This window comes from Pseudobacteriovorax antillogorgiicola, assembly GCF_900177345.1.
Taxonomy (GTDB): domain Bacteria; phylum Bdellovibrionota_B; class Oligoflexia; order Oligoflexales; family Oligoflexaceae; genus Pseudobacteriovorax; species Pseudobacteriovorax antillogorgiicola.
Genome location: NZ_FWZT01000003.1, coordinates 346,030 through 403,700, shown reverse-complemented (window position 1 = coordinate 403,700; position 57,671 = coordinate 346,030). Strand labels below are relative to the sequence as shown.

General features: G+C 46.5%; 52 protein-coding genes (2 of these 52 only partly in view). 34 read left to right on the top strand and 18 right to left on the bottom strand.

Annotated features, from left to right (window positions below; genetic code table 11):
• Window positions 1–138 carry the 3' end of a hypothetical protein gene (locus B9N89_RS06115; protein WP_132315791.1) on the top strand. The gene continues 951 nt to the left of window position 1, outside the view, so the window shows 138 of its 1,089 coding nt (coding positions 952–1,089); the start codon falls outside the window, past its left edge; its stop codon occupies window positions 136–138.
• 8 nt (window positions 139–146) lie between these two features.
• On the opposite strand, the gene B9N89_RS06110 is transcribed toward B9N89_RS06115, so the two are convergent.
• The 3 genes from B9N89_RS06110 to B9N89_RS06100 are packed head-to-tail and all read right to left on the bottom strand — an operon-like array spanning window position 147 to window position 4,263.
• Window positions 147–2,042 (bottom strand): leucine-rich repeat domain-containing protein, encoded by a 1,896-nt coding sequence (locus tag B9N89_RS06110; protein WP_143478126.1) that lies wholly within the window; start codon window positions 2,040–2,042, stop codon window positions 147–149.
• A gap of 21 nt (window positions 2,043–2,063) precedes the next feature.
• Window positions 2,064–3,254 carry a S1 family peptidase gene (locus tag B9N89_RS06105; RefSeq protein ID WP_132315793.1) on the bottom strand — a complete coding sequence of 397 codons (1,191 nt, stop codon included), beginning with the start codon at window positions 3,252–3,254 and terminating at the stop codon, window positions 2,064–2,066.
• Between the two features lie 49 nt (window positions 3,255–3,303).
• Complete coding sequence (locus tag B9N89_RS06100) at window positions 3,304–4,263, bottom strand: hypothetical protein (protein ID WP_132315795.1); 960 nt, start codon at window positions 4,261–4,263, stop codon at window positions 3,304–3,306.
• A gap of 570 nt (window positions 4,264–4,833) precedes the next feature.
• Between B9N89_RS06100 and B9N89_RS06095 the strand changes: the two genes are divergently transcribed.
• The 5 genes from B9N89_RS06095 (at window position 4,834) to B9N89_RS06075 (ending at window position 10,017) form a co-directional block, all read left to right on the top strand.
• Entirely contained in the window at window positions 4,834–5,472 is a 639-nt protein-coding gene (locus tag B9N89_RS06095) for an RNA polymerase sigma factor (RefSeq protein WP_132315797.1), read from the top strand.
• Window positions 5,463–6,191, top strand: a complete 729-nt coding sequence (locus tag B9N89_RS06090; protein ID WP_132315799.1) for a hypothetical protein — start codon at window positions 5,463–5,465, stop codon at window positions 6,189–6,191. Before B9N89_RS06095 ends, B9N89_RS06090 begins: the two co-directional genes overlap by 10 nt.
• Before the next feature lie 11 nt (window positions 6,192–6,202).
• Entirely contained in the window at window positions 6,203–7,735 is a 1,533-nt protein-coding gene (locus tag B9N89_RS06085; protein ID WP_132315801.1) for a trypsin-like serine protease, read from the top strand.
• Window positions 7,736–8,029: 294 nt separating this feature from the next.
• Window positions 8,030–9,178 carry a serine protease family protein gene (locus B9N89_RS06080; RefSeq protein ID WP_132315803.1) on the top strand — a complete coding sequence of 383 codons (1,149 nt, stop codon included), beginning with the start codon at window positions 8,030–8,032 and terminating at the stop codon, window positions 9,176–9,178.
• Between the two features lie 14 nt (window positions 9,179–9,192).
• Entirely contained in the window at window positions 9,193–10,017 is an 825-nt protein-coding gene (locus tag B9N89_RS06075; RefSeq protein WP_132315805.1) for a S1 family peptidase, read from the top strand.
• Window positions 10,018–10,030: 13 nt separating this feature from the next.
• On the opposite strand, the gene B9N89_RS06070 is transcribed toward B9N89_RS06075, so the two are convergent.
• Window positions 10,031–10,615: a hypothetical protein gene (locus tag B9N89_RS06070; RefSeq protein WP_132315807.1), complete on the bottom strand. Its 585-nt coding sequence runs from the start codon at window positions 10,613–10,615 to the stop codon at window positions 10,031–10,033.
• 131 nt (window positions 10,616–10,746) lie between these two features.
• Complete coding sequence (locus tag B9N89_RS06065; RefSeq protein ID WP_132315809.1) at window positions 10,747–11,517, bottom strand: hypothetical protein; 771 nt, start codon at window positions 11,515–11,517, stop codon at window positions 10,747–10,749.
• Between the two features lie 324 nt (window positions 11,518–11,841).
• Here B9N89_RS06065 and B9N89_RS06060 point away from each other — a divergent pair, with 324 nt between their 5' ends.
• The gene (locus B9N89_RS06060) at window positions 11,842–12,300 is read left to right on the top strand and encodes a hypothetical protein (RefSeq protein WP_132315811.1); all 459 of its coding nucleotides are present in this window, start codon (window positions 11,842–11,844) and stop codon (window positions 12,298–12,300) included.
• Between the two features lie 9 nt (window positions 12,301–12,309).
• Here the strand turns inward: B9N89_RS06060 and B9N89_RS06055 are convergent, their stop codons facing one another.
• Entirely contained in the window at window positions 12,310–13,122 is an 813-nt protein-coding gene (locus B9N89_RS06055; protein ID WP_132315813.1) for an ion transporter, read from the bottom strand.
• A gap of 40 nt (window positions 13,123–13,162) precedes the next feature.
• Here B9N89_RS06055 and B9N89_RS06050 point away from each other — a divergent pair, with 40 nt between their 5' ends.
• Window positions 13,163–13,351 (top strand): hypothetical protein, encoded by a 189-nt coding sequence (locus B9N89_RS06050; RefSeq protein ID WP_132315815.1) that lies wholly within the window; start codon window positions 13,163–13,165, stop codon window positions 13,349–13,351.
• A 354-nt stretch (window positions 13,352–13,705) separates the two neighbouring features.
• On the top strand, window positions 13,706–15,082 hold the full coding sequence (locus B9N89_RS06045; protein WP_132315817.1) for an alpha-amylase: 1,377 nt from the start codon (window positions 13,706–13,708) through the stop codon (window positions 15,080–15,082).
• Between the two features lie 3 nt (window positions 15,083–15,085).
• On the opposite strand, the gene B9N89_RS06040 is transcribed toward B9N89_RS06045, so the two are convergent.
• Window positions 15,086–16,201: a pentapeptide repeat-containing protein gene (locus B9N89_RS06040; protein ID WP_132315819.1), complete on the bottom strand. Its 1,116-nt coding sequence runs from the start codon at window positions 16,199–16,201 to the stop codon at window positions 15,086–15,088.
• A 149-nt stretch (window positions 16,202–16,350) separates the two neighbouring features.
• Window positions 16,351–17,223 (bottom strand): hypothetical protein, encoded by an 873-nt coding sequence (locus B9N89_RS06035; RefSeq protein WP_132315821.1) that lies wholly within the window; start codon window positions 17,221–17,223, stop codon window positions 16,351–16,353.
• A gap of 362 nt (window positions 17,224–17,585) precedes the next feature.
• On the opposite strand from B9N89_RS06035, the gene B9N89_RS31260 reads away from it, so the two are divergent.
• From B9N89_RS31260 to guaD, 10 genes are all read left to right on the top strand, one after another.
• The gene (locus B9N89_RS31260) at window positions 17,586–17,735 is read left to right on the top strand and encodes a hypothetical protein (RefSeq protein ID WP_159455176.1); all 150 of its coding nucleotides are present in this window, start codon (window positions 17,586–17,588) and stop codon (window positions 17,733–17,735) included.
• A complete protein-coding gene (locus B9N89_RS06030; protein WP_132315823.1) occupies window positions 17,732–18,532 on the top strand; it encodes an urease accessory protein UreD in 801 nt (266 codons plus the stop codon). The genes B9N89_RS31260 and B9N89_RS06030 overlap by 4 nt, the downstream gene beginning before the upstream one ends.
• A gap of 20 nt (window positions 18,533–18,552) precedes the next feature.
• Window positions 18,553–18,855, top strand: coding sequence for an urease subunit gamma (locus B9N89_RS06025; RefSeq protein WP_132315825.1), 303 nt, complete (start codon window positions 18,553–18,555; stop codon window positions 18,853–18,855).
• 9 nt (window positions 18,856–18,864) lie between these two features.
• Window positions 18,865–19,200, top strand: coding sequence for an urease subunit beta (locus B9N89_RS06020; RefSeq protein WP_132315827.1), 336 nt, complete (start codon window positions 18,865–18,867; stop codon window positions 19,198–19,200).
• Window positions 19,181–20,878, top strand: a complete 1,698-nt coding sequence (ureC, locus tag B9N89_RS06015) for an urease subunit alpha (RefSeq protein ID WP_132315829.1) — start codon at window positions 19,181–19,183, stop codon at window positions 20,876–20,878. The genes B9N89_RS06020 and ureC overlap by 20 nt, the downstream gene beginning before the upstream one ends.
• 8 nt (window positions 20,879–20,886) lie before the next feature.
• The gene (locus B9N89_RS06010; RefSeq protein WP_132315831.1) at window positions 20,887–21,312 is read left to right on the top strand and encodes an urease accessory protein UreE; all 426 of its coding nucleotides are present in this window, start codon (window positions 20,887–20,889) and stop codon (window positions 21,310–21,312) included.
• 7 nt (window positions 21,313–21,319) lie between these two features.
• A complete protein-coding gene (locus B9N89_RS06005; RefSeq protein ID WP_132315833.1) occupies window positions 21,320–21,946 on the top strand; it encodes an urease accessory protein UreF in 627 nt (208 codons plus the stop codon).
• 12 nt (window positions 21,947–21,958) lie between these two features.
• The gene (ureG, locus tag B9N89_RS06000) at window positions 21,959–22,579 is read left to right on the top strand and encodes an urease accessory protein UreG (RefSeq protein WP_132315835.1); all 621 of its coding nucleotides are present in this window, start codon (window positions 21,959–21,961) and stop codon (window positions 22,577–22,579) included.
• A 183-nt stretch (window positions 22,580–22,762) separates the two neighbouring features.
• A complete protein-coding gene (locus B9N89_RS05995) occupies window positions 22,763–24,703 on the top strand; it encodes an alkaline phosphatase D family protein (RefSeq protein ID WP_132315837.1) in 1,941 nt (646 codons plus the stop codon).
• A 431-nt stretch (window positions 24,704–25,134) separates the two neighbouring features.
• Entirely contained in the window at window positions 25,135–26,466 is a 1,332-nt protein-coding gene (gene guaD / locus B9N89_RS05990) for a guanine deaminase (RefSeq protein WP_412535401.1), read from the top strand.
• 66 nt (window positions 26,467–26,532) lie between these two features.
• Here the strand turns inward: guaD and B9N89_RS05985 are convergent, their stop codons facing one another.
• Window positions 26,533–28,578 (bottom strand): di-heme oxidoredictase family protein, encoded by a 2,046-nt coding sequence (locus B9N89_RS05985; protein WP_132315839.1) that lies wholly within the window; start codon window positions 28,576–28,578, stop codon window positions 26,533–26,535.
• A 380-nt stretch (window positions 28,579–28,958) separates the two neighbouring features.
• On the opposite strand from B9N89_RS05985, the gene B9N89_RS05980 reads away from it, so the two are divergent.
• A complete protein-coding gene (locus B9N89_RS05980; RefSeq protein ID WP_132315841.1) occupies window positions 28,959–29,966 on the top strand; it encodes a hypothetical protein in 1,008 nt (335 codons plus the stop codon).
• Between the two features lie 212 nt (window positions 29,967–30,178).
• Window positions 30,179–30,829 carry a hypothetical protein gene (locus tag B9N89_RS05975; RefSeq protein WP_132315843.1) on the top strand — a complete coding sequence of 217 codons (651 nt, stop codon included), beginning with the start codon at window positions 30,179–30,181 and terminating at the stop codon, window positions 30,827–30,829.
• A gap of 43 nt (window positions 30,830–30,872) precedes the next feature.
• Here B9N89_RS05975 and B9N89_RS05970 read toward each other — a convergent pair whose 3' ends face one another.
• Complete coding sequence (locus B9N89_RS05970) at window positions 30,873–33,368, bottom strand: ADP-ribosyltransferase (protein WP_132315845.1); 2,496 nt, start codon at window positions 33,366–33,368, stop codon at window positions 30,873–30,875.
• 235 nt (window positions 33,369–33,603) lie between these two features.
• On the bottom strand, window positions 33,604–34,224 hold the full coding sequence (locus tag B9N89_RS05965) for a pyroglutamyl-peptidase I (protein ID WP_132315847.1): 621 nt from the start codon (window positions 34,222–34,224) through the stop codon (window positions 33,604–33,606).
• A 466-nt stretch (window positions 34,225–34,690) separates the two neighbouring features.
• Between B9N89_RS05965 and B9N89_RS05960 the strand changes: the two genes are divergently transcribed.
• Window positions 34,691–36,433, top strand: a complete 1,743-nt coding sequence (locus tag B9N89_RS05960) for a zinc metalloprotease (protein WP_132315849.1) — start codon at window positions 34,691–34,693, stop codon at window positions 36,431–36,433.
• Between the two features lie 97 nt (window positions 36,434–36,530).
• Here the strand turns inward: B9N89_RS05960 and B9N89_RS05955 are convergent, their stop codons facing one another.
• Window positions 36,531–37,718: a DUF3095 family protein gene (locus B9N89_RS05955; RefSeq protein ID WP_132315851.1), complete on the bottom strand. Its 1,188-nt coding sequence runs from the start codon at window positions 37,716–37,718 to the stop codon at window positions 36,531–36,533.
• A 370-nt stretch (window positions 37,719–38,088) separates the two neighbouring features.
• Here B9N89_RS05955 and B9N89_RS05950 point away from each other — a divergent pair, with 370 nt between their 5' ends.
• Window positions 38,089–38,499, top strand: coding sequence for a hypothetical protein (locus B9N89_RS05950; protein WP_132315853.1), 411 nt, complete (start codon window positions 38,089–38,091; stop codon window positions 38,497–38,499).
• A gap of 4 nt (window positions 38,500–38,503) precedes the next feature.
• Here B9N89_RS05950 and B9N89_RS05945 read toward each other — a convergent pair whose 3' ends face one another.
• Window positions 38,504–39,391 carry a LysR family transcriptional regulator ArgP gene (locus B9N89_RS05945; protein ID WP_132315855.1) on the bottom strand — a complete coding sequence of 296 codons (888 nt, stop codon included), beginning with the start codon at window positions 39,389–39,391 and terminating at the stop codon, window positions 38,504–38,506.
• 112 nt (window positions 39,392–39,503) lie between these two features.
• Between B9N89_RS05945 and B9N89_RS05940 the strand changes: the two genes are divergently transcribed.
• Entirely contained in the window at window positions 39,504–40,124 is a 621-nt protein-coding gene (locus B9N89_RS05940) for a LysE/ArgO family amino acid transporter (protein WP_132315857.1), read from the top strand.
• A 137-nt stretch (window positions 40,125–40,261) separates the two neighbouring features.
• Window positions 40,262–41,341 carry a hypothetical protein gene (locus tag B9N89_RS05935; protein ID WP_132315859.1) on the top strand — a complete coding sequence of 360 codons (1,080 nt, stop codon included), beginning with the start codon at window positions 40,262–40,264 and terminating at the stop codon, window positions 41,339–41,341.
• An 8-nt stretch (window positions 41,342–41,349) separates the two neighbouring features.
• Here B9N89_RS05935 and B9N89_RS05930 read toward each other — a convergent pair whose 3' ends face one another.
• Window positions 41,350–42,507: a hypothetical protein gene (locus B9N89_RS05930; protein ID WP_132315861.1), complete on the bottom strand. Its 1,158-nt coding sequence runs from the start codon at window positions 42,505–42,507 to the stop codon at window positions 41,350–41,352.
• 343 nt (window positions 42,508–42,850) lie between these two features.
• The gene (locus B9N89_RS31255) at window positions 42,851–43,003 is read right to left on the bottom strand and encodes a hypothetical protein (RefSeq protein ID WP_159455175.1); all 153 of its coding nucleotides are present in this window, start codon (window positions 43,001–43,003) and stop codon (window positions 42,851–42,853) included.
• A 52-nt stretch (window positions 43,004–43,055) separates the two neighbouring features.
• Here B9N89_RS31255 and B9N89_RS05925 point away from each other — a divergent pair, with 52 nt between their 5' ends.
• Window positions 43,056–43,295 carry a DUF3820 family protein gene (locus B9N89_RS05925; RefSeq protein ID WP_200820675.1) on the top strand — a complete coding sequence of 80 codons (240 nt, stop codon included), beginning with the start codon at window positions 43,056–43,058 and terminating at the stop codon, window positions 43,293–43,295.
• Between the two features lie 6 nt (window positions 43,296–43,301).
• Here B9N89_RS05925 and B9N89_RS05920 read toward each other — a convergent pair whose 3' ends face one another.
• Window positions 43,302–44,357, bottom strand: a complete 1,056-nt coding sequence (locus B9N89_RS05920; protein ID WP_132315865.1) for an MBL fold metallo-hydrolase — start codon at window positions 44,355–44,357, stop codon at window positions 43,302–43,304.
• A gap of 219 nt (window positions 44,358–44,576) precedes the next feature.
• Between B9N89_RS05920 and B9N89_RS05915 the strand changes: the two genes are divergently transcribed.
• The 4 genes from B9N89_RS05915 to B9N89_RS05900 all read left to right on the top strand — a co-directional run bounded on the left by B9N89_RS05915 (window position 44,577) and on the right by B9N89_RS05900 (window position 49,390).
• Window positions 44,577–45,323 carry a phytanoyl-CoA dioxygenase family protein gene (locus B9N89_RS05915; protein WP_132315867.1) on the top strand — a complete coding sequence of 249 codons (747 nt, stop codon included), beginning with the start codon at window positions 44,577–44,579 and terminating at the stop codon, window positions 45,321–45,323.
• A gap of 215 nt (window positions 45,324–45,538) precedes the next feature.
• On the top strand, window positions 45,539–47,473 hold the full coding sequence (locus B9N89_RS05910; protein ID WP_132315869.1) for an adenylate/guanylate cyclase domain-containing protein: 1,935 nt from the start codon (window positions 45,539–45,541) through the stop codon (window positions 47,471–47,473).
• A gap of 15 nt (window positions 47,474–47,488) precedes the next feature.
• Window positions 47,489–48,559 carry a phospholipase C/P1 nuclease family protein gene (locus tag B9N89_RS05905; protein ID WP_132315871.1) on the top strand — a complete coding sequence of 357 codons (1,071 nt, stop codon included), beginning with the start codon at window positions 47,489–47,491 and terminating at the stop codon, window positions 48,557–48,559.
• Window positions 48,560–48,679: 120 nt separating this feature from the next.
• Window positions 48,680–49,390, top strand: coding sequence for a substrate-binding periplasmic protein (locus tag B9N89_RS05900; protein ID WP_132315873.1), 711 nt, complete (start codon window positions 48,680–48,682; stop codon window positions 49,388–49,390).
• A gap of 58 nt (window positions 49,391–49,448) precedes the next feature.
• Here B9N89_RS05900 and B9N89_RS05895 read toward each other — a convergent pair whose 3' ends face one another.
• Window positions 49,449–51,677 carry an NADP-dependent isocitrate dehydrogenase gene (locus tag B9N89_RS05895; protein ID WP_132315875.1) on the bottom strand — a complete coding sequence of 743 codons (2,229 nt, stop codon included), beginning with the start codon at window positions 51,675–51,677 and terminating at the stop codon, window positions 49,449–49,451.
• Window positions 51,678–52,124: 447 nt separating this feature from the next.
• Here B9N89_RS05895 and B9N89_RS05890 point away from each other — a divergent pair, with 447 nt between their 5' ends.
• The 4 genes from B9N89_RS05890 (at window position 52,125) to B9N89_RS05875 (ending at window position 55,490) form a co-directional block, all read left to right on the top strand.
• Window positions 52,125–53,225, top strand: coding sequence for a hypothetical protein (locus B9N89_RS05890; RefSeq protein ID WP_132315877.1), 1,101 nt, complete (start codon window positions 52,125–52,127; stop codon window positions 53,223–53,225).
• 3 nt (window positions 53,226–53,228) lie between these two features.
• Window positions 53,229–54,575, top strand: a complete 1,347-nt coding sequence (locus B9N89_RS05885) for a hypothetical protein (protein ID WP_132315879.1) — start codon at window positions 53,229–53,231, stop codon at window positions 54,573–54,575.
• 69 nt (window positions 54,576–54,644) lie between these two features.
• The gene (locus B9N89_RS05880; protein WP_132315881.1) at window positions 54,645–55,112 is read left to right on the top strand and encodes a cytochrome P460 family protein; all 468 of its coding nucleotides are present in this window, start codon (window positions 54,645–54,647) and stop codon (window positions 55,110–55,112) included.
• A 189-nt stretch (window positions 55,113–55,301) separates the two neighbouring features.
• Window positions 55,302–55,490, top strand: coding sequence for a hypothetical protein (locus B9N89_RS05875; RefSeq protein ID WP_132315883.1), 189 nt, complete (start codon window positions 55,302–55,304; stop codon window positions 55,488–55,490).
• 46 nt (window positions 55,491–55,536) lie between these two features.
• Here B9N89_RS05875 and B9N89_RS05870 read toward each other — a convergent pair whose 3' ends face one another.
• Window positions 55,537–57,671, bottom strand: the 3' portion of a protein-coding gene (locus B9N89_RS05870) for a 7TM diverse intracellular signaling domain-containing protein (RefSeq protein WP_159455174.1). The gene runs 652 nt beyond the window's last position; the window shows 2,135 of its 2,787 coding nt (coding positions 653–2,787); the start codon falls outside the window, past its right edge — the gene reads right to left on this strand; it ends in the stop codon at window positions 55,537–55,539.

Genomic DNA, 57,671 nt, shown 5'->3' with positions numbered 1-57,671 from the left:
AACCTTCAATCAGACCAGAACTTCATGAGGATTTGCCCCGCTAGAAGAATTGTAACGGGGCTGCAAGGTACCATTGATTTCGGCTTTAGTGCCGGTGTGATCAGAACAATAGAGATAGTTTGTACGGCGCAGCCCTAAGAATAGCTTTAATAGAAGCTTTCCAAAGCATTACAGTTGACCCAGATGGCAATCCCAGAACTGCGTTCCTGGGGCTCTGTGTAGAGTGGTGCAAAGTTTATGCTTTCGTGATACTTAACCTCCGATGAGTGGGCAAGCCCAGATACTAGAGCATATTGCCGTTCTACCTCACAAATGTGATCGAGACTCTTATAAAACACCCGCAAATTTAAACTTGCAGCGGGGCTCCAATCGAAAATCTGAGCTCGATTGCCTTGGAGTTTGAGCTCTTCTAATTTTGATAGCTGTCGTAGTGGCTCCAGATCCACGAGCTCGTTATATGCAAGGTCAAGGCTTATTAATTTTTCCATATGCTTCAATGGTCCTAGCCGAGCAATAAGATTGCCTCTCAAGTTTAGAGTCTCGATATTTGCGCTGCTTCTAAGTGGTTCTAGATCTACAATTTGGTTGTCTGATAGATTGAGGTGCTTCAGCTGAGGAAGTCGGCTTAGAGGCCTCAAATCCTCAATCTCCTTACCTGAGAGATCTAAGGATTTCTGTGCTTTTAAAGCTATCGCAAGGTCTGGGCATGGCATGGAATCTGTAGCAGATAGTTCCCTTTGAATCTGCTTCATGGTGTGGGCCATAGCAGCGGTTAAGGTTTCCAGTTGGCAGTAGTCTTCTAGTGCCAGTGTTTTCTGGAGCATAAGCATAGAGTAGGGCTGTAGTAGAAGCTCTAGTTTGATACTGTGGCACGAATGAATGTCTGCGAAACAGTGGTCAAGAGTGTCGGCGATCAGGAGAAGGTTGGTCTCAATCGCCTTCATCATAGAGCTGATTAACAACCGATCCGCAGGCTCATCTGTGAGTTTGAGCAGGCCATTAGCCCGGGATAGGTCGGCACTATGACGAACGTAGCTTTTGGTGAGATCACCTCGAACCTGAGATACTGCAGGATCTAATGCTGGGCTAGGGTTAATGTACAATCCTGTAATCGATGCATCGTGATAGGCCTTGGTGTGTAACTTAATGAAGGCCGCGCTATTGGCCTTCAATGGTGTTTGCTCCAAGTTAGTCAGCTGCTGCTGGTAAGCTCCTTGCCCGTATCTCCCTAGCTTATCCAGCCTATCTACACATTCTGAAAGATTTATTGCGTCACAAGTCATCACAAGGGGGTCGTCACTCTGTAATCCAAGGATAGGGTCTTGGCTACCACCCTCCTGGTAGGCTGCAAGCTTTATGATGATGTTGCCAGGGTATTGATCGAGTAGACCCTTAATATTATTTTTGAGCTGATCCAGGCTCCATGATTCTGGGTGGTACCTATGGGAGAAATCCGAAAATAGGTCTTTCGATGATAGTTCTAATCGAGCAACAATTAGAAAGTGGCTTCCTAGATCTACTTCACTGACAAAATGATCTCCACAGGTGCCACGAATCACTGATGGATTGGCGGAATCTGCGATCTCGATGGCTAGCGAATTCAATTGTGGGTCTTTAAGTCGGGCCTTGACACCTCGGGTTACTGAGCCGAAAACTAAGTTCCTTGTCCAAGGCGTTTCTGTAGCAAATGCAGCAATGGCAACCCTTTTTGTTGCCTTGCCACCAATGATCGTAGGTAAGGGATCGTCTTGACTTAAACCAATAATCGCCTGGCTAGCCTCACTATCAAGAGGAGCATCGAAGTATTTTGTGGTTTGAAATGTGCCCTCATACGAGACTGAGTTTGAGTCATAACCCCTGATACAGCTTTGGACGAAGCTACCCCGATAGGTGTCGAATCCATAGCCGAGGGCTCCAGCACCGAACTCGGAGTCGATATCTTGCTCAACGTTTTCAAGTTCCTTCTCACTATATGCGTTTGAGCAAGCCCATAAACAGTATGAGCATGCAACGAAGATGCAAGACTTTAGAATGCTATTCATAAATTCTGCCTCCGAATGAATTTAATACTCGTATATGAATTTAAAGACCGACACCTCTCGTGTGCATGAACCCAGCCAGCAGTTTCTCGATTCGAACGTAGCTGTCCAAAGCCCTGAGGAGACTGCTTCCACATCAAATATTTGCTGATCTCCTGAACTATAGAGAAACGTTTGCTGCGCTCCAGAGGGAGTCTCAAGTAGCAGCGAACCATCTCCATCAGCAGATATTTCCACCCGTGCATTTCGAGGCTCTTCGGCAACGAAGAACTGCCGACCATCCGGTCGGTTACGCTCTGTTTTAAGATTGGTCATTGTTTTCTGGTTTAAACTAGGGCTTGGTTCTTGACCGCCTGAATTAGGGTCTCCGTCTTCCAAACTCCCTCCCATTTGAACAAGCTTGGCTTGTACTTGATTGTAAAGGCTTTGAATCAGCAGGTTGGTATAGAGAGAGCCATCCGTATCACGGCAGCCGTCGGCATCGGGGGTTAAACCTCGGGAAAGAATTCCTACAAGCTGGAGAGTACCATCACTTCGTTGGACCATCACTGGCCCCCCACTATCGCCAGAACATGGGTGCACTTGCAAAGAACCGAGGATAAGCTCTTCATTGTTTAGGCTGTAATATCCCCGAAAGGGCATACTTGCTACCTGTAACTTCCCTAGATTTTCGCCGAGGTCGTTTGCGAATCCATAGCCAGCCGCTATAACGCTATTTGTTGGGGCGTAGAACCTGTTTCTATTCTGTTCCAAAAGACTAAGTGCTTCTGTGCGATCGTTGTAGAGGGGTGTTGTGCCTCCCTGAAAGTAACGTGCAAGCTTGACAATGGCTAAATCGTAGGAGCCGCGCGTGATGTTGTTGGTTCGCTGCCATGGGAATACATGCACCTGTTCAACATCATACGTGACACTCTCGGCTTGAATCTGGTACTTGGCATTATCTAGGGTGCAGGACCTGGTATTATTGAATGCACAAGCTGAAAAGCAGTGTGCTGCGCTGAGGACGTATGACTTGCTTATGGCGACGCCACTACATTTAAACTGCTGATTGCGGAGCACTTTAACCACGCTGCTCAGTCGCGGGTCTGAGCTTAGCTCGCCCCGATAGATAGAGAGTGACGAACTATCGTCTTGGTCTAGAAAAAGTGGCGATCCACAGGATGTAATCATGCCTAGGCTTCCCAGCAGGCTTGCGATCATCATCGCAGTCTTCATAGCTTATCCTTTCTTTGAGATCCAACCATGAATGGCTGGATGTTCAGGTTTAGTTTAGAATTGAATCGTGGATGAGTTGTCGTGCCATCGCTCGATTGAAGTTACGAATCGTACCCTCTTGAAATTTAACAGACCCATTTAAGAAACCTTGACCAACCACCACGTTGGCTTCAGCATCGTGGCCTCGGGGAGCCACGTTGTAGACCCGGCCGAAGTATGAAATATCTTCAATCTCAGAAATCACAGCTTTGCTACCATCTTGTCGAACCAGATATTCACCTTTTTTGAATGTCTCAGCAAAACGCATATAGCCTTCTCCATCTACAAGAGGATGCCCTTTGGTTACTGTGATGGTTTGACCGTGGCTTGTAGTAAAGCGTCGTACTGTTTCAAGTTTTTCGGCGCCGTCAGCGGTATAGTAAGAAATCTCTCGCTCGATGTAGGATAGCCCGTCGAAGCCTTGGCTGCCATCCATTACCATGATTGTAGCCTCCCCTTGTTCAATAGCCTCGGGTAAAGTCTGGTGGCCGCTTCCAAATAGGACAAGCTGATCTTGGGTGTAGCAGCCAGACTCACAGTTGATCAACCAAATTACATTGCTCGGCATTGAACACGTACGGATGTCTGGTTTCCAAACGGGAAACTGAGTGCTGGCATCGTTCACAGCAAACGATGGGTAACGCATCTTTCCACTTGGCAGTGGTACCCAATCAAATGTGATATCGTCTAGGTAGTGTGTGAATAGACGTCGGGAAGTATCTGCGATGTGACCGCAGTTGATAGCCCATTCAACTCTTTGATTCGCTTGCTCGTAGCTTAGCCAGTCGCGATTGGCCCCATCTGTGATGGTATCGCTGGCGGCGCATCGCCTCTTTAGCTGCACTTCAGCGAGTGGGTCAAAGTTCGTATTTGTTCGCCAACCCCGTGGGGCATCGGAAGCAAAGGTTTCTAAACCGAAGAGCCCGAGGCTTGTGATCACGACCGAAATGAGTTTCTTGCCTGTTAACATGTCTGTTCTCCATTTTTTTAGAGTAGGTAGGACGATTTCCATCTGCTGCTATTCATATGATAGTTCAATGGAATAAATCCATGCGCCAAGGAAGAAATAATAGAGGGCTTCCGAACATTCTCTTTCCTACATTGAGAGCTATATTCTGCTTGGGATATGGATTTATCGTATTTGATCAAATTGCGGTAAAAAATTAAACAAGAACTTGTGCACAAATTCGTCGCGATGATCTATAGTTTGTACTATCGATTTATTGCACCACTTCGTTTTTTGCTTTCAAAAGCCTTGCCAGATAGGCTTTTCGAGAGATAGACTTAAGCAAAATGAAATGAACAGTATTTTTCATAGAGACTCTCGCACCAGCTTCTGCTACATACGATTCTAATACTTATGACCAAGGCTCGATGGTGCACCCTCGAATTGATGCGCGACTGAGAACTATTTGACTATTCCGTCAGACGGCGAGTAGCAGAGGCTGAAATGAACTCTACTAAGCGCCTTGGCATCTATTATAACTCAATGGCTACATTGAGGTGGATTTAGTTAATCAATAGATGGGAGTCCCGTTCGATGTTAACCTGTCAGTCGATCAATCGACCAACGTCAGTATTTATTCTAGATCTAGCCGTCCACGATATGATGATTCACCTAAATCGAAGGAAAGGTGAAGACAGTCGAGATTATAGCATTCGTAGATTGCTGCAAGCTCATTATGATGGAATCATGGGGCAATTCAGGCGTCTGGGAAATCTTTTTGGTCTAGACGAAGCTAGCGTCGAAGATTTGAGTCATGAAGCGATGTTGATTGCTCTAAGGAAATGCCATCAACTGAAGGATGTTTCAAGCTTTAAGCCATGGCTCATGACAATCTTTCGCAATTCATGCCTAGCAGACATTAAAAAAAGCCGATTCTTTCAGAATGAAGGATTGGAAGGCCTAGAAGATCAGGCGTCGCCATCCGAGAGTCTTGTTGATCCAGGGCGGCTGGATGACCTTTATCTGTACCGCGAGCTAGGGCGAAGAGTGTCCAAAATGAAAAATCAAACCCAAGCATTGGTCATTAGAAAGTACTTTTTTGATGAAATGACAGCTCCTGAGATTGCTGCAGAGATGGGGCTTAAGTTGAATACGGTGTATTCCCATGTTTATCGAGGGCAAAGGCGATTGCTACGTGACGATCCCATGAGGAGCGTAGCATCATGCGATTGATTGTGGGATTAGCGCTGACATTGATCATCATTGCAGCTGTTGGGGCTTGGTATGAACCAGTCAATCATTCTGAATCGATCACTAGCATAGAGCGTGATGGGGTCCATTCGGTTTCTAAGCCGCTTAAGACCTATGAAAAGCAGCATTCTTCCCGAAAATTGATTGAATCTCGTTTGCCCTCTGCGAGAGACTTAGAGCCAGAGGTGACCGATAACGCCGCGGATGAAGGCTGGGACCGCATGGCTCAGGTATTAAAAGATACGCCCTTTCTAGGGCAGAACTTTCGCATGAGTCACAAGGCTATTATGAGCCCAAGCGATTGGAGCCTATGGGCCCATGAGCTGAGTGATTATAAAAATATTCAATCAGCCTTTCAAGTTCTAAGGCAATTGGATAAAGAGATCGAAGTCAATGTCGCTGTTCGAATTGAGTACATAAACTATATCCATCGAGCGATCGCCTTGGAAGGCAACCCCATCATCGATCAGCTCATTGATGAGCTAGTCCAGTTCCTACAATTTCGTCCAGTTGATTACGAATCCTATTCAACGGGCCAAAAACGAGTATTCGTAGGTGATAAGATTGAGCTGATCTACATTCTAGAGGCTTACTTCCCCGAAACCTACCAAGCCCGGGTCCGCAATGGGTCCTCCGATACCTTGGTAAGGTTGGCAATTTATGCAGAAGAAAATCGACAGCTACTCAATCGTATTTTTTAAGGGCTGCCCCAATGAAGTATGTCAAACTTTGGCTTCTAACTCTTGTTTGCTCTTGTGGAAGTCACTCTCCGCGAGTTGAAAGCATTGAAACCCTTGACCAAGAGGCAGGGGTGCTCGATAACCCTCGATCGGCGGTAATGGCCCTTGAACGTGATGGCAAGGTATTTTGTTCCGGTGTCGCGATTCGGGATGGAATTCTGCTGACTGCAGCGCACTGTTTTTTGAACGATCGCAGTCTGAATAAGCTTCACATCCGAGGAGCCGATGGGCAACGCTATCCCGTCCAGGAAATCATGACGTATGCTGATCGGCTTGACCGGGTCGAAGAAGCATTCTTGCCAAACTATGACATCGCTATGGTTCGTTTTTCAGATGATGTTCCAGGACGATGGATTAAGCTCGCGAGCGGCGCCCAAGTCGTTGCAAGTGAGGGTCATGTCGCTTGGATCGCTGGTTACGGTCGCTCAGACGATCATCCCACAGGGCACTATCACTTGGGCGCTACCCGGATAAAAAAAGTCTACCGATCTGGAATGAGAAAGGGGGTTATTACTGTCGATAATACTTTTGGTAGCGCTCCTTGCTCAGGGGACTCAGGAGGGCCATTGCTGATGCAGAAGAAGGGGGAATGGTGGGTTTTAGGTGTGACCCATGGTGTGCACTGGTTTAGCAATCCCGACTACTTTGGTAGTGACGGCTGTCAGTTTCCTGAGGCAAGTTTTGCCAGCTTAAGTCTCCACCCAGAGGTCAATGGTCAAGATCAGGTTTCCGAACTCTCTGCTGTTCCTGACGACCGAGTCGAACTTGAATTTTTGGGCTACTGCGAGGATGGAATGGTGGGGCGTGGCGATGTGAGCCTATTTAAAGCACTGCTTCTTCAATTTAAGGGCCGCGACTGTGAATCCCTTTACGGAAAGCTGGCTAGCGATCTGAGCTTTGATTTACTGAAAGAGCCTGTGTATAGTCTAAAGGCTTTAGCTTTGCTCCCTCGGATCGATCGACTATCGATAGATTTGAGGCTCCTTGAAGATCTTCCCAGTTTGCCGCCATTAAGAGAAATGAAGGTTAGTATCGGCAGTCAGGACGACCTCGACTGGGTTTTTGGAAATCGACACCTCACGTCTCTTGAACTCACTGATGCTCCTAGAGGTCTCCAATGGGATGGTGTTGGGCAGCTGCACGAACTGGGGACAGTCATCTTGATGGAAAATAACATTGTGGAGCTACCAAGTCTCTCTGGCCTCAAGAAGCTTCGAACCTTGAATGTGCTTGGCAATCACTTGGACAATTTAGACTTTATTCGTGATAATTATAAAATCACTCATCTTTTAGCTAGCTCGAATCAGATTGAAGATCTTGCTGGCCTGGTAAACCACAGTGACTTGAAAGTAGTTTTACTGGGGAACAATCGTATTAGTCAGATTCTTGATTTGGCTTCAGCCACCTCTCTAGAGTATTTATCTTTAGTTAACAACGAAATACCTCTGCATCTCCAATTATGCCCCACAAAAGAACAACAGCAGGGTTCTATTTGTGCTTTCTAGCGAACGGACTAGCATCTGGAAGATCTTTCACTCCAACATTGCCTTCGCCCTCTACGAAACGGTATCCTCTTCATTACGATAACTTACACTTGCATCGATATCAATTGATCGCTATTTATGAGAACTGTAAGAAAGAAAAGCAAGAGATCCCCTCAGAAACTGGAAAGTCGGTGATGATCTTATGATCACCAAGGTATAATAGGCTTTCTGCAGTTAGTCGATCTCTGGTGAAGTAAGATGTTGTTGGCTTTGAGTTGATCAAGGAACCGGGATTCGTGTCGCTAGGAGGGTCTTATGTTAGTACGTATGGTAGCGCGGGGCTTGGCCTCGTGCGCCTGGCTTCTATTGTTTATTCAGTCTGCTTGCCAGCAAAGCGATTCCAAATCCTCCTCGCCCCCGCCCGCCCAAATCAAAGAACCAATTCAACTAGACGTTCGTATCACCGAGAGACCCTTAGATGCTACGATCAGCTGGACGGCTGAGGGCGTGAGTCACTGTCAGGTAAACGGCCAAGCGCTTGACCCGGCAGTTCTTAGAAAGGTGTTTGGCAAACAGGATCAGCTTGTGGTCGAGCGGGGAGCGACGCCACAATTGATCGGTGTACGTTGTTCCAACGACTCTGATCAATTGACCCGCGACGTCCTTTTAGAAGCTGTAGAAGAGACTGAGTGGAATAATTACTGTACAGATGTACGGTTAACTGATTGGGATAAGGCACCGGATGCTGTGGCAATGCTTGAAGGCGGTCGTTGTATGGCAGTCTTTGTTGGTCCTCGGCATCTCATTTCAGCAGCTCATTGCTTCGAGCGTTCCCAAGACGTCGTTAGAAATTTAGGGTTCGAGGCTCGCGACACCCATCAGATCCGTGTGGACAGCAGTTCAAATATTGTTGGCACAGCTCTTCAGTCTGGATCAAAACGTTTCACCATCCAATCTGTATCGTCTCCCGATACCATTCTGCGCAAAAACTCACTTATGATCGAAGGCTTAGATCTTGCGATTATCGAGGTCGAAGAACCCCATGATATTTGGATCTGTCCTTCCAAAGCGGATAGTCAGGAAGTAGGCCAGATCATGTCGAGCTATGATTTTGCCGGAGATGCTGAACAAATAACAACTGCTATTGTTTCGAGCCCGACTGATCAATGGCAAGACACAAGAGTTCAGATAGCTCCTGTGAGGCATTTTATAGGCCTAGAAAGTGAAGAGCTTATCGTGGGCTTCCCTAGGAAATCCCAAAATCCTTGCGGCCTGAAACTTGGTGCTCCCTTAATACATCGTTCAAGTAAAGGGATCCAGCTACTAGGAGTTAGCTCTCGATACTTCAATGCTAGTGTAGAGAACTCCTGCGAGGCGGATGCACACTTGGTGGTTGGTCTCCTAGGGCATCACCGATTTCGAACCTGGCTAGAGGAACGAAGGATCAATTTATTCCCTAAATAGAAGGAGAGTAGGGTATGAGAATGAGGCTAAGCCTTTTAGGGGTTTGCTTGATGGGTATTAGTAGCTGTTCTGATCAAGAAGAAATGAGGCTTGATATAAAAGGTGGTGATCCCATTGAAGATAGCCAATTCTCGTCTGTTGTCAAAGTTGTTGAGTCAGGTTTTTTCAACTGCACTGGGGTCGTTGTAGCAGAGAAGGTTGTCCTAAGTGCGGCTCATTGCTTTTCTCGAATCTGCCAAGATGAAAGTCGTGCAAATGGCTGTAAAGATGTTTCTGAAGTTGAGATCAAAGATCGCTGGGGTGCCACATACCAAGTAGCCAAGATTGAATCATTCCCCTATAAATATAATGAAAACTACATCACTACTCAAAGCTTCGATCTCGCTGTCCTTGAGTTGGAGAACAACTTTCTTGGAGATATAACTCCCATCGCACAAGATCTGACCGCCGCCGAAACTGTTTTGGAAAACAATAGGCAGCAGTTCTCAAAGCCTGATGGAGATCTGGTAAGTGTAGGTTTCGGGCTTACTGGCGAAGGTCTTAAAAACAATTCCGATCATACCAAGCTTTATTTCTCTGAAGTTCCTTTCAGAGGCCTATATGGCTTGAATGGTGAAGAGTTCCATATCGGCTCTAATCGAAGTCATGGCTGCAAGGGGGATAGTGGAGGGCCTAAATTTGCTCGGTTAGATGGCGGCTGGCAAGTGGTAGGTATTCACTCTCGCTCAGCCACCCTAAACAATTACTTGGCCTGTGCTGCAAATGATGGAGCAATTGCCACCAACCTCCTGGCACCACAAGTTTTTTCGCCGATCCAAAAGGCATTTGACCGAATCTGAGTAAAATATTCGATCAGATAGAATCCTTAGCCGCAACCTGTTCTGATCGAGGGGCATTCTTCACAGCATTGAATACGATAAAGGCAAGGCCGATGCTGAGAGCTACACCTGTGAAAATAAAACCAGTACTGGCAAAAGCAGTGCTCGTTAGCTCGCTTAAAAGGCCATTAAAATTGAGGTAACTTACTCCTATAGCAAAACCAAAAACCACATGACCTACGATATGAGCTAGTGCAACGCTATAACCCGTAGTTTGAAAGCGATCCACTGGATGACGGCCGACTATTTCGCTAACAAGTGCGAAGCCGATGAGTAGACCATGAACGAAGCCTCCCAAGGTGGCGATGAGCAACAGGATCTCTGGGCGTTGCTGAGGAATGGCTGATAGGATCGAAAGATACAACCACGAAAAGAGAATGCCGAATAGTAGATATATGGCGAGCCCGATTCCAAAGGAACCTTTCAATTGCTTGGTGAATAGACTACCTACTGCGCGGATCATATCACCATTTGCGATACCAGCATAGGTGATGAGCTGCATAATACCCATCATTGCTAAACTCGCTATAAGTCCCGCTAGGACAACGGCGCTAAACATTGTGTAAACCTCCTCTTGACTCAGTAAACGTCAGATCTCTTACAACGGTAACGACTGAGTGACAGAGGAGTAAAGTGCCATCTTGTGGCACTCTCGTTTATACCTGCATACTCCTAACGATCGAAGGAGCCTTAGCTTGACGGATTATTGTTCAACGAAATCTCAATGCCAGGCTGGGTGTCAGAGTTCGTGGACCCAAGAAGGACCCATGTTTCACCTAAATCATTGGAGCCCAGCACTCTTAATTGAGATGGTGCACAGGCTGCGAAGTCAGGAAGGGTGGCCGAACCACCTTTAATGTACAGGCTTTCGAAGGAAGGTTTGGCTTCGCCAAATGAAACTTGGAACCATACCTCGCCCACAGCCGGGGAGGGTGTTGCATTTTCGAAGCTATTGCGATTGGAAAACCAACCACCACCAAATCCACCGCCGAATGCTTCAAAGGGATAGAATGTTTCGAAGTCACCACTGGTGCTTATCTGGGCATCGTAGGGACCGATTTTTCCTGTATTGTAGATAGGATCTCTATTATCTGGGTAACTGCTAAAGCTATCCACCAAAAACTCACCGTTCATTTTGAAAAGTAGCTCTTGGATGTTTGTAGTATTGCCAGAACAGTCTTGTTTCATTTCAGTGATCTGAATACGAATCGATCCATAGCCGGTTTGCTGCTCGCCAGCCTCCGCTTGCTCAGGATCCGACAATTCCTGTTCTTGAGCCTGTTGCTCTTCATCAATGATTGCACTTTGTTCCGAATCTAAAATCCCGTCGATACTTGCGGTGGAACCTTCCGTACTACCTTTCTTCGGTAGTGGGCCATCAGGATAAGTTGGATTATCAGTTTTTTGCTGTCCACATTGAATTGATCCTAGAGCTAGGATTAGCGTGAGAAAAATTTTCATTTGAAGCCCCCTCTAATAAGCGAACACGACTTCGGCTGTTTTGCTCCGAATCTGAGGGATGGTCTTTTACTTTCTTGTATACTTATGAAAAAGCTATTTATTATAGCGAGAAAGGGGGCCTCTGGAGGGCCGATCAGAGCCTTCTACGACGTATCAATTCAAGGCATGAATTAAGTGCTGGACAATGATAGAAAAGATTTAGAATAGGTTTTGGAACGATTGTCATGTTGTCGATGAGAAGGGATGCACACGGGGTGTGATCGCAGGCTCTTCCTGGCACTTGATTCTTTCTTGGCGTAAGGCTAGCACATAAGGGAATTTGTCATGAATATGAAGAAAATGAGGATTGCAGGCTTCACAACAGATGAAATTAAGCAAATCATGGAACGAATAAAGTTTCGATGCTCGAATCGTGTGCACCTAGAAGATCGAAACGAGAAGCGAGACATGATTTGGTCCTTTGCAGAAATAAACATCCTAGATCCCGAGGGGGAAGAGCGAAGCATTCACCTATACGATGTGGCTCACTCAGGAGTGGGGTTGATTGGAGAACTTCAATTCGAAGAAGGCGATCGATTCTGTTTTGTTGATCCTAAGACTGGCAAACATTATGACTTCGTTGTTAGGCATTCTGAGCTGTTTGATACAACTGAGCCAGGCCTTTATCAAACAGGTGGTCAGCTGGTCCCACAAAAACAAGAGGCGATCGATGTTCACGATATATTCAAACCATACGATACCGAGCCAAGGCCAAGCTGGGTTCCCGACGACTTTGAGTCTTAGCTAGAGGTCTCAAGCTAGCTCAAGTGGAGATCCGCACCTTCGGCAAAAGCTAGCATCATCAGCATGACCCTCCAGGGCGCATGACGGGCAAGTTTCCGTGTTAGATTGCGACTTGAGGATAGCATGGGACAGATGCACTGAAACAATCCCCGTTGGAACCGCTAAAATCCCGTAACCGAGCACCATGACAATAGACGCCAGGAACTGACCAAATATGGTTTGAGGGGCAATATCTCCATAGCCAACTGTGGTCATCGTCACGATTGCCCAATACATGGATCGTGGGATACTGGTAAAGCCGTTGGTTTCTCCTTCTACGAGATACATGATGGTTCCAACTATGAGGACGATAGGTAATATGGCCAAAATAAAGACGGTAATTTTAGCCCGACTGTCTCGGAGTGCTTGGGATAAAATCTGTTGCTGACTCACAAATTGCGCTAATTTGAGAATCCTAAAAACACGGAGAAGGCGGATGGCTCGGATAACTGCAAATGAATGAGTACCAACGAATATAAGGCTCATATAAGTAGGCAAAATTGAAAGCAGGTCGATGATACCATAGAAGCTAAAAATATATTTCCAACGCTTTGGAAAGCAGTAGATGCGGGTTAAGTACTCGATTGTGAAAGCCACCGTGAATAGCCACTCCAACCCTAAGAAGAGCATCGAATAGGATTCGTTCAAACTAGCTACCGAGTCCAGTGCTACAACCACAACCGAACTGACGATGACGGCGATCAGGATCAAATCAAATCGTCGCCCGTCTCTTGTCTCTGCTTCAAAGATTAAATCGTAGAGTCGGCTTTGTAGTTTTGTCATAGTCAAGTTTTCCCTTCAAACTTACTAATAGGGGCTGTTGATGCTTCGAACTCAAGCATCTGATATGGCTGGACAACCACAATATGCTGTCGCTCGTCATCACCATATTGCCGATATGGCTCGCCTCACTCCAGCCCTGTCTTCATCCAGTCCAGACCAACTACGTGTGGCCCAAACGTCAATAGCCCCTAGTTATTCTAGCGATCTTTCAGCCACCGATCAGCCTTAATTTGAGGGGCACCCCGATGCTTGTGACATGCTGTTGCTAGCCTGCGACGTAGAAAGTACTCCATAAACGAAGGTTTTTGCCAGAAACTTCCGTTAGGTAGTCCGTCAAGTGAACTGCTCAAGCTAGTAATAAGAGGTATTAAAAAAGTAAATTTACTACAAATTGAACCAAAATAGCGAAACTGAACACCAAACAGCATCCAAGTTTGAAAATTACTTACGAAAAACCCTCTTTCATCAAAAAGAACGGAACGTTGCATTTAAGAAATTAAAATTTTCATGAAGAACCTTATGTAGTTTAATGCTAGTCGTTTGAGGGAAGAATACTAAGGATTTATAGTTTGAGGGGGTCAACATGATCGTAAGATTACTACTCTTGCTGGGTGCGGTACTGGGTCTACAAAGCGAGGCACAGGCTAAGGACCCAAGGACAGCTTTTGTTCATCTGTTTGAATGGAATTGGGACGATATCGCAAAGGAGTGTGCAGTTATTGGCCCTATGGGGTACGCGGCAGTTCAAGTTTCACCCCCCCAAGAGAGTGTGCCGGGTAATGCCTGGTGGACCCGATATCAGCCCATAGGTTATGAGATTGTGGGCCGTAGTGGCGATCGCAAGCAGTTTGCAGAGATGGTGCAAGAGTGTCGTAAGCACAACGTCGATATTTACGTCGATGCAGTGATCAATCACATGGCTGCGGGTCCTCGTAATTATCCCGCAGTTCCCTATGTGTGGAACGATTTTCATGACTGTTTTGAGCCTATAGATTACGGTGATCGTGGCAAGATTCAATTCTGCGATCTAGAAGGACTCAATGACCTCAAGACGGAATCTGAATATGTCCGCGATCGTATTGCAAACTACTTGAATGATCTTGTTTCCCTCGGAGTAAGAGGCTTTCGAATTGATGCAGCGAAGCATATACCCGCATCGGATATAGCTGCAATCATCGATCGCTTGCCGAAAGATATCTATATTTTCCAAGAAGTTATTGGAGCCTTTGGGGAGCCTGTTTCAGAGTTTGAATATGTCGGCAACGGTGATGTTACAGAGTTTAAGTACGGCAACGTTCTAGGCTCTCACTTCAAGGGACAAAGCCAGCTCAAGTACTTGAGAGACCTACGCAACTGGCAGGGGTGGCTCGATTCAAGTGATGCCATCGTCTTTACAGATAACCATGACACACAGCGAGATCGTCCCTTCTCTGTGATGTCTTTTAAGGACGATGGTGCCCGATACTTTATCGCCAATGTTTTTATGCTTGCCTATCCGTATGGCTATCCAAAAGTGATGTCGAGTTTCGCTTTTGAAGATAAGGATCAAGGTCGTCCAGAAAGTGGTGTCCATTCGGGAGCCGAATGCTTCGATGGCCAATGGATCTGCGAGCATCGCTGGCAGGGAATTGCGGCGATGGTTAAGTTCCGTAATGTCACAAGTGGTGCCTTTAGCCTCGACAATTGGTGGGATAATGGAGCTAATCAGATCGCCTTTAGCCGTGGTGATCTGGGGTTTGTCGCGATCAATGGTGGATCGTTTGGGATGAGTCAAAGGCTTCAAACCGGAATGCCAGAGGGAACCTACTGCAACGTACTCAGTGGTCAACGTTCGGATTTTAGTTGCTCTGGAGATCGGGTTGTTGTTGATCCGTCGGGGTTTGCTGATATTGTTCTATCGAGTACCAACGCCTTGGCGATCCATCGCGATAGCAAGTTGCAATCGTCTACAGAAAACTAGTCGTCAAAGACAGTCTCCAATTGATCCTGGGCCACAAATCCTTCCGTCGGTCCAGGTAGCTCCAGTTAGATTTGCACCATCTAAATTGCAATTGATGAGTTCGGCATCGGTTAGATCCGAGTTTCTTAGGTCTGTGCCTTGAAAGGAAACGGCTTCATAGCGGGCTCGCCTGAGGGTGTTGTTCCGCATGTCAGCACCTTCGAAGCTGCCTCCAGTGAAGCGACTCCCTTCCCAATCTACATCGATGAGGCTCGCGTTCGAGAAATCGTAACCGTCAAACGATTCACCTACGGTGCTGCCTGGAAATGTTTTCCACTCACCCAAAAGTTCATAGCGAAGCTCTGCGCTTACGCCCCAGAATTGATAGCTGTAAATCGTTTCTGAGTTGACGGAGTCATCGAAAATACTATTGCTGAGACCTAAGAAAATAATGCCATCGATCGCATCTGTATAGGAGTCACCGTTTTTAGGTAGAAACGGTATCTGCCCTGGCAAAGAGCGAGCTACCAGTAAAGAACCCCCAGAAGGAGGGTTAAAGCTTGTACTGATGGTGACGTCAAAGTCAGTTGGTGCCAAGCTAAATCTTCCATTAGAAAAATCAAGCCCCTTCATAGTGTCTCTTACATAACCCGAAAGTGATGTTTCTAAACCGTCAATATCAGTTTTGATAGCGATCAGCTCCATGTTAAGGAGATTCTGATATGTGCTGTTACTTGCATCAGTGAAAAAGACTGTCACCTGGCTACCCGATTGGATAACGTTACTCGGTTCCTGAGAAACGTTCCAGGCCCAACGAAGCTCTACCCCAGGCTCCAAATCATAGGGAAGCCGAGCGGTTTCAGACATCAGAGTGGTGGTCACGGAGAGGCTGCCGTCGATTTCCTGACCTATGTTCGAGCTCAGATAAGCACCTGTGATATTGCTAGGAACATTGGATGATTCTTCGAGAATAGGGTTTGGCTCAGGGACTTCTGTGACTTCGCTATTCTTGACTTCGGAACTGGCAACAACATCAGCTTTTGGGCTCTTAAATGTTGAGTGGTCGCAGGCTGGTAACAACGCAATTAGCGCCCAACACTGCAAATTAATTGCTAATGTAGTTCCTCTACCCAAAGCCATAAGTAACTCTAAAGATTTATTGGTTTGTGAACTATACCTATCGGTATGGAAGCCTAGAATCCTAATCTCTAAAGCTAAGGCCTCAGATATACGAGATTATAGGCAAATCTTTTCTGACGTAGATTTTGGGAAGGGATAGTTGTTAACTCCTACCCTACCTTGGAATGGACACCTGATTCTGAGTGGGGAAGGGGAGTTGGCTGAGCTTCGTCTTGCGATGGCTCATCCGTCACTTGAGTCTTTGAGTTTTTTTTTCGATATCCAAGGTATCCAAGATAGGCGAAGGCTAGGGCGAGATTTATCAAACCGAATGTTTGTGTGACCTTAGCATTAGCCCAGCTGGACGTATCCATGTAAGGGGTGACCACATCGTATGCGGAGCGGAAAAACAGACTCGATGCCAGCGTGGTCACGCGGGCGCTGTACCATAGGTCGGGACGCTTCATGATTACAGAGTAGGCAAGGGGTACCATGAGAATCGAGAATACATGGGCCGTAAACTCGGTTCGTTCCCCGTAGACAAAGCAAATATTCCAAGTGGTATATAGTACACACCATAACGTCGGGAGAGAAAAAAGAAAGTCGTTAAACTTGCTGTCACGCTCGATATACCAATCCCGAGGCTTGATGGGAATGGTGGCAGCAACGATGACCCCTACGATAGAGTTCCAGTAGTTGCCTAGGGTGACATCTTTAATGGTTGCTTCAGCTATGTTGAGCATGAGAACTGCGTATGCAACCCACATTAGCCACTTGCCCTCGAAAACGTCTAATTTCGGATGTGGACGACGATGGGCTATCCTGGCGACAAACAACAATACAGTGGGAACCAATACGGAAATGCTTTTTGCCCAGCGGAACCAGCCATCTAGGTTTGCATTCCAAAAGGGGATGGAACTCAGCATTAGGACGAATAGTACCGTAGCGCTAACCACGAATCTGCGAGCCAATTCGTGCAGTGCAAATTGCAAACCAATAAATACCACCATCGCTGGTAAGATACTAAGCAAGTCTGTTCCCATGGTAGATTCTTCCTCTTTGGTGGCATTAGACCCATTTACACGGTTACTTCGGTGTATTTTGGAGTAGCTCTTAATTGTGGCGAGTTACGCTACATAAGTCATCTTACTTATGAGCAAATTTCCTTGAGAAACATGGTGAAAACCTTGCTAAACAAGGCCTTCATCGGTTTGAAGCAGGCCATTTAAACTATAAAATTGGGTTATTATGTAAGTAATTATTGGGTGTCTGAAGCTTAGAAGCCTACATCAAGGTAATTGAAGTCCGCGATTTTGTAGGTTTTTAAATCGTTCTCTAAGTGCGATCACTTGCAAACCATGCTAAGCCGGAAGGCTGAGATGAATCAAAAAAAGGAGCGGAAACTATGAGCACTGCATTTGCGCATGTAACAACTCATGTCCATCAGCATGCTAGCTTTTGGGAAGCCTATGGCCTTGAATTGGTCATGGTCGCAGTTTGTAGCTTGGGGCTTCTAGCCCTTCGCTGGTTTCGAGATCGGCATTCAAAGTCATGATTTGGCCCGCAAGCCTGAAGCTAGAATACCGGGATGGGAACGATCGTCCGCGATATTATAGTCGTCATCAGGGCCCTTTGATGGTTCAAAAGCCTTTTTGGGATCATTCTTCGCGCACCCTTCATCATTATCTACTCCACCCTCCCGGAGGAGTTGTTGGAGGTGATCAGCTCACCATTGATGTAGCTATGGAATCGAGAGACAGGATTTTGGTGACGTCCCCTTCAGCACAGAAGGTATATCGATCAGACGGTCGAGTGGCGAAGGCTAAAACTGTGATTCACCATAGTAGCGATGGAGTATTGTTATGGTTGCCGTTGGAGACAATCCTATTTGGGGACGCCAGATTTTACAATGATGTTGAGATTCATTTGGGCCCCTCAAGCGAGCTGATGTTCTGGGATATTCTCATCTTTGGGCGGCCTAGCATTGGTGAAGCCTTCGATCAGGGTGAGCTTGTGAACCATCTAAAAGTCTATCGAGAAGGGCGTTTGATCCTTAACGATCGCCTTGCAATAGGGCCCGAATCATCGCTACTCAAGTCGCGCTTGGGCTTAGGAGGAAAAACTTGTTACGGACAGCTTTTAGCCGTCGGGCCTTCGATCGATGAGCGCTTTAGAACTTCTACAGAGGCTGAGTTAGACATAGAACCTTGGACTTATTATGAGGGGATATTTCAAACTCGATCTATTGAAGTCTGTCCATATCGTGTGCGAGATAATTTTGCATCGATATTAGGCTTTCATGCAGGGGAAGAAAACTCTGGTTTTGAAGCCCCCAGAATCTGGTCTTACTAAGAACGTGAAAAGGAGAATTCATGGAGTTGTCGCCTCGGGAACAGGACAAACTCATGTTGTTTACAGCTTCGTTATTAGCGGAGAGGCGTCTTGCAAAAGGGCTAAAGCTTAACTATCCGGAGGCGGTTGCTATGATATCTGCCTTTGTGATGGAAGGAGCGAGAGAGGGGCGCACGGTCGCACAACTGATGTCAGAAGGGCAGCAGGTCTTGAGCCGTGATCAGGTGATGCCCGGAATTGGAGAGATGATACCCGAGATTCAAATGGAGGCGACATTTCCTGATGGTACTAAATTGGTTACGATTCACAATCCGATCCAGTAAGGAGAGTCTATGATACCGGGAGAATATCAACTGGAAGATGCGCCTATCATTATAAACCAAGATCGGGCTACGCGATCCATAAACGTCGCTAACTCTGGGGATCGCCCCATTCAAGTGGGCTCTCACTATCATTTTTACGAAGTGAATCCTGCCTTGGTGTTCGATCGTGAATCTACTAAAGGCTACCGACTGGATATTCCGGCGGGAACGGGAATGCGTTTCGAACCAGGGCAAAACAGAACAGTTGATTTAGTCGCGTTTCCTGGCGGGAGTGCGGTTTTTGGCTTCGATGGCAAAGTCATGGGGCCTGTTGAGGAGGTTCGCAATGAAGACCTTAAGTCGTAAAGCGTATAGCGATATGTATGGCCCTACCACTGGTGATTGCGTGCGCCTAGGAGATACGGATCTCTGGGTGCGGGTAGAAAAGGATCACACTCGCTACGGCGAAGAAGTGAAGTTCGGCGGTGGCAAGGTGATACGTGATGGTATGGGGCAGGGCCAAGCATTGGCAAAAGATTGTATGGACACGGTGATCACCAATGCCCTCATCATTGACCACTGGGGCATAGTAAAAGCCGACATTGGGATTAAGGATGGGAATATTGCGGCTATTGGCAAGGCTGGCAATTCAGATATCCAGGGTCCCGTAGATATGAATATTGGAGCGTCTACCGAGATTATCGCTGGAGAGGGGCAGATTCTCACCGCAGGAGGGATCGATGCTCATATTCATTTTATTTGCCCGCAGCAAATCGATGAAGCCTTGGCGTCTGGTGTTACAACCATGCTTGGTGGAGGCACCGGCCCTGCAACTGGAACGAACGCGACGACGTGTACTCCTGGAGCTTGGCATATTAGCCAGATGCTGCGCAGCGTTGATCAAATTCCCCTCAATTTTGGCTTTTTGGGTAAAGGGAATTCGTCAACGCCAGAAGCTCTGGATGAGCAGGTGGAGGCAGGAGCGATTGGTCTGAAACTTCATGAAGACTGGGGCACGACACCCCAGGCGATCCGAACCTGTTTGGATACTGCAGATCGCTACGATGTTCAGGTCGCCATCCATACGGATACGCTCAATGAATCGGGCTTTGTCGATCAAACTTTAGAGGCCATGGGTGGTCGTACGATCCACACCTATCACACTGAGGGGGCTGGCGGTGGCCATGCTCCCGACATTTTAAAAGCATGTGGACTCAGTCATGTCTTGCCATCTTCAACGAATCCAACAATGCCCTATACAGTGAATACTATCGATGAGCATCTCGATATGCTGATGGTTTGTCATCACCTCGATCCAGCTATACCGGAAGATGTTGCGTTTGCAGATTCTAGAATCCGCAAGGAGACGATTGCGGCTGAAGACATCCTTCATGATCTGGGAGCTATTAGCATGATTGCCTCGGATTCTCAGGCCATGGGCCGTGTGGGTGAGGTCATCTGCCGAACATGGCAAACAGCACATAAAATGAAAGTTCAACGGGGTCGATTAGAGGGCGAACCCTTTGATGCCGATAATGAGCGCGTGAAGCGCTATATTGCCAAGTACACCATTAATCCCGCTCTGACTCATGGGATTGCCGCCTATGTCGGATCGATTGAAATTGGCAAGCTTGCCGATCTCGTGCTTTGGAATCCTGCTTTCTTTGGCGCTAAGCCTAAGATGGTTATCAAGGGTGGCACGATTGCACTTAGTGCCATGGGTGACCCCAACGCTTCCATACCTACGCCCCAGCCCGTTTATTATCGACCAATGTTTGGCTCTTTGGGGCAGGTTCCTGCCTATAACTCGCTCCATTTCGTTTCTGAGGCAAGCCTCGGACGAATGGCAACATTAGGGCTACAAAAAAAGACAGCTCCTGTGGGCAAGATCCGAGGGTTAAAGAAGAGCAATATGATCCACAATACCTATACTCCGGAAATTGATGTTGATCCCCAGACCTATCTTGTGAAAGTTGATGGTCAAATATTGACCTGTGAGCCTTTGGCTGAATTACCACTAGCGCAGCGCTATTTTCTATTCTAGGAGGGACGATGCTGGTATTTACTCGAAAACTAAAAGACAGGCAGAATGCAACTCGGTATCGCGTTTTGTTGAATCATGAAGATAGGCAGAGGACAAGACTTCGGATTGTGACCATGGAAGGCACAACTGCGGGGATTCAGCTGGCAAGGGGTGAGCGCCTAGATTGTGGCGACGTGCTCAGTACAGATGATGGTGACACATTGTTGATCGAAGGTCAGGAAGAATCTCTGTCTCAAGTTAGAAGCGATGGCATTGATCTGGCAAAGGCTTGCTATCACCTTGGGAATCGCCATGTCCCAGTACTTATTGAGGACGATGGGGTTTTCTATCGTTGCGACCATGTTTTGGATCAGATGATGGAACAACTGGGCTTTAGTGTAGAGCGATGCCAGAGGGTTTTTTCACCGGAGAGAGGCGCTTATCATAAACACTGAACCCAGCATGTTGCAAGTTCTCCGGCTTTGTAGTCCGAACCTTCCCATCGGCGGCTTTGCTTGGTCTCAAGGGCTAGAAGGAGCGACAGACATAGGTCTTATTTGCTCAGGAGAACAGTTAGACGAGTGGTGTCGCATGATGCTAGACATCATGGCGGCAAATGAAGGGGCAGTCATTTATCACACTATGATGGGTGGAGACCTGCAGGATCTTAGTGATTTGATGATAGCCAGCAAAGAAACGAGTGAACTGAAAATTGAATCTAAAAAAATGGGCTCAGCACTGAAGCGCTTGATTCGTGAAGTACACTCTGATCTCACGGTGGCCCATAATATCGAAGCCTACGAAGTGATTTATGGAGTATTAGCAAACCATCTCGGAATGCCAGTCCCGTCTAGTCTTCAGGGTTACTTTTGGGCCTGGTGCGAAAATCAAGTGCTGGCAGCAACCAGGCTTATCCCAATTGGTCATATTGCCTGTCAAAAGATTTTGTTAGGTTTGATTTCTGCAATGGATGAGGCTGTCGCAAACTCATGTGAAATACCTATTGACCAGATCGGGGCGACACTACCTGGGTTGTTCACAGCCAGTGCTCATCATGAACGTCAGTATTCTAGACTATTTCGATCATAAGGAGAATTTTATATGAGCGAACATCTTAGAGTCGGTATTGGAGGGCCCGTTGGTTCGGGCAAGACGGCGCTTATCAAGAACATGTGCGAGCGACTGCGCAATGAATTTAACTTGGCAGTTGTTACCAATGATATTTATACCAGGGAAGACGCCCAGTTTTTGATCCATCACCAAGCATTAACTGAAGATAGAATTCTTGGTGTTGAAACTGGAGGCTGTCCCCATACAGCCATTCGTGAAGATGCTTCCATGAACCTGGAAGCCATCGACACTCTATCGGATCGCTTTCCTGGTTTAGAGCTAGTTTTCGTTGAAAGTGGTGGTGATAACTTGAGCGCAACCTTTAGTCCTGATCTATCAGATCTTACCTTGTACGTCATAGACGTTGCCGCTGGTGATAAGATTCCGCGGAAAGGTGGCCCCGGTATCACTCGGTCTGACTTATTGATCATTAATAAAACGGATCTTGCTCCTCACGTTGGTGCGTCATTAGAAGTGATGGAGCGTGATGCCAAGAAGATGCGTGGAGCACGACCGTTCCTATTTACCAATCAGAAGACGGGCGAGGGTTTGGAGGATATCATCCAATTTATTAAAAAAGCAGGAATGCTCAGGGATAAACCTCAAAACTGAACCAAATGTTTAGATATTCCACCAGTACTGGATGAGGCCTTTATCTTTGCCTCATCCAATCTTTTTAAGTCCTGTGTTAAGCCATTTCCCACGTTTACGAAACTCAGATTCAACAATACTCCTTTGGCCGGTTTTATTGAAGTGGTACCGTTCACAAAGGAGGCTTAATCAGGGGAAATATTTATGACGATTAGTCGCCGAAGCTTTATCCATGGTGCAGGAGGCACTTTGGGCCTCGTCGCGAGTTCGCAAGTCTACGCTGATGCCTTTACATCTGGCGAAGCTGGCCTTGAAAATCTTAAGAAAAGCCAGATGATGTTTCAACATGGAGTTGCCTCGGGAGATCCCTTGCCGGATCGTGTCATACTTTGGACTCGTATCAGTGGTCAAGAGGGGAAGGTGGATGGAACATGGCAAGTTGCACGATTGCCAACGATGGAAGATGTGGTTGTTGAAGGTACCTTCTCCACAGATCAAAGTCGGGACTACACGGTTAAGATTGATCCCGTGTTACCAGAGCCTGGCACCACATACTACTTTCGCTTTCTTGTGAGCGGCATCGGTTCTATGATTGGCCGGACAAAAACCGCGGCAATGAATCCCCAGCAGGTTCGTTTCGCTGTAGCATCGTGTTCAAGTATCTGGTCGGGTTTTTTCAATGCCTACGATCGCATATCGGAACGCAATGACCTTGACCTAGTGATCCATTGTGGGGACTACATCTACGATTACGCCGACGAAGATGAGGAGGTTCTGATGCCTTATCATCCCGAGGATGCCAAGCGCCCCGAATCGCTTGAGGGCATGCGCCGTCGTTACTCCTACTACCGCAGAAATCCATCTTTGCAGCGGGCTCATCAGCAGCACCCCTTTGCGATTATCTGGGACAATCATGATCTTGGTATCCAGGGGGATAAAGAACTGGCAGTGCAAGCGTTTCATGAGTGGGTTCCCTGTCGTACCATGGAAGAGCAAGGAATCATCTATCGGCAGCTGAAGTTTGGTAGCCTTGTCGACTTGATGATGCTCGATACCCGCAGGATTGGGCGTGGCCAACCGATTCCCAATAGCTCAGAGCCATCGATACTAGGTGAAACACAGTACCAATGGCTCACCAATCGTTTGGCAAACTCGGATGCTGTTTGGAAGGTATTAGGCAATCAGGTTTTGATGGCTCCTCTTACTTTTTTCGGCAAGCCGGCGAGCAAAAGTTTATGGGATGGCTTTCCAAAGGACCGTGAGCGACTCTTACGGTTCGTCAAAGACCAAGGTATCAACGGTTTCCTAGCTGTCACTGGAGATGCCCATCTATCAATCGCAGCAAACTTAGACATTGACAAAGAAACGGTAGGGGTTGAATTCCTTCCTACTAGTGTCAGTCGCGGGAATGCCGATGAGGCTGTGAAAGGCTTTATTAAGCTATTTGCAGGCAGTGTTGCGAGTAGTGCCATAAAACTATTCAATAGGCACTTGCAGTATACGGAAGCAAGCTCACACGGCTATGGGATTGTCGATTTAAGTCCTGAGGCTGCTCAGATTGAGTTTTGGTATTCTCCTATCGATGACATCAGCCAGGAAGAGACTCTAGGAAAAGTCATGCGTTCTTCGCCTAAGAACCCTGGTTGGAAGGCGTTTGATGGGCAGGCGAGCAAGGGCTTAGCTAGGGAGCCTGCCCCAGAGATTAGGTCTTTAATTCAATCTGACCAATGGGGTGGCCCTCATGGGGATCACTTTGAATACCAGAACGAGTTATTTCAATCGATGAACATCCGTCGTTTGAGCCTAAGAGCTGGCGCCCGTGTAGATCAATTAGCCATCGACTACGACCAAGGAGCTATGCTTCGCTTCGGTGGTGATGGCGGGGCTTACCGAGAAATCAGCTTGAGCACCTCAGAATCCATCTCTGCGGTGGAAGTACATGCTGGCAAGAAGCATGGAAAGACCCGAGTCTTTTACTTGCGTATCGAAACCACGTTTGGCCAGGTCTTGGAGGGCGGTGAGCCCACTGATCGCAGCCAGCGTTTTGAAGCGCCTTCGGGGTGGAGCATCGTGGGGTTTGCTGGCCGTGCTTCTGATGAGCTTTATCGGCTTGGGGTCATCTTCGCACCTGAAGCAGCTCTATAGCCAGTGCGCCGGAAAACAATTACCTGGCAAGCATATGTGATCACTGTTGGTAACGTTACAGGTTGACCATTGGCTTCGTTTTTTCAACCGTAAACTCCTCTATTAGCTAGAATAGCAAGGGCCTTTTGGGGCCCGAATCAACTGACGTAGTTTAGCAAATGTAATCCCCACTCCAACATACAGCTGTAAGATAAAGAATTAATTAATTTTTTAGGCTTACATGGCGCGATATTTTTCCCTTTTTTGCCTTGACTGCTCAAAGACTTTCGTTAGAATGACGACGCTTTTGTTGGTTTTTACTCGCGAGCTGAGAGATGCTTCGAGGATGGCTGCACCCCTTGCAGCTGTTCAAAATCAAACTTCATTTTACAATTGAATATCCTTTTTTTGGGGAGCTCACACACATGAAGCTTACACTTAAGCACGTTTGGATGATGGTTATGATCAGCGTTCTTTCTGCACCCAGTTTCGCCAAGACGAAGCGTTTCCGGGCCTCGATCCTTCACTTTGTTAACGATCCAGCTAAGGTCGAAAAGGTCGAATCTAGCTACGAGTACTTCGAAGATGGACTTTTAACAGTTCGCAATGGCAAAGTCGTTTCAGTTGAACCGTACAGTAGAAAGGTTCATGGGCGTCGTGGCGTCAAAGACTACAGGGGCAAGCTAATCGTTCCTGGTTTCGTTGATACTCATATTCACTTTCCTCAAACAGAGATGATTGCTGCCTACGGCGAGCAACTTCTTGAGTGGTTGGAAACATACACATTCCCAACTGAGAAGCAGTTTGAAGATAAGGCTTACGCTGATAAGATCGCCAAGTTCTTCCTAGAGCAGCTTGTTAGCAATGGTACAACTACAGCTCTTGTTTTTGGAACAGTTCACCCACAGTCTGTCGACGCGTTGTTTGAAGCTGCGGAAACCATTAACATGAGACTCGTTGCTGGTAAGGTCATGATGAACCGCAACGCGCCCAACTACCTTCTTGATACAGCAAAATCTAGCTACGACGACAGTAAAGCACTCATCCAAAAGTGGCATGGCAAAGGTCGCAACCTCTACGCGATTACCCCTCGCTTCGCTCCAACCTCGACTCCCGAGCAACTGACGCTAGCAGGTAAACTTAAGGCTGAATTTCCTGATGTCTATGTCCACACTCACCTGTCTGAGAACCTCAATGAGATTGAATGGGTTAAATCACTATTCCCTGAGCGTGCGGGCTACCTTGATGTGTATGATCATTATGGACTTACAGGCGATAAGTCGGTTTTCGCACATAGTATCCATTTAACAGATGATGAGTGGGCTACGTTTGCGGAAACAGACTCAGTCATCTCTTTCTGCCCAACTTCCAACCTTTTCTTGGGTAGCGGCCTCTTCAAGCTTCATGTAGCTGAAAAGAACGGCGTTCGTGTTGGTCTAGGGACTGACGTAGGTGCTGGAACTAGCTTCAATCAGCTTCAAACTCTAAATGAAGCCTACAAAATCATGCAGCTACAAGGCAAAAAGCTATCAGCATTTAAAGGCCTCTACCTAGCAACTCTTGGCGGTGCTGAATCTCTTAGTATCGATCACCTCATCGGCAACTTCAAAGAAGACAAGGAAGCTGATTTCGTGGTTCTTAATTGGGATGCAACGAAGCTACAGAAGCTACGCATGAGCCGTTCAACGACTCTTGAAGATCGCTTGTTTGCTCTGATGATGCTTGGCGATGATCGCAACATCGAAGCAACCTATGTCGATGGTCGTAAGGTCTTTCAAAAGTAGACTATACCCAGCAGCTAAAAAAGCCATAGCGAAATCGCTATGGCTTTTTTGTATCCAGATTCAATCCTAGAGAGATTTTAAGAAGGCAATCACTTGAGCCCGCTCTCGCGCACTCAGACTCATAAACTGATCCCGAGAGCCCTTCGCTTCACCGCCATGCCATAGGATAGCCTGTTCAAGGCTTTTAGCGCGCCCATCATGAAGAAAGGACTCTTGGCCGAGGTCAGCAGCCAATCCAATCCCCCACAAAGGGGCGGTCCGCCATTCCTTAACACTTGCAACCGGCCCTGGAATCTGGCTCTTTAAATCTTCCCCCATATCGTGAAGAAGAAGGTCGGTATAAGGTTTGATCGTCTGCTGGCGAAGCTCAGCAAACGGATGGCGATCTCCCGTTTCAATCTCACCAACATGACACGAGGTGCATTGGATCGATTCGAAAAGCGTTTCACCAGCCATAACGTCTTTTTGGCGAAACTGCCTGCGGGGAGGAGTTCCCAGGGTTGCAAGGTAGGTTTTCAGCTTTTCTATGGTTTCATCATCGACCTCAATACCTTGCCCCTCAAGTTGTTTGAGACTCGAACTAACACCCATGTCATCTGCGAAGGCTGCTGCGATTTGATCGCGAAGCGATCCTCGGTTCGCTTTCCAACCAAATCGCCCTACGACTTGCTTGCCAGTGTCTAAGTCCTGCACGAGGCTTAAGCGGCCGGATATTCCATCGCCATCCTTATCGTCTGGGTCGGCCAGCGATGCGAGCGTAGCCTCATCAATAGCTTCGAGTAGGCCAAGGCCAATGAGTGCCGGTGGCATGAGAGTGTCAAAGGTGGACACCGATTCTTCAGCAACGATCTCAAATTCAGGTTTACTGAGCACGACTTCGCTACCATCAGGGTAGCGGATTGTTGTTTCGATCTCGCCGTTGACTATCAGGCTACCTTCTGAAGGGCCGTCGACCCTCTGTGTATTAAGGTGACTCCCATAGCGAGGATGTGGATCTTGCAGCCGCGTTTGTGAGGCTGCCAAGGGGATGACAAAGGTATGGAGAGGCTTGCCAGGCAGAGGACCGCGACCGCGACCATTTGCATTGTGGCAAGAGATACAGGAGGCCTGGTTATAGTCAGGCCCAAGCTTGCCTTTCATGGCTTCAAAGACGCCATTGCCAGCCTCAGAATGCTGACCGCTGCCAAAATCAGTGTGGTGAATCCTGCGACCTTCGACAAACGTCTGCCCATGGGGTGGGCTAAGGTTCATAGCCATCTGTTGCAGCGCCCGCTCTGGTTCGGCAGAGGTGTCTTCGGAAAGCGTGGTCAGTCCTCCCGTTAAAGCGTCTGCTGGTAATGGTGAGGATGCTTGGGCCATGGCATTGGGAACCATAAAGCCACCCTGGGTTTCCCAGGGAATCATGCCTGGAGTTCCGAGCTTCATGAGCCAGGTACGAGAATAGTAATTGGCGTCGCCTCGATCGCTTCCGACCCCTTTATTTCGGGTCAAGAAGAAACTGATTTCCATCTCCATCAAGCGACCGGGCTCGATATTTGTTTTTTCCCCCTTGGAGCGCAGAACGTAGCGATAGTGATGACGCCCATCTTGGTATTCATCACTTACGGTTTCAAAGTTTATCCCAATGAAATAGTCTGCGACTGTATTAAGCCCCGAAAAGAAAAAGCGGCCGGTCAAAGGAAGGTCGCCTTCGGAGGGATGGTCCATACTAAGGTTGAAAATGACTTCAGGCTCTGACGTACGACTCTTATCAACAACTTCCAGGGTGAAGGTGCGATTTTCAAAGTAGAATCGGGGAAAGGTTCGATAGCGATTGAAAAAGTCCTCGCGGGCATGCCTTTCCCGGACTCGCTCGCCGATGTAGGTATAAGCAATATCATTGTCAATACGGTTAGCGAATTGGTTAGTAGGTGGTAGGTTAGGGTAGAGAGGGCTGTAGACTAGAGCCTTGCTTTCCCCTTGCCCTCCTGGGGTGGTTTCGATTGCTCCTGGATCGGGAGGATTTGCTGGTGTCTCAGGTTGTTCTTGCTGGTTCTGCTGGCAAGCTAATGCCAACGTCGCTAGCATGCTCCAAGCAAGTTTCGGAAAAATCGACGCGATAGGCTTTCTCATCGTGTAACTCCATTCAGTCTCTAATTCATCGCAAGTGTATTCGCAACTATAACCAATTAAGATCTTACTAGGGCAAAGAATTTGCTGGATCGACAAGGTAGCTTGCTAGATGGCTCGATAGGGTCGCATTTTGGTGTGAGAAACGTAAAATACCGACGCCAGGTGCCTACAGTCAAAACCAGGGATTCCAACCACTAGGTTCCATCCCTGAACCACAATGAAGCTAGCAAATTGATTTAGGATTTCTCAAGTAGAAATTGAAATAGAAGAAGAATTCTGGCTCCTAAATACCTGTATTTAGTTTGATTTATGGTATCGCTCAGCTCATTGAAGGTAGCTGACGATACGGTATCTGAGTACATGCAAATAAGGATTCAACGATGTTTTTGAGCAAACTAGCCCTAGCGGTGATGGTCTGGACTTTGGCCGCTTGTAGCGAAACCTCTGGCTGGAACAATGTGATTGATTCCCATGAGCCTAAGCAGGGGGAAAGCACCCCTTCTAAAGATAATAGTGACACAACCTTAGCCTCGGAACCGGTTTCAGTAGGTGGGGCGTTTCTCGTGTGTGCGGCTGACGACAGTTTTGAAATGGAGGCCTTTGGCTGTCGTCTCGAAGATGTCACTGGAGAAAAGTTGAACAGCACTGATATCAAAGATGGTGATCTCGTTGTCAGCAATGGTACTCAAGCATACAGTGCCGTTGCCATTGAAGGTAGCGAAAGCTTTTGGCATTGGTACATTGCCGCCCCACTAGCAGACGTGTCCCTATATACCGTTCAGTATGTTGGTCAGATCGCTGATATTCTTAACGTGGAAACGGAAGTTCAGATTCAGCACCCAGAGAAACAAGTGAGTGAGGTGACTATGGAGTCACCCTATGATGACCGTCATCTTATGTTTGTTACCAGCATTGCCTACCAGGCAGGTCAAGTCCAAAATGGATTCAACAGCCTAGCTAGCGCTGACGCCTTGTGCAATCAGCATGCACTAGCGAATGGTTTACCTACCAGTTTTAAAGTAATTCTATCGACAAGCACGGTGGCTGCTGCAGAGCGCATTCGGATTCTATACCCTGTTTATAATCTTGAAGGAAACTTGATTTCAAATCCCAATCAATTTTGGACCAATCGCCATTTGGCGGCAGTGGTGGCTGATAAGATGCCTTCTTCAAGTGAAGAAGAAGAGGACGTGACCTTATTCGAAGTTTGGACTGGAACCAGCAATAGTGGTTTAGTGAAGGGAACAGAAACTTGTGCAGATTGGACAGACAACACTGCGAACGAGAAGGGTAACTTCGGAATGGCAAGCGACGCTCGTAAGTGGGTTGACGATGGCGGAAGTCGCACCTGTGAATCTAGGCTGCGCCTATATTGTTTGAGTCAGTAAAATATATCCTCTCTGTGTCTGCGCCTTAGACAGTGTCGAGAAGCCGTTAAGGAACGCCTCATTTTTGAGGCCCACCCTTCGAGACATTCCTTGTATTTATGCCATTGAGCTTTTGGTGCTGTAATTGCATTTATATAAAGCGCAATCATAAGATCATAATTGTCAAATATGTACTTTGCGCGAGGAACTTGCTCGACACCAGGGAATGAGTTATGACTCGAACGCTCAAAAGAAATCTGATCATCATCGCTTTTTTGGCTCTTCTAAGCCCAAATTTCTATTACATTTTCTTAGAAAGTTTCCCTGGGGGTCTGCTCCAAAAAATCCAATTCACTCTGCTATCTATGATGGTGTTGTTTGCCCCTCTTCTCCTGCTGCCGCTTCGTAGCTATATTTGGGTCTTACTACCTCTAGGGCTTTTGTTGCCTTTTGCGCACCTTCACCTCTACTTCATTGGTGACGCGTTACAGCCTACATCGGTCTATCGCTTCCTAAGCAGCAGTAGTCAAGATATCGAGGCCTTTGCGAGCCAGAATATGGCTCCCATTGTAGTGGGTGGGTGTTTCGCCATAGTCTTCTGGACTTGCTGTTTCTGTATTTTACATGCACCCATCGATTTAAAGTTTACTAGGCGATTTAAGATCGTGTTCTTTTCGAGCTTACTTTTTCTACAAGTATCACTTTGGGCGCAATACCAAAGTTCGCCAGATCGCTCCCTGGCTCGGGTGGATTTAGTCGAAACGATAAGCCACCAAGCGAGTCTTCGTAGCCCTGGGCTTTTTCCAACTGACGCTGTGGTGGCCGTATCGAAAGCTGGCATTCATAAATTGAGCCCCAAACGATCGTCAAGGGCAGGCCACTAAGTATGATCGGGCGCTATGGCCCCAACCGCTTTTCAGAGTAAAACTACTGCGTGAGATCTTCGAATGTATGAGCCCCGATAAGGTCCATACAGAAGAGTTTTCGCTCTGAACAATCATAGGGCACGACAAATATCCCAGGAACAATTTCAGAGTTAAGGCTGTAGGAAATTCTACCCTCTTTATGCCAATACTGAAGCCAGGGGTTAAATATTCCAAATTTTTCGCTATGGCCTTCTTGTAGTTGCTCAGCTTGTCTCTTCAGATAATGGCTAGCCTTTTCAGTAAGCTGCGGAAGAGAAGAATCTATCTCGCTTTGCTCGATGACAAACTTAGCTAGCTCTGGATTTTCCTTTGTTAGCGGTACTGCGAGAGGATTTGTAAAAGAAAGGTCAGCTGAGGTTTGATGGTTATTCTTGATCAATTCCTTGATGCTTTCGGCCAACGTAGTCTTTAGGTTCATAACTTGCCACTGATCCGGATGTGTTAGTGGCTCAAATTTAGAGTCATGGGTCAGCTCTGCTGGGCTTAAGCTCGGAGCAATACTATTTAGAATTTCATCCTTGCTCGGATCGAAGTGGACTGTATGGTATTTCGTCTCGCCAAGGTCAGCAGCAACAAAACCCATGGCAATCGTACACCAGAAGTTGCAAGAGTAGCAGGAGTAATTGATCGTACGGCGTTCCACTGATTGCTTAAAGCAGCCAGGCGCATCTTGGATGCGACGTAGTTCCTGCGTTTGCCACTCAGTGATGGCAATATTTTCAACATGTTCGTAGAGTTTGCCTGCAATCATATTGCCATGGCTTTGGATAAAATTTTTGCTGAGCCGTAGGAATTCTTCCTCCGCATCTTTCAGAAGCTTTAATTTGCGGGCTGTGAGCTGCGATTGTACCTTTAAAAGCACTCTATAGTACTGATCGCTAAGTTCGGCATAAGACTCATCATCAATGATATAATGCCTTTGCTTGCGTATGAGTCTTTGACTGGCATCTAAGGTGCTGTGGAGTCGTTGAGCATACTTTTCATAATCGTTACTATATTTTAAGATGAGATTGCGTTTGAGCTCTTCAAAGATAACTGATTTAAGGTGTTTTTTATAGTTGTTTAGATAGGCTCGATACTGGCTTTTTTCAAGATCTAAAGCCTTGATCGTGGCGTCGTTAAGATCGTAAATATAATGTTTGCCATGCTCGAATTCACTCAATCGATTATAGGCCTGTTGCTGGTGATAAGCTTGATCGATTCCAAACATAAGCTCACCAACGACGGGCACGATGCCTAGAACAGAGGCAGCCTTATCTAGACCGTTAGACTCCTCACTACCAAAAGTATCGATCATATCCATGACCCATAGAGCCACAGCTAGCTCTTCAAGCCCTGGTATTCCTTCTGTGATCTGCTCTCCAACCCGCGTCGCAGCCCGTCGCGCTATCTTGCTAGCTTTGCCGAGAGATTTCTTCCAAAGAGACTTGCTGCGTAAGAGAATCGAACTCTCTATTTCAGCCTCGCTACCAAACTCTTCAATCTGTCGTGTGATGATTGATATCTCAGCTTCTGTTTCTGTTAGCTCCGATTCAACTCTAGAATTCCAGGGGTCAGATTCTTCTGTGTTGCATATCGATGATAGGGATCTACGGACTCGACGGCCAAAGCATCCTGTGCTCGAAGCAATGGGATCAAAATCAAAATTTTTTGTAGCAACCTTACCCTCATGCATATTGAAGAACTGAGTTTCTCGGTCAATGGTTTCCAGTTCCGTTGCTTTAATATGGGCAATTGTTCGTCTCCCATCTTGCGTGAATACTACAGATTCAATTTGGAATTGGCTTCCGTTTGGAAACAAGACTTCAAACTGAGGTTGGAAGGTTTCAGTAAGAATATTGGGAGCGAAGGGTAGTTCCCGCCCACTCTTACTAACCAATTCATAGGAGATAATATCATCGGGTTGGTTGAAAAACTGAGCTGATCTGTGAAAGCTAAGGCTGCTAGTCGATGATTGAAAGGCATTATCGCCAATTATGGAGCCAATTCCAATGGAGAGACCTTCTCCCTCTTGAATACCTAGGCCACGTCTCAAGCCTTGAATCATACCGTTATCTTTCACTGCTCTGAAGACCCGGCCTTCCCTAAGAGGTAGTTTTTTAGCTCCCTTTTTTATTGAGCCAATGGACTTCTTAAGAGCCTTTCTACTGGCTAGGGATCCATCTGGAATCTCGTTGGTACGAAGGAGAGTATTGATATCTCGACTATCTTTGGTATAGGTCTTGATAGCAGTACGTTCACTATTAGATAGACGGTTGGCACGTAGCTTTGCTCCATCGAAGTCATAGGGCAGAACTTCATTTTTTAGGTATATTTCATTGGCTTCTGCAGCACTGGTATCCCTTAGAAACTGAAGATGGGAAATGTCGTCATTTGAAATAGTCGTTCCTGGTTGGTGAAAGACCTTGAAGCCATCAATCATGGTTGATGGCTGCTGAGCGATAGAGGATTCCGCCCATGCGAACAAAGAAATGGTTACAATAAATAATAGGCGCAAGGTTCTTCTCCCCTCTACATGTCTGTAAATAGCTGGCTTGGTTTTAGCGAAAGTATCATTCGCTTCTTGGAATACGGTACTGGGCCAAGCTATCACAGAAATAAACGAAGTCAATAGATAAAATGGTTAGTTTTATTTATCAGGTCTTGAATCAGATCAAAGGCTGCAATCTCGAAATAAGCTATTGAATAAGGTCTTTGCTAAATTGAACGGAAGTTTAACATTCAAGATTAGATTAGGAAATAGTTCCTACGCTCAGGCCCTTGGTATCGGATTCGCTGCTTATGGTGGTATCAGTAGCTATTTTAATCGCCTGCTTGGTGATCTCCAGAGGCATAAGCTCTTCGAGAGGAATGTGGATAAAACCGCATTTAAGTGAAGGGTTAACTGTTTTTCTATGGTGGAGAAGATGAAAAAACACAGCGTTACAAACATAGGTACCAGCTGAATAAGAGACTTCACTTGAGATCCTCTCTTTTTCTAGATGCTGATGGATCTTCTTGATGGGAAGTGAAGTATGAATTGCAAGGGGAGCTTCTGCAATAAGGGGCTCATCGATCGGTTGTTGGCCAAACTCATCAGGTATGCGGGCATCAATTAAGTTGAGTGCAATTCTTTCTAAGGAGATCGAAGAACGGTTGGCTGCTAAGCCGAGTGCTATTACTGTGTGGTAGCTGTTTTTTTCGAGCTGGTGCAACAAGATCTGGGCTGCTTCTTTAAAGCCTACAGGAAGCACGAGAAAGTCATATCCATTCTCCGCGGCCACATGTGCTGCAACTTCAGCCGAAGGGTTTGATTTGTGATTTGCAAATGGTTGAAAGCCGGTTAAGAGAACTTGGTCTGAAGTTTGAGTCATATTCTTGCCTTGTCGACGATTTACAATCCTTAGCCCTCTTCCGTGGGCTGAAACTTGATTAGCTCTAGGCTACTCCATAAATCAAGCTTTAGACATCCGTTGGGAAAAAAAAGTATTCGATATAGGTGCCAGTCTCAAGTTGCTAAGTCTTTAAGCTAGGAATCACGTCACGATCAGTTCTGCTTTCTATCGTGCCCAAGAGTGCAACGACTGCAAAGGATCAGGCTGTTTCGAGACTTTCCCGCCAGTAAAATATAATTATGTAAAGAAATGCAATATTTTGCGGGTTATCCGTTCCTAACTGTACACAAACCTGTGTAGAGCAGCAACTTTGCTAGCTATAGAATACGCAGACTTGAATGGAGAGAGGTTTGTGTCAATATTGACGTATTAAGTGATATTATGTAGTATAGCCCAGCCCGCAAGGTGCGGTTCAATGGCCAGCTAAAAAGGAAAGTGATATTTAATGCTTAAATCCATCAGCCTTCTAATAGTTTTAGTATTATCTGCCTCTTGTGACGAGTCTAGCAAGAAAAAGGATCCATATACAGACATCTACTTTGTTCACGGTGATGTTTCGCTACTTTACCAGGGATACGCCACGGATAGAGGGTCGTTTATCAATCTGTCAGAGGTCGACAGCTTCAATAATTATTCGATAGCCAGCTTATCAGCCATGTTTGAACGAACCGAAAAGGCTGAAGTTGATGAGGTTGAATCTCAAGAAGATCTGGAAAATCAGAATAGTACTTCGAGAGAGGGATCCGAAGCGAAACTAAACAACTTCACGTTTATCGCTGAAGATGAAGGAGTCTATATTTATAAAGACTTGAATAACAGTTTCCCACTAAGTTTTGTTTTCAGAGCAACTGATGGAAAGTTAAACCTCATAGCTTTGAAAGATTCTTCGGGTGAGCAGCAATCCTTAGATATGGTTCACTACAGTCTCGCTGAAGACAAGCGTCTCATGAGCTTTATGTTTGAGTTTAATGATCCAAAAAGGGGAAAAGGCCTTATAGCAGCATACTTTTCAAAGAATACCCAAGAGACTCCCTGGAGTGTTGAAAAAAAGAAAGACTATGCCTATATCCAGGGCGATGGAGTAGCCGTTGGCTGGCAAAAAGATTTGAACCTAGACATCTGCGGACCTGAAGCATTGATGAATCAGGATCTTGTTGTCAGCTCGATGAAAGAGTGGGAAGTCTTAGGAGAGGAAGGTAAGGTTGGTGGTCTTTCATATAATATTTCCGTCAATAACAATCCTCCTCCTTTTAGTGACGTCAATACGAACTGTATATACTACAGCCGCGGCTATCGATTTGAAGATCAGGATGGAACTGTTGTATTAGGGTTAGCCTTTCCAAGAATCTCAATGACTGATCCAGAGATCCTATCTGCAAGTCTAATAATGCTTCCTGACTCTTTTATAAAAGCAAGGGAAGAATTCGGTTCTGACCTCGACCCCGCCGATACCCTAACCCATGAACTTGGTCATGTCTTAGGGCTTGGCCATGAGTTTAAGCGTAATCTTTTAGGAAATACAAAGTATCCATCTATCATGGGCTACGAAGACGTTTCTGAAGTCACAGAACGGGATGTTGAGGCAATATTAGCTTTGTACCCAATAGAAGTACTGCCAAAAGAAGATCCGAAGGTGGTATTAGGCGAGACTAGTCTGAATTTCAACATCGATGCATTTAAGCTCGATTCAGAAGACCTTTATGTGGCCGCGACTAATGTAAATGATGAGGCAGTGTGTAGCTTTAGTGTCAAGCTTGATTCAGATTCAAGAATCATCTTTTCAGATGTCTATGTAGAATATGGATCTGATGATAAATGTATCGCTCCAGGTCAAAAGGTTTACATCACTGGAGTGTCAAGTAACTATGGTGATGAGTTGAATAACACGTTCTACGCGACTTTCTCTGGAGTTTTGTCAAACAGAGTGATTCCTCCACCTTCTGAGGCAAACTTTCGAATCGAAGGCAAGAATAATGTATCAGGCTACGCTGTAGAAATTACGAATCTGTCAAACACGGCAAGGGTAAGCAGCAGTTTCGAATTAGGTATCATTGACAGCAATGGTCTTCTTGTAGAAACGCAATCAGTGTATATGAGCTTAAACCCCGGAGAAACGGACACGCGCTTATTTAGAGGAAAAAATTATCCTGATTCATATAAAGTCATCGCTCTCGATGAGTTCCGCTAGAAAAGAATGATAGTGTAGAGCTTGTGGGGGATATTTAGTCCGAAAAAGTGTCTGGTAGGTGCAGTTCTTTCCGGCTGCACCTCTCGCTTTCGTATCACTACTGTCCCAAAACAGCTTGATATTGAGGTTCTTGTTTTTCAAGTTTAGCCTTAAGAATATTGGCAGCTTTCATATACCCTCCTTCGCCACCATCGATAAAATGAATATGGTTGACTGCAGAGAAAACCATACAAGTCATCAGGGCGGTGTCGGACATGTGAAGACCAAAGCTAATCTTTCCTTGCTGCTCCATGATTTCCAACGTTCGTCGCAAGCCATTTATTTCGATGGGAGAAAGGTCTACGACCATTCGCAGGAGGCCATCATATTTTCTGTAGTCGCTACTATGCGTCATGTCCTGGCGATATCGATTAAAATCAATCTCACCCTTTTTTACGTTGAAAAAGTGGATCATGAACTTGACGACTTGATGTAGGACAAGGCAACGCCAGGCATAGAGCTTTTGAATCAGAGTATTGTTCGACTGACATTTAAGCATGCACTCTGTTCTTAGCTGGTCAAAGCTGCTGATAAGTTTAAAATCATCAACTTTCACGGGACGGTTCTGCTCCGCTGAATAGAAGTTTTTTGTCAAAAGCCCGATCTCTTCGTATATCGCTTGTTGCTCGGATTCCGTTCGGCCATTGTTCTTGATGATCAGCGTCGTTATTTTACCGCTGTGGGATGGAATCGGCTGCCAACGGCAGAATATATTAGAGAACTTGAAGCTTGAAGATTCGTCTTCAGCCAGATGTATTTGGTTGTGAGCGTATTGATCTTTTAGCTCACGTTCAGCCCATTCTAAGCCATTACCGCGAAAATAGCCCTGAACACCGCGACCGTTGAGAAACTTAGCAACCTGGACTTGAACTCCAGCTGCTTTGAAATCCTGGCTGCTGAAGGCTGCGAGACGAAGCTCTAAGTCTAAGGTTCTGCGTACAAACCGAGAGTAGGCGCGCAATCTTTTGAGGGCCTGCTCGACGATCTCTTGAGGAACGGCAACGAATGCACCATCACCGCCGAAAGAGTAGGGAATGATCTTCGGAGCACATTTGACCACCTGTGATATACATCCAGCAGCGATCAAGTTAACGTCCTTATACCGCCCAAGGGCTATATGATCGGTGGATGACTTTAAATCAGCCACGATCAGCGTCCAGCTATCTGGGAGAGGCTGGTAGTGCTTAGGGTTTTTAAACTGGTCAAATTCAGAAAAGCTCGGCATTTGCTCAAAAAAGTTCAGCATGGTGTAGATCTCCTTCGGTGTACATTACGCAGTCGGTGTTAGGAGCATTGCCGCTGAATCAAAAATTCAATCAAAGAGGGATTTCTGTGGACCTTCTATTTAAGTTGTTCAAACAACAAATAAAAATAATCTGAACAGAAGCCACATTTTTGTTAGTTCGGGCGCATTTGTGCGTTTGTACCAGCGAACGCCACTGTTTTTGTAAAAGTGCCATGGGAAAGTCCTGATTTAATGGGATAAAGAATGGCGAAGACTCGAATGCAAAAATAGCACGAACAGGATAAACCCTTTGGATAGAGAAAACTTCTTGTCTTATTTGCGCCTATATGCCATACCAATGAGTCTTGATCCATTAGTCAGGAGCGGTGTTTTGAAACTCATAGCGCATCTACCCTTGTTTGCCTTACTACTAGGCTTGTTTAATCTAGTTGCTCTAAGCCCTTTGGGTGACAGCTATAGCCTCGACCAAACTCTAGTGAGCTGGCAGCTGGTATCTGGCGCTGCGTTAGAGCTAAGTTTGGGGACTGTTCTTGTGATGGCAGGCGTTGTCTGTTTGTTCTTTGAACTGGCAAAAGCAACCCGCACGTCTTCGGCAGCAATAGTCGATCACAGTCTTTCGACACTGGTCTTTGTGGGATTTCTTCTTGAACTGCTATTGGTTCCTGAACTGGGACACAGTAGTTTTCTCATTGTCACCGGACTTTCATTATTAGACTTGGTGTCAGGCTTTACGATTTCCATTGCAACGGCACGGCGTGATTTTGCAGTGGACCGCCCCTAAGCTTCTAGCGAAGTAGGGGAGGGGCATGTTTCAGCAAGGTCTTGGTGAACTTTGCTCCTACCTCCGACTGTAGCTGCCAGGAATGCCAGTAAAGATCCAATGGGAGATTTCTCCCTGGAGCTAGATCAACTAGGCTACCATCGGCAAACTTTTCCTCTACCTGCGACTTAGCCAGAAGGCCATAACCCAGTCCTGCGGTGATAAATCGCTCGTACTCAGCCAGTGCTGGAATCACATGCAAGGGCGGCGTTTCCAGAGTAATCCTAAATTTCTTAGCTAGAAAGTCATGAAGCATGTGATCCTTGTCGTCAAATATGACCCCAGGAGCTTTGAGAAGTGATTTTTGGCCCACTCCTTTCGTGAACCACTTGTCAGCAAAGTCCGGTGTAGCAGTGAGATAGAAGGTCATGGTGCCGAGTTTCTCTACCTGGCACCCTTGTAACGGGGTATGCCGCGCGCTCACGCAACCGAAGACACGACCTGCCTTAAGGTGCTCATGGGTTAGCTCCTGATCCTCGGCTAGGACTTCTAGGACGATATTTTCGTCTTGTAGAAACTGCCCCATAGCTTCGATGAACCAGAGAGCTAAACTATCCCGATTGATAGCCACTGATAGATGAGTGAACGCACGGGGGCCCTTAGGATCAATCTGCTCTTTGAGTTCACTTTCAAGAAGGTTTACTTTCATAAAATGAGCCATCAGAAGGCGGCCTAGCTCGGTGGGAGTCGGCGGCGACGATCTGATCAGCAGTGGTCGGCCCACATCCTCTTCTAGCTGCCGGACCCGTTGGGAAACAGCGGACTGGGTGATGTGCAGGTGTTTGGCCGCATGATCAAAACCACCCTTATGAATGACCGATGCCATAGCAGCTAGTAACTTATAATCATACATATTTTTCCTCCATCATAAGAAATTCTTATGAAGAATAAAATGAATTAATTTTACTTATCAAGCATTATTACCGAATATCCGATTCCTAACCTAGAGCAGCGAGGATGTAGCGATGCTTAAAGAAACAATGTGGCAAGCGATTGGATCTGGATTTTTGATGCAAATGGGAATCATAATGTCTCTAGGCATGCAGAATCTTTATGTCATTAAGAAAGGCATTCGCAAGGAATATCCCTTTTGGGTGGCGCTAACCTGCGTGGCCTGTGAGGTGATTCTAGTGGTGCTAGGTGTTGTTGGAGCAGGGGCTCTGCTGAAACTCGCTCCAGGTATGGAAGGCTATTTGATGGTGGCCGCTGCTGGCTTTCTTCTCGTTTATGGGGGGCGCTCACTTTATCAAGCCATATGGGGCGAGAAAGTTGCGTTGGAGAACCCGGTGAACGACCGTCCGGCTACATTGGTAGGATCGATACTCGCAGCCATTGGCTTCAGCTTGCTGAACCCGCAGGCGATTTTTGAATCTATCATTTTCTTTGGTGGGATGGCCCCTAAGTTTGGTGAAAGTGCTCCATACTTTCTCGTGGGTGCGGTGATGGCATCTTTCGTCTGGCTGTTTTCCCTGGCGAGCGTAACGACCTTTGCGATTCCTCAGCAGCCGTCTCGCAAGACCATGCGAATTTTAGAGGCGACCAGTGGCGGCATCCTGATGACCATTGGGGTTGGGTTAATAGTTTAGGGCTAAGTCTCTTTAATACTAACGATTTGGCCGATATGCAGGGCGATGCAACGACATTCGGCTATGACCAGGGTCTATACAGGCCCTGGTTTTTTAATAGGCTAAAATTAAAGCAAATTTTAATATAGGGCTCTGGAATGGGCTTTGCTTCTCTCTATTCACTAGAGATGAACGAACTTGGGGACAATATGCTGGCTGCATTGCTTGTGTTATTTGCTGTGATGATAGGCTGCGGCAGCGGCAAGTTCGATGATTATCAAGAGCCGGGAAGCAGTCCGTTGGCAGCCCAGTCGGAGTCTGATGATATCAAAGCCTGCAAAGACTGTTTGCAGATTCGGGACGGCATTTATCGAGGTCAGTCGGGACAATCTTTAGAGCTTAGGGAAGGGCTCTATCGGTGGAATCATCTACAAGGGAATATACTATTCCAAGAGCAAGGGATTTATCTCGTCAGCGATGATAAGCTGATCTTAGCCGCAGCTTCGATCTCATGCTCTAGTGACGATGCCGTAACAACGTTAGACTTAGCTGCTATAAACAATCGGGCAGAGGCCCTGTTTGCAGGGTTTCTAGGCCTGCAAGCAACTCCTCAAGACCTTAGTCAGCGAAGCAAAGGGCTTGAGGTCCTGCCTCCCCATAAAGGTGAGCCATCCAGCCTAGTCATTGCAGGCGAATTATTTCAATTCCGCACCGAGTCTAGGAGTCTCTCTTCTGAGGAGGTAGACTCCTGTGACGATGTGGTAGCTGCACTGTCTGGGCTTGCATTGGAGCAAGTCTATCTTGCCCCAGAGCGAGATTACCAGCCGGAGCGGTTCTATCCTGTTCAAGTGGAGTTTGACCAAGCGCGGTATATTCGTGTCCCTGATCGGGCTGTAATAGGCCGTGGCGCAGCCGGAGCAGATTGGTTAAGCCTGCAAATGGTAGGTGCTGAAGCCTCAAATTTTGTTCAGTATTGCTATCAGGGAGATGGCAGCTTCGAGACTTTGGGTACTGAAGCGCCTCTTTCGGACCGGCGTTCTTATGGTGGGCCTACATGGGATTCCTGTAGCCTCGCTTCTGGAGCATCGGATGGAGCACAGCCCCTTATGGTAAGTGGGATATCTGAAATCTCAGCCAAAATTGAAGGCCCAGGAGTACAGGAAGACCTACAAGAGCTATCGGAGTTAATGGTGATACTTGATACGGTCATTCAATTGGAAAAGCCAATCAGCCTTTAATCCCCCGCCTATGAGCTTTTTCGAAGGAAAGAGTTTTTAGCAAGATCTCGAAAGCTTCCCAGCCTTTGCGCCTTCTCGATCCAAGATGCGGCTTTCAGTCGATCAAAAAACTGCTGGCAGGCTAACTCAGTGTCATCGTCTTGCTGGCGCTGGGCTTGAATGTAACTCAAAAGAGGGAGCCAGTAAATTCTATGGGAGTTGAGTAGACTCGCCTCACGACTGCGATAGAGCCAGTAGGCTTGATCGTAATCGCCTTGATCGAGGAGGATAAGAAGCTCAACAAGATCGAACTCAAGTTGGATGGCTACTGGTAGCTCGTCTCTTACAATGGAGTCAAGAAGCTGTTGAGCGTCAGCACTCTTGCCTTCGAGGAGCAAAATTCTAGCGAATTTAGCATCCAGGACCGCTTCGATCACCGGATGGTTGCCTTGGCTCGCGTATTGACGACTGATGCTCAGGTGGTGGCGAGCTTGAAATGAATCACCCTGGAGCAGGTAGCTTTCCACCAGCAGAGCGTGACACACGGCGATCTTGTTCAATCGGCCGCTTATCTTAGCCTCACGATCAAAAAGCTCTAGAGCTAGATCGAGCGCTGATATTGATTCACCGATATTTCCTAAATAACGGAACGCTGATCCTAGATTGGTGAGAACCTTGCCAGAGATGTTGGCAATGGACTTCTCTTGGGTGCTTTGCAGAACTTCGTATAGTTTCTCGATCGCCAAAGGGACGTCGTCTTGCAAAAGGATTCGCGCGACGATTGACTTTGATTCCCAAAATTCCTCTTCATCGCGTTTATCGGGAGCCAGGCGAATTGCTTGTTCCGCTAGCATCTGGGCTTGCCTTATATCGAGGTTATGAAGCGTACTGATTGCCTGTGCGTTTAACTCGTGAGCTTGGCTTTCGGGTTGGGGGGCAGATCTCATAGCACTCGACTTGGGTTGGACGACCAGGCTCATACTAATACTGCTAAGAGAACATCTCAAGTAATCCGCTAGAGCTTGAGCGTCGTATCGAGGAACTTTGATACCCGGTTCATGAAGCCAACGTCGCAGCAGGTTAAGATCAATGCCGACTTCATGAGCAATCTGACCTCTTTTCAGGTTTTGCTTGCTGATGAGGTGGTTGATACGATCGCAATGTAGGGTTACAAAATCATTTTGCATGGGATCGTCCCTGGTTTCTTCAGGACCTGTTTATACTCTCTCATTATTTATCACCAATAATTGAAAGTCTGTCAGTAGCTATTCCATGACACCACGACAAAAGCTTTCCACCATGAGCATTAGTCAATAACCTAAGTGCTCATTATGACTAATTTTGACCCGGGGTTTTGCGATAAATAGGATTTAAAAGGCCCGATGGTGCTAGCTTTCGGCAAATTTAGGAAAATCTTATAGACTTGGACTAAAGAAAAAGCGGTTGGTCCCGATAATATTGATATTGATTATCATTATGATAATTGCTAGGCTCTATTATACAAGAACTCGGGAGATGCTATGATTACAATTAAGCAATTTTTTCAGCTGCTTCGCGAAGCCAAGCAGGCCGATTGCCCCTGTTGTCAATTGGTTGTATCCAAGGAAACAAAGAGAAGTCCCGAAGCTCCCGTGGCTCCTTGCCAAGAAGCTTCCCAGCCTTAGCCCCCAGTAAGGCTTTCACTTATGGAGCAAAGACGTTAGACTGATCTCTGGTTTGAATAATGGAGGTTCCAGTGGAACTAAAGCCTGATGATCTTTTTGCTTTGGCTAACCAAAAAATGCCCTTTGGCAAGTTCGAGGGAAGGCCTTTGATCGACCTTCCCGAGCCCTATGTCTTATGGTTATCAAATCAAGGGCCCATCAAAGGCCGCTTCAAAGAGCTCATCGAACAGCTTTGTGCGATCAAGGTCAATGGACTCGAACACCTCATCCAACCACTTAAGGGTAAATCTCCTCCGAGGCAACAATCCTGAGACCCTCTAACTGGCTATAGGGAACCCTAACTCAGTCCAGGCAAGCATGCCGTCCTTGAGATTGGCAACCTTCTCAAAGCCCGCTTTTTGCAACGCAAGGCTAGCGAGTGCCGATCGTCGACCGCTGCGGCAAACTGTGACTATGGCCTTGTCTTTCGATAGCTTGCTCATAGAGTCTTCCAATTGTCCCAATGGGATGTGTAGGGCCTGTGGCAAATGCCCCAGTTCGTTGTTGAACTCATCATCATCGCGGACATCGACGACGACCACTTGATCGAGGTTGTTGGCGAGCCACTGAGGGTCAATCTGCAAGATTCCACCAAAGTTGTGCTCCAATGGAGCCCACTGAGGAACCGTCTCTTCCTGGCCTTCAATCCGACCAGAATTCAAGTTTGCGGGTAAGGCCATCGCGATTTTCTTAGGATGAGGAAGCTTCATATGCTTCATATATCCGACGAAGTCTTTTTCGCTAGCAGCTCCACCGATGCGTGGATTGAAAGCTTTTTCCTCACCAATCGAGCTGCTACAGCGGCCGTTATAATCATGACCCGGGTAAACCAGGCAGTGTTCAGGGAGAGTAAACAACTGATTTTGAATGGATTGATAGAGCTTGGCTGGATCACCACCCTGAAAGTCTGTGCGGCCGCAGCCGCGGATAAGTAGGCTGTCGCCAGTGAAAACCCTGGATTGATCATCGAGAACGAAGCTCACACAGCCATCGGTATGACCCGGAGTTTCTAAGACCTTTAAAGAGTGTTTGCCAAAGGTAATGGTCTCACCATTGTCAAAAAGATTGTCAACATTATTGACCCGATTGGCAGAACCCAATCCGATCTTACAGCCGAAGGCTTCCTTGAGTTGCCAAGAGCCGGTAATGTGATCAGCGTGACAATGGGTATCGAGGCTGTAAATCAGTTTGATGCCCAATTCACGGATTAAAGCAGCATCACGTCGATGCATCTCAACCACGGGATCGATGATCACTCCGTCCTTGCTGGCTTCATCTGCCAATAAATAGGTGTACGTGGACGATTCTTGCTCAAATAGCTGGCGAAATATCATAGTGTCGACTCCCAAAAATGCGATACTGCTCAATAAAATGACAGCTGCCAAATCATGCCAAAGCCTGAAAGTGATGAATTGGTAGCTTTAAAATACACCCGAGACCACCGAAAAGACTAGCGGAACTAGTATGATTGGTAAAGATTTAGGTCGGGGTGCTTAGGGTAAATATGTATTCGTCCGAATTAAGAGTTAAGCTTTTCTTCCGATGGTGTAAGTATGAGACTAAGTCAGGCACAAATCGATGAGTTCTACGAAATCGGATTTCTGGTCTTGGAAAATCTCTTTCACCCTGAAGAGATCGATCAGATTGGAAAATCTTTTGATATCATTGCCAAACTTGCCAGTCGCCGTAAAACGACTTTCCACATGAATGGGACGCAGTTTGTTGTAAATGGCGACCGGATTGATCGGGTTGTCTGGTGTGCAGGAGTGCAGCCTCAGTTGCTTGAGTTCGCTCACTCCAAACGACTCTTGGGTCCTGTATCTCAAATTCTTGGTTCCCAGCAGATTAGTCAACTGATCTGCCAGGCCCACTTTAAATTTCCAAAGGATGGTGTGGCGTTTCCCTGGCATCAAGATAGCGAACATCGGAAGTTCGGCTCTGAGTATTGGTCGGATATCAATGGTTTGGGTAGCTACGTTCAATGTCTGCTAGCAGTCGATGATGTGACACCTGAAAATGGTCCCGTTCACTTTGTTCCTCGTAGTTGCCAGCAAGGCCATCTTTACCTAGAGAAGCATCCTGAGCAGCGCGAGTCATTTCAAAAGGGCGCCTACACGACTCCAGAGTTGAAGGCTGGTTCCTTGGTTTTGTTTGGTCCTTATACTGTTCACGGCAGTCAAGCAAACAGTTCTCTAAAGCCCCGCAGGGTGTTTATTAACGGCTTCTGCTACCCTGGAGCCAATCGATTCTCTTATCCTGGGTGCGATACTGGTCTGATGATAGACGTTCCTCAATCCTAGAGGCCGGTAATAGCCACTACATTCTTAGTTCTTCTCTAGAATTCCAAAAAGGCAACTCTAGTCCCTCGATCACCTAGTGCTTAGTCACATTGGATTCTCAGCTAGGCGTCGAGGAATGATTGAGGAGATAGTACTCCCGTACAGCGACGATTGAGAGACGAAGACAACAACGCTGAGGATTCAATGTGACTAAGCACTAGGTAGGAATTTCCTCTATGAGGTCCACTCCGTCACCGATGAGCCGTGTGGGAGGCCTTAGAGTGATACCAAAGATGTTCGTGACATTGTTGATGCTCATAGCGGCGTCTGGATATGGGAGTCCGCAAACCTATGTCTGGGAAGCAGAGCAGCCAGCGAAGATGGTTTTGAAGGATCATGTTTGGCGTTATATTCATGGTGGTCGCGACATTGACATTAAGAAAATTGTGTCGGGAGAGCAGCCGGTATCCTTTGAACCCATACCCCACAACCATTACGTGGCACCTGATCAGCCCAATCAGGCTGCGGTTTTAAAAATTGAGATCTTAAACCCCACCGACACCATTCAGCTTCGAACGCTCATGGTTCAGGCAAATGGTTCCCAAACTTTAGAGATCTACACTCGGCCACCATCTGGAGATGTCCGGCAGTACTGGATGGGCCTTGCATCCACCAACATGAGTTTCTTCCCGAGAGCCCAGATCGTGCTCCAACCTGGCCTTAATACTGTGTTTATCAATAGTCCTGTTTTCAACTATCTTCCCCTTTGGATCGGAACAGATGTTCAAATGGATCGTCTGGTGGAGCGGCAGATATTTTTTATTTCAAGTCTGTTTGGTGCATCTCTAGTGATGACATTAGGAGCTGGTTTAGTTGTTTTATTGTTTCGTGATCCGCTCATGTTTTGGTACTGGATTTATGCGATGTCGACATCTTTGATGTTCTTTCTTCAGCCAAACATGCCAGTATTGTTTGATACGAACATATTTCGCATCTTCGATATGAACTATGCCCATGTTATGAATCTTTCGATCATCATTGAATTGATTGCGACTTTAAGTTTTATCTCTCAATACTTAACCCTAAAAACCTATAGCCCAAAAGTCCATAAGATGGCAACAGGCTACACTATTGTGATGTGCTTGATCGTAGCCACTGTTCCAGTTGGCTTTGATGTCTTTCGTTGGATTGTTATGTCCTACATTGTCTTTATCACAGGCCTATTCATCTATAGTATGTTTAAGGGTAATCCAAATGCAAAAAAAGGAGCTTTTTCTTGGGGATTTTATGTGATGGGGTTGGTCTTTATCACGGCTTTCCAGAGTGAAAACCTGCTGCTCGGGCTAAATCTTGGCTGGACTTGCTTTCTTGTCGAGATGGTGATGTTTGGTTTCTTAAGTCTCTATAAAATCTATCGCAAGACATTGGTCATGGACCAAGAAAAGCAACACAGTTTTTCGCAGCTCAAGAAGTTGGTTTACCCATCCCAGTTACTGCAAATGCGAAAGGGTAGCCTTCTGGAAGAAACCATGCCCATCGGCAAGGGCTGTGGAGCTGTTTTATGTCTCGATATTGAAAATAGTTCGAAGATAGATCACGAGAAGAATCATCTATTTTTTAAGGAATTTTTGCTTAAATCACAGCTACTGATGAGTGAGGGTATCGATTTTAAGGGGGAGCGTTGCCAAGGATTTAGAATCAAGGAAATGGGCGACGGTTTTCTATGTTCATTTGGTTTTCCTTTCGAAGTCTCTCAAAATGAGGCTGGTAAGGTAGCTTTAGAGTTTGCGTTGCACTTTGAACAGATTCTTAACGATTGCGCTGACAAGTACTTGAGTGTTGACGTTAGCTGTGGAATCGGAATTTCCCTAGGAGAGATTGGCGGCTTCTTTCCCAACGCGGGTATTCAGCAGTACGATCTTTACGGTAAGCCACTGATCAAAGCGACTCGCTTTCAAGCAATGCGGAAAACTATCAAAGCAGATTTTAGCTTAGCGGGAAGCCTGTTTGTAATTGAAAAGGCTGTTTACGATCAGCTTCCCAACAATATGCAGAACGAATTTCGCAGAATTGATCCCAGAGGTTTGTCGCGAAGTATCAGAGATCACGACCCTAAAGAGGCTATATACATCAAAAGTAGCTACCATAGAGTGGTGAAGCGGGTTGTTTAGAAAGGATTCTAGTCCATGGGTAAATTAATTGGTTTGGCTTTGATCCTGCTACTGATCGCTGATTCAGCAGCAGCCTGGGGGGCTCGTGGACACCACATTATTAGCGTCGTTGCAGCAAGACTTCTAGCAGAAGACGTTCGAACTCGCGAAACACTAGGACTTCAGCTACTTGAAAAAGAATATCTTGTATCTCATGTTTCCAATCTGCCAGATGTCTCTTGGAGAAACGGTGATCCCGAGATCAAAAACAAAAACTGGCCAACCCATTTCGTCGACATCGAATATCTCGCTGATCCCAAGCAAAAACTCGACGTCAAGCTGCTTCCCCGAACCATGGCAGAGTTTAAAAAGGCCATATCGACTAACTGTAAGCAGAAGTCTCCTTGTCCTAGTGGCGAAGCTTGGCCAGAGAAGCTGCGAACAGCTGGCCATCTTTCTCTTCGGATTGAGCAGTTGAGCGATCGCTTGCTTGATAGTTTTAAAAATCTGGCAAGGAAGCGGGGAAAAGGGGAGTTTCCCCGTGAAGCTACCGCTACTGTGGATGAGATTCTGGTTCGCATTGGTCTATTATCCCATTTTGTAGGGGATATCAGCAACCCACTACATACATCGATCAATTACAACGGCCAATTGAGTCAGCAGGCAGGCATCCATTCCTACTTCGAGGAGCATGTCGTCAATGCCTTAGATTTAGATTTGATACAAAAGGTATTTAAACAAGTTCGGAACAGCAAGCCTTTTGAGTCACAGATCAAAGACCGCCATCAACCCAAGGACACCTTGGATATCATTCATGCATATGGAATCGAATCTCACAAAAGTTTAGAGATGCTCTTAGGGATCGATAGGAAATATTCCATTTTAGAGCTATCAGGTCCTATGAAAAGGAGTAAACGGCGTCCTGCACACGAGGTCGCCAAGCACTATGAAGCCTATACTGTACAACAGCTATCCCTTGCAAGCGACGTATTGAAGCATCTGATTCTGGAGGCTTGGCTAAAGGCAGGACAGCCATCTTTAGCGGGATATCGATCTTATTTTTTCCCCTTGGATGTCGATTATATTCCTGCTGACTATTTGAAATAAGGTACGTAGTATGCTTGCACTATGATATCAGTTAAAACTTGCTAACCTAATTAGTTTTGCTTTAACCTAGGAGTCGATATCATTGATTTCATAAAACTTGCTCAATAGACTGTTTAATCTATGCTGCATCTAAGTCTATTCCTTTTGTTGTTCTGTTGCTGCAATGCCCACGGCTCAACTCAATCACTCACCTTTGCACTACCGTTTGAGGATGTTTCAAGTATTAAGATTTATGGCAAGAGATTTTCGTCTTTTTATGAAAGCGTTTTCAGTCCAATTAATCGTGACGTCAAGTTTGTCTATTACCCTAGCAAACGATCGCTTCAGATTGCCGATTCCGGCGTAATTGATGGCGAGGCTGCTAGGCTTGCCGGCCTACTTGAGTATGGTATGGTTCAGAATCTGATTCGTATAGAACCGCCTATCACCGAGGTTCAAACGCGGGTCTTTGGTGAAACCAATCATCCCCCGATCAAGGATTGGCAAGCTTTAGCCAAAATGGGGGGGCGGGTTGGCTTACAGCGTGGCATGGTCATTTGGGCTGCGAGAGCACGGAAGCATGGAGTTAAGCTTGTTGAGCTGAACCGTATCGGCCAAGGCTTGGATCTGTTGGTAGCGAAGCGAATCGATTATCTAATTGCTGCCGGCGGTATCACTGAGAAGGTCATTCATGCCAAGAATCAGGGAGATAAGGTGGAGGCTTTGGGGACTTTAGACCTCGATAATATCCACCTCTGGCTCCACAAGAAGCATCAAGACCTGATACCCCAGGTGGAAAAACAAATCAGGCGTTTGAAGTTGATTCAGAAGAATATTCCCCTCTCTGACTAGGAGCTGTTTGTAAGTCATGGGTTTAGTCGAAAGGGAGCAAAATAGCTCCCTTTTTAGGCTAGGACATGCTTTCCAGCGCTTGGTTAAAGGTTTCACTAGGCCTCATGGCTTGGCGGAGCTTGCTTAAGCTGGGGCGGTAGTAGCCTCCGATGTCCATGGGTTTGCCTTGGCTCTCGTCGATCTCAGCGATGATTTTACCTTCGTTTTCGGTGAGGGAGGTAGCAAGTGCTGAAAAAGCGTCTTTCAAGCTTTGATCCTTGTCCTGCTTGGCTAGGCACTGAGACCAGTACATTGCCAAATAAAAGTGACTTCCTCGGTTGTCCAGCTGACCAACTTTCCGTAGAGGCGACTTGCCATTTTCTAGGATCATGCTTGTGGCTTCTGTGAGTGTTTCAGCTAGAATTTTAGCCTTGCTATTGTTGGATTTCATACCGAGGTCTTCAAGCGAAACCGCAAGGGCAAGAAATTCCCCTAATGAGTCCCAGCGTAGATGACCTTCCTCAACAAACTGCTCGATGTGCTTGGGTGCAGAACCACCGGCTCCAGTTTCAAATAATCCTCCACCAGCAAGAAGCGGAACAATCGAAAGCATCTTCGCGCTTGTACCCAGCTCTAAAATTGGGAAAAGATCCGTTAGGTAGTCTCTCAGAACATTACCTGTCACTGAGATGGTATCCTTGCCGTCTTTAACCCGATCGAGGGTATATTTCATCGCATCCACGGGAGACTTGATTAGAATCTCAAGCCCCGCTGTATCGTGTTCAGGCAGGTACGATTCAACTTTTTTGATGAGTTGTGCATCGTGTCGTCGGGCTTCATTTAGCCAGAAAACAGCTGGTGCTCCCGTTGCACGGGCACGGCTAACAGCAAGCTTAACCCAGTCTTTTATCGGTGCGTCCTTCGTTTGGCACATGCGCCAGATATCGCCCTTTTCAACGGGATGCTCAAATATGACTTCCCCAGAATCTGACACGACTTTCACAGTACCTTCAGCCGGGATCTCAAATGTCTTATCGTGTGAGCCGTATTCTTCAGCTTTCTGAGCCATAAGCCCAACGTTTGGAACATTGCCCATGGTTCGTGGATCGAAGGCCCCGTGCTTTTTACAGAACTGGATAACTTCTTCATAAATTCCGGCATAGCTTCGATCGGGAATCAGTGCTTTTGTATCGGCAAGCTTGCCATCAGGGCCCCACATTTGGCCTGACGATCGTATGGCAGCTGGCATCGACGCATCGATGATGATATCGCTAGGCACATGAAGATTGGTGATACCCTTGTCGGAGTTCACCATCGCCAATGCGGGGCGGGTCTCGTAAACTTTTTGGAGGTCGGCTTCGATCTCGGTTCGCTTATCTTCAGGGAGACTTTGAATCTTATCATAAACATCGCCAATACCGTTGTTGGCATTAACCCCGATGGAATCGAAAGTTGCCTGATGTTTTGCGAAAACATCTTTATAAAAAACCTTTACAGCATGGCCAAATATAATGGGGTCAGAGACTTTCATCATTGTGGCTTTCATGTGCAAGGAGAGCAGCACGCCCTGCTTTTTGGCTTCGTCAATCTCAGTTTCGAAAAACTTTTGAAGGTTTTGGCAGCTCATAACTGCCGCGTCGATGACCTCGCCCTCTTGCAAGTCAACTGAGTCTTTCAGAGGTTTGACGCCATCACTGGTGTGCAATTCAATTTTTACCTGACCAGCTTTGGCCATGACATGAGATTTTTCAGAGGAAAAAAAGTCCTTATCGCTCATATGGGCCACATGAGACTTGGAGTCGGGACTCCATGCACCCATGGAATGCGGGTTCTTTTTGGCATAGTCTTTTACAGGTTTGGCGACCCTACGATCGGAGTTGCCTTCACGTAATACTGGGTTTACAGCACTACCCAATACCTTTGCATAGCGGGCCTGGATATTGCGCTCTTTATCGTTGCTGGGTTCTTGTGGGTAAGGGGGCAGTTTGTATCCCTGGCTTTGCAGCTCCTTGATGGCAGCGATAAGCTGAGGGATCGAGGCGCTTATGTTTGGTAGCTTGATGATATTTGCCTCGGGAGTCTTTGCAAGCTCTCCAAGTTCGGCAAGGTCGTCGGATTGTTTTTGGTCATCGTTCAGGAACTCGGGGAAGTTTGCGATGATGCGCCCCGCAAGTGAAATATCACGAGTTTCCACTGCGACACCAGCGGCCTTGCTAAACGTCTCAACGATGGGAAGCAACGATTGCGTTGCCAAGGCTGGGGCTTCGTCTGTCTGGGTATAGATGATTTTATTTTTGTTTTCTGACATACCTCTTCCTACGTCTATTACAATGTTATTTCGCCATCCGATTTGAAGGAGCAGCTAGCTTAATTCAGAGGTTAAGAAACTTCAAATACGAAGATGTTCCAGTGAAGTGGGAGAGGGCTTTTCACTCCTACGTCTGACCGGACTCGCTGACTCCAAAATCCAGATTGGCTCTTCTATTATAACGATCCAATCTGTGTTGTGCCTTGGTAGAAGCTCGCAATCTAAGTCATTTCTTACTAGTAGTAAGATTGGGTCTTGAAAGGCTCATACGCTGTAAGTAATTGCACTTCTTGTAAGAAATTGGGATCACAGCTACTTGACGGCGCTCTAATTGGGGATAAATACCTGAGCGTATACCAGGGCATACGACCCATACTGGAGCAAGGCTCCTATCCAGCCGATAGAATATCCGAACGCAGTGATAAAACTTCATACAGTAGGTCTACTTTGGCAAAAAGACTCAAAGAAATCGAGCGGATGCTGGCGCAGGGCTCCGACGAAGGCAGCTATCATGCTTCCGGAACGAGCACGTCTACATGGATTATCCGAATTCTACTTGTGGTATCCGGGGTTGGAGTAGGGTTCGGTCTACCGTACTACATGAAGCTTCAAAACTCGCGGGATTCTGTGGTTCACGATGGGGCTAACGTTGTTGACGACCTGCCTTCCAATATAAGGGAAGAACTAGATCCTGCCCCTCCGCAAGAAGCAGTTGTCGAGCGGAAAAAGCAAGTCAATCCTGAGCCACGCGCTGAAGTGAAAGATGAAGCGCCTAAGAAGAAGGCGGTCGCTAAAACTAAGAAGGTACGCAAGCGTCCCGTTATTAAATCGAAGCCTCCCCGTCGCACAGCGAGCCGAAGAAACACTTCGTCGCGATCACGACTCAAACAGGTTCGGCCTGAAAAGCGTGTCAATAGGTCAGCAACAAGCCGTCGCCAAACTAGGGTTGCTGCGGTAAAGCCGCAGGCGCCAGTCACTCAAACGCCTCCGACAACCAGACAACCGAAGCCGAAGCCGCGAATCGTAAACTTGCGCGACTTCACCTACTCGCAATCTGATATTTTGAGCTGCGCCAGTACCAATTGCTTGGTGGCCTTCAGAGCTAAAACTGGCCGGGTCGTGAGAGGTGTTTACCGTAAGGCAAAATTTGAAGGCTTTTTGCTCCGCGATTGGGAGAGTGTGAACCTTAAAGGTTACTTTGCCACCAACGGTGCATTTGTAATCTCTGGGATAAGCGGTGTGGCTCGAAAAGCACCCGCAGCTCCTACACCAGTGGCAGCCGCAAAGCCAGAACCAGTGGCACCACCTACTCCTGTGACCCAGGAGCCAGAGAGCTTTGGTGCTGATTTGGTCGAGGATGAGGTGGAAGAGGACGTTGATGAAGTAGAAGAGCCAGCTCTTGGTAATTCGTTCGCTGATCGGCTCAAGGTGAGCAAGAAAAAAGCACGGAAGAAGCAGAAAGATTCGGAAGAAAAAGAAGATGATGGAGAGGAAGAAAAGGATGTGAGTTCCTTCCAGAATCGTTTGATGAGAAGTATGGGGAAGTAAAAGATGATAACACGCCTAAAGCTATTGATCCTTCTGCTGGTGCTAAGCTTTTCAGGAGAGCCTACGACAGCACTTGCTCAAAGCGACTTTGATGCTGATACTGTTGATGAGGATGAGGAAGAAGTTAAAGTCAAGAAAAAGAAGCGCAAGAAGCGTAAGAAGCGTAGGAAACGTAAGAAGCGCTATAAGCCCAGCTACTATTCATCCCTAGGCCTAGGTAAAACTTTGCCCGCAGGTTTCTACCGATTCCGCGGTGTGACAAAAATCAGCCAGGGTTCGACCGGCTACGATAGCAGTGGCAAGTCAGTTGATCAGGGTTTTGACTTAAGTGTCTTATCTCATGGCCTTGTAACTGAGTATGGCATGAGCGAAAACCTAAGTTTCCAGCTTCTGATTCCATATATTTCTAAAAACAGCCTTGGGTTCAATCCTAATAAATTCAAGCAGTCGGCAGCATTTTCCGAGCTTGAGAGTCAATATCAAAGGCTACTGGCTGGCACGATGATTCAGCAGGGCCTTTGCGATTCGGCAGAAGAGTGTTTATCCACGCCGCTCGATAATAATCTCACTCTCCCACTTCCTACAGGGGAAACAACAACTCTACCAGCTGGTGTGGTTCCAGCACAGGCTATCCCGAACCTAATCTCCGATGGAGCTAAGCCTGCCGATGGGGCTACAGGCATTGGTGATGTCGATTTTGGAATTCTCTACACTGTTCTAAGTGGCGAAAAATATAATTTTTCAATCGGTACAGGGGTTCGCCTCCCGGTTGGAGACTTTGAAAGTGTTCCTGCGGCTCAGCGGCCAACCGGCGAAGGTTTGATGCAGGGTGCAATCCGTCTCAATTATGATTATCACCCTGTTCCCGCCTTGTGGCTAGCTGTTCAAAATCAGTCAGAATTTACCCTACTTGATGGCCGGAGAAAAAAGTCGAGCCTTTTAGATCCGAATCAGCTCAATGAGGGAGATCCAACCTCTGACATCGCGATTGCCGCTGGATCGGATGGTTCACCGAACGATCAAACTGTGACGAAGAAGGGGATCACAAATGTCGGCATGTTCCGTGCTGATCTTGGCCTGTCGAACCTCGGGCTGTTTTTTCAGCCCATTGCTGTAGAGACAAGCATCAACTACAAGTTCGGTGCAGACACCTACTACGGAGACCAGGTTGAGGTTCCTGGGCCCGAATATCTGACTTTTGGCTATGGCTTTAAATATGATGGTCTTGGCCTTAAACGGCCGTTTCCAGGTTACTTTAAGCTAAACAGAGAGATTTTTATTTCGGGTAAAAATGTACCGTTAGCACCAAACTCCGTGACTATCGAGTTCGCTCTCTATGAATCTTTCTAAAAGGCTAAATATTTTTCAAAAATCGACGATTAAAGAACACAGTACTTATGCTTTTATAGGGGACCTAGCATGAAAGTCTTAGTTATCCTTCTTTCCTTGACAGTCTTAGGTGGGGCTGTATATGGGAAGATGCACAAGAAGGCGAAACTGCCAAAAAACTTCCGATTTTGGACCCACACAAAATCCATGGTAATTCCAGATAAAAGCCATGGGCTCTATGGCTTTCATAACATTTATGCCAACAAAAAAGCCTATAAAACCATGATTCGTAGCAAGAAACCTTATCCGAATGGTGCTAAGTTCGTGGTGTCGTTCTACGATGTTGTCAAGAAAGACGGAACTACCAATCAAGGCAAGAAGCTTATGGATGCCCTGATGGTGAAGGACAGCTCAGCCAAGGATACTGGAGGCTGGATATTCGCTGCATTCGACGACAAGGGCGCGCCAAAGCCCATAAATCCCAAGAAAGATTGCTTTCAGTGTCATGCTGATCAAGCGAAGAACAATGACTATGTCTTCCATAAGTATATTAAGTAGATGCCTCCGAGGAGGCGGTTTCGCCTCCATTTCCAACAGCTAACTCTTATCAAAATCATCGAAAGACACCCTATACAACCTAGCAATTCTTACCGTGAGTCATGGGCTCGGCCCTCACAATTATTTAGCCCTTAATTCAAAGTTCTGGGAACAAACCCCTATTTACAGAAGTATCCTAGGGACTTGCCCTTGCTCTTGAATCTGGAGTACCCAAGGAGCTCGCTGTCGATCCAAGGTGAGTTCTTAGTTACCCTAAATAATGGTGTGAATTTTGGTGGTACCCAACGGCTTGTTATCAATAATGATGTTCCCTCGCTTTTGGAATTAGGATTCGACGACCAAACGGTCTCCTATCGCATTGAAGTCCAAACCCCCTAAGTGGGGCTTCCTTTTTTTCCATCATCATTCACGAAGCTGCAGGTACTTAGCCAGCCTTTGTAAAATCCTGCATATGCAGGATATGGTCTAAGTTTTCCAACTGATTGGAAATGGGAATTTCGATGCTAAAGACTAACGGGGCAAAACCCTGTTCATTAGCTTGGCTATCAAGAATATGGATGTGCCCACCACACTCTTCGATATAGCTCTTCACTGCATCCATACCTACGCCGCGGCCAGAGATAGACGTCACATTTTCTTTGGTTGAGAAGCCAGACTCGAAGATGATGTTCATAAGTTCTTTCTGAGTCTGGTACTCATAGCCCAATTCCTCAGCCTTCTTCTTTAAGGCTTCCAGTGATACCCCTCGGCCATCATCCTGGTAGCTTACTTGAATCTCTTCTCCGAGGTGTTTGATGGCTACTTTGATCTCTCCGTGGGCGGGCTTTTGAGCGGCTCGTCGCTCGTCCTTCGGTTCGATACCGTGGTCGACTGAATTCCTTAGAAGGTGAATGAACGAATGCTTGACAAGTTTTCTTAGGTTTTCAGATAGGATGAAGTGATCGTTTTCAAAGACAAATTTTGGCTCTTCCTTGCCTAGTCTCTGCGCTGTTTTAACTGTTGCATCGATTTCCGCTTCCAAGGTTTTCTGGAAGTTACTTTCATACATGAATAGAACGTGACGATAGAGGTTCTCTCGATCTTCGCTAAGGCAGAGTCGTGCCAGATACATTAGCTCTTGTTTGTCCAAGGAAACTTTCTTGCCGATGTTGCCAAAGACCTGCTCGAAGGAGTCATTGTAAATGTGTAACAGGCGGATCACCCGGTTGATGATACCTTTCAAATCCTGATTCTCGCGATGGCTGAGCTTCGACCAGGCCTTGACTGAGTCTTCTGCCTCATGGATGCATTCGCTTAGGGTATCGAAGCTTAGAGACATAGAAAGGCCTTTTAGGGTGTGGAGGTCTCGGTTGATCCACTCCAAGTCGTCTAAGTTATTCTTGGCATCTTCCAGGTACGAGAATCCTGCCAGAATAAATGCCTCGATCCTTTCATAGGAGCCGATCTTGGCAATTTCAGAGATGATTAGAGTACGCTCCGCTTGAAGTTTCGCTTCCATTTCAAGCTGCTTCACTTCAGTGATGTCCTTCATGATGCAAAGGATCTTATCAATCTCATCGTTGAGAACCATTGGACTCCAATCGACTTCGAGAATCTTCTGGCCGATGGAAAACTCTCTTGGCAGCAGGTGAATATTGACTTCAAATTGCATCTCATCCTCGCCTAAACTGACCTCAAGCGCGGTACGGATGCGGCTGAGTTGTAGGCTGCTAAGATTGGATTTCTCGAAAATGGCGGTAAACGGGTCTTGTCCCGCGAATTCGCTGCTTTCTAGAATGTTTGTTAGAGCGCCAGAATACTCATTGTCAATCAAGATATCTTCACCTACTTTGCGGATACGGAAGACTCCTTGCGGTAATGAGTCGAGTGTTGCACGAATATCTCGGGTTTTCTCTTGGACTTTCTCATCAAGATCACGAATGGCGTTCTCTTGAAACTTGATCAATTCTTCTTGAGCACGGCGCTTCTCTTCCGTTTGTTGCCTTAGGTTTCGTTCGAGTTCGAACTTTTGTTTTTTGAGTAGGTTCATCCTTGATGCGAGAGCGATCGATAATATGACTAATTCACAGCAGGCTCCAATAAACTGAGACCAAGCAGTAACGGGTCCAACTTCGATGGCATTAAGTGGCCCACTGAGGATGTAGATAATATTGCCTCCTAAGACAAACGACCAGCCTATGGTGTAATAGATCGCCGGACGATAGCCCTTCGCAATACAATACAGTCCTGATGAGATTAGGAATATAGAAGCCAAGAAGGAATGAGCAACAGTTAGGTGGACATTGATGGCTTCCAAGCCTGGTATTAGCATCGCTGTAATAGCATTGACCAAGGCTACACCAAGCAGGCCTTGGAGTAAGCGATAAACAATTTTCGAACGCTCCGCCATACCTAAGAAATTGATAGAAAAAGCTACTGCTGTGACTGTGATCATGTCTATCATAATATATACATCAAATCCTGTGAAAGGGATCTGGTTGGAGTTTGGGAACATCAAAGGCATAAAGCCATACTGAGCGACAGCATAGACTAAAAAGGCTAAGTTGTAGGAAACGTAAA

Coding starts and splice junctions, on each gene's coding strand:
- B9N89_RS05985 (WP_132315839.1), bottom strand. CDS start 28,578: ATGAGAAAGCCTATCGCGTCGATTTTTCCGAAACTTGCTTGGAGCATG.
- B9N89_RS31260 (WP_159455176.1), top strand. CDS start 17,586: ATGAGCACTGCATTTGCGCATGTAACAACTCATGTCCATCAGCATGCT.
- B9N89_RS06065 (WP_132315809.1), bottom strand. CDS start 11,517: ATGAAAATTTTTCTCACGCTAATCCTAGCTCTAGGATCAATTCAATGT.
- B9N89_RS06090 (WP_132315799.1), top strand. CDS start 5,463: ATGCGATTGATTGTGGGATTAGCGCTGACATTGATCATCATTGCAGCT.
- ureG (WP_132315835.1), top strand. CDS start 21,959: ATGAGCGAACATCTTAGAGTCGGTATTGGAGGGCCCGTTGGTTCGGGC.
- B9N89_RS06095 (WP_132315797.1), top strand. CDS start 4,834: ATGTTAACCTGTCAGTCGATCAATCGACCAACGTCAGTATTTATTCTA.
- B9N89_RS05965 (WP_132315847.1), bottom strand. CDS start 34,224: ATGACTCAAACTTCAGACCAAGTTCTCTTAACCGGCTTTCAACCATTT.
- B9N89_RS06085 (WP_132315801.1), top strand. CDS start 6,203: ATGAAGTATGTCAAACTTTGGCTTCTAACTCTTGTTTGCTCTTGTGGA.
- B9N89_RS06020 (WP_132315827.1), top strand. CDS start 18,865: ATGATACCGGGAGAATATCAACTGGAAGATGCGCCTATCATTATAAAC.
- B9N89_RS06105 (WP_132315793.1), bottom strand. CDS start 3,254: ATGAAGACTGCGATGATGATCGCAAGCCTGCTGGGAAGCCTAGGCATG.
- B9N89_RS06110 (WP_143478126.1), bottom strand. CDS start 2,042: ATGAATAGCATTCTAAAGTCTTGCATCTTCGTTGCATGCTCATACTGT.
- B9N89_RS05980 (WP_132315841.1), top strand. CDS start 28,959: ATGTTTTTGAGCAAACTAGCCCTAGCGGTGATGGTCTGGACTTTGGCC.
- B9N89_RS06035 (WP_132315821.1), bottom strand. CDS start 17,223: ATGGGAACAGACTTGCTTAGTATCTTACCAGCGATGGTGGTATTTATT.
- B9N89_RS05915 (WP_132315867.1), top strand. CDS start 44,577: ATGAGACTAAGTCAGGCACAAATCGATGAGTTCTACGAAATCGGATTT.
- B9N89_RS05975 (WP_132315843.1), top strand. CDS start 30,179: ATGACTCGAACGCTCAAAAGAAATCTGATCATCATCGCTTTTTTGGCT.
- B9N89_RS05940 (WP_132315857.1), top strand. CDS start 39,504: ATGCTTAAAGAAACAATGTGGCAAGCGATTGGATCTGGATTTTTGATG.
- B9N89_RS05895 (WP_132315875.1), bottom strand. CDS start 51,677: ATGTCAGAAAACAAAAATAAAATCATCTATACCCAGACAGACGAAGCC.
- B9N89_RS05960 (WP_132315849.1), top strand. CDS start 34,691: ATGCTTAAATCCATCAGCCTTCTAATAGTTTTAGTATTATCTGCCTCT.
- B9N89_RS06050 (WP_132315815.1), top strand. CDS start 13,163: ATGCTTCGAACTCAAGCATCTGATATGGCTGGACAACCACAATATGCT.
- B9N89_RS06025 (WP_132315825.1), top strand. CDS start 18,553: ATGGAGTTGTCGCCTCGGGAACAGGACAAACTCATGTTGTTTACAGCT.
- B9N89_RS05910 (WP_132315869.1), top strand. CDS start 45,539: ATGAGGTCCACTCCGTCACCGATGAGCCGTGTGGGAGGCCTTAGAGTG.
- B9N89_RS06030 (WP_132315823.1), top strand. CDS start 17,732: ATGATTTGGCCCGCAAGCCTGAAGCTAGAATACCGGGATGGGAACGAT.
- B9N89_RS05885 (WP_132315879.1), top strand. CDS start 53,229: ATGATAACACGCCTAAAGCTATTGATCCTTCTGCTGGTGCTAAGCTTT.
- B9N89_RS06010 (WP_132315831.1), top strand. CDS start 20,887: ATGCTGGTATTTACTCGAAAACTAAAAGACAGGCAGAATGCAACTCGG.
- B9N89_RS05900 (WP_132315873.1), top strand. CDS start 48,680: ATGCTGCATCTAAGTCTATTCCTTTTGTTGTTCTGTTGCTGCAATGCC.
- B9N89_RS05955 (WP_132315851.1), bottom strand. CDS start 37,718: ATGCTGAACTTTTTTGAGCAAATGCCGAGCTTTTCTGAATTTGACCAG.
- B9N89_RS06045 (WP_132315817.1), top strand. CDS start 13,706: ATGATCGTAAGATTACTACTCTTGCTGGGTGCGGTACTGGGTCTACAA.
- B9N89_RS06070 (WP_132315807.1), bottom strand. CDS start 10,615: ATGTTTAGCGCCGTTGTCCTAGCGGGACTTATAGCGAGTTTAGCAATG.
- B9N89_RS05930 (WP_132315861.1), bottom strand. CDS start 42,507: ATGCAAAATGATTTTGTAACCCTACATTGCGATCGTATCAACCACCTC.
- guaD (WP_412535401.1), top strand. CDS start 25,135: ATGATGGTTATGATCAGCGTTCTTTCTGCACCCAGTTTCGCCAAGACG.
- B9N89_RS06060 (WP_132315811.1), top strand. CDS start 11,842: ATGAATATGAAGAAAATGAGGATTGCAGGCTTCACAACAGATGAAATT.
- B9N89_RS05945 (WP_132315855.1), bottom strand. CDS start 39,391: ATGTATGATTATAAGTTACTAGCTGCTATGGCATCGGTCATTCATAAG.
- B9N89_RS06055 (WP_132315813.1), bottom strand. CDS start 13,122: ATGACAAAACTACAAAGCCGACTCTACGATTTAATCTTTGAAGCAGAG.
- ureC (WP_132315829.1), top strand. CDS start 19,181: ATGAAGACCTTAAGTCGTAAAGCGTATAGCGATATGTATGGCCCTACC.
- B9N89_RS05935 (WP_132315859.1), top strand. CDS start 40,262: ATGGGCTTTGCTTCTCTCTATTCACTAGAGATGAACGAACTTGGGGAC.
- B9N89_RS06080 (WP_132315803.1), top strand. CDS start 8,030: ATGTTAGTACGTATGGTAGCGCGGGGCTTGGCCTCGTGCGCCTGGCTT.
- B9N89_RS06100 (WP_132315795.1), bottom strand. CDS start 4,263: ATGTTAACAGGCAAGAAACTCATTTCGGTCGTGATCACAAGCCTCGGG.
- B9N89_RS06075 (WP_132315805.1), top strand. CDS start 9,193: ATGAGAATGAGGCTAAGCCTTTTAGGGGTTTGCTTGATGGGTATTAGT.
- B9N89_RS05905 (WP_132315871.1), top strand. CDS start 47,489: ATGGGTAAATTAATTGGTTTGGCTTTGATCCTGCTACTGATCGCTGAT.
- B9N89_RS06005 (WP_132315833.1), top strand. CDS start 21,320: ATGTTGCAAGTTCTCCGGCTTTGTAGTCCGAACCTTCCCATCGGCGGC.
- B9N89_RS06040 (WP_132315819.1), bottom strand. CDS start 16,201: ATGGCTTTGGGTAGAGGAACTACATTAGCAATTAATTTGCAGTGTTGG.
- B9N89_RS05920 (WP_132315865.1), bottom strand. CDS start 44,357: ATGATATTTCGCCAGCTATTTGAGCAAGAATCGTCCACGTACACCTAT.
- B9N89_RS05880 (WP_132315881.1), top strand. CDS start 54,645: ATGAAAGTCTTAGTTATCCTTCTTTCCTTGACAGTCTTAGGTGGGGCT.
- B9N89_RS05995 (WP_132315837.1), top strand. CDS start 22,763: ATGACGATTAGTCGCCGAAGCTTTATCCATGGTGCAGGAGGCACTTTG.